The organism is Actinacidiphila polyblastidii, assembly GCF_036353415.1.
GTDB lineage: Bacteria > Actinomycetota > Actinomycetes > Streptomycetales > Streptomycetaceae > Actinacidiphila > Actinacidiphila polyblastidii.
Map to the genome: position 1 here is coordinate 57,672 of NZ_JAZEWV010000022.1, position 47,695 is coordinate 105,366.

At 74.2% G+C, this 47,695-nt stretch carries 38 protein-coding genes and 2 pseudogenes (1 of these 40 running past the window's edge); 17 read left to right on the forward strand and 23 right to left on the reverse strand.

The genetic code is table 11. The features are described from left to right. From V2S66_RS23280 to V2S66_RS23320, 9 genes are all read right to left on the reverse strand, one after another. A protein-coding gene (locus V2S66_RS23280; RefSeq protein ID WP_330798061.1) for a hypothetical protein crosses the window boundary here: on the reverse strand, position 1 shows a 1-nt sliver of it. 287 nt of this gene lie to the left of the window's left edge; a 1-nt sliver of its 288-nt coding sequence is all that appears in the window; the start codon is cut by the window's left edge — 1 of its three bases falls inside, at position 1; its stop codon lies off the left edge, out of view. A 54-nt stretch (positions 2-55) separates the two neighbouring features. Continuing rightward, positions 56-2,257, reverse strand: a complete 2,202-nt coding sequence (locus tag V2S66_RS23285; RefSeq protein ID WP_330798062.1) for a substrate-binding domain-containing protein — start codon at positions 2,255-2,257, stop codon at positions 56-58. 5 nt (positions 2,258-2,262) lie between these two features. Next, positions 2,263-2,703: a hypothetical protein gene (locus V2S66_RS23290; RefSeq protein ID WP_330798064.1), complete on the reverse strand. Its 441-nt coding sequence runs from the start codon at positions 2,701-2,703 to the stop codon at positions 2,263-2,265. A 73-nt stretch (positions 2,704-2,776) separates the two neighbouring features. Continuing rightward, positions 2,777-3,706: a YhjD/YihY/BrkB family envelope integrity protein gene (locus V2S66_RS23295; protein ID WP_330798066.1), complete on the reverse strand. Its 930-nt coding sequence runs from the start codon at positions 3,704-3,706 to the stop codon at positions 2,777-2,779. Between the two features lie 101 nt (positions 3,707-3,807). Next, complete coding sequence (locus tag V2S66_RS23300; protein WP_330798067.1) at positions 3,808-4,479, reverse strand: hypothetical protein; 672 nt, start codon at positions 4,477-4,479, stop codon at positions 3,808-3,810. Continuing rightward, positions 4,476-4,844, reverse strand: a complete 369-nt coding sequence (locus V2S66_RS23305; RefSeq protein WP_330798069.1) for a hypothetical protein — start codon at positions 4,842-4,844, stop codon at positions 4,476-4,478. The genes V2S66_RS23300 and V2S66_RS23305 overlap by 4 nt, the downstream gene beginning before the upstream one ends. A 5-nt stretch (positions 4,845-4,849) precedes the next feature. Next, complete coding sequence (locus V2S66_RS23310) at positions 4,850-6,682, reverse strand: WXG100 family type VII secretion target (RefSeq protein WP_330798071.1); 1,833 nt, start codon at positions 6,680-6,682, stop codon at positions 4,850-4,852. Position 6,683: 1 nt separating this feature from the next. After that, positions 6,684-7,373: a hypothetical protein gene (locus V2S66_RS23315; RefSeq protein ID WP_330798072.1), complete on the reverse strand. Its 690-nt coding sequence runs from the start codon at positions 7,371-7,373 to the stop codon at positions 6,684-6,686. Next, a complete protein-coding gene (locus tag V2S66_RS23320; protein ID WP_330798074.1) occupies positions 7,370-7,663 on the reverse strand; it encodes a DUF6507 family protein in 294 nt (97 codons plus the stop codon). The genes V2S66_RS23315 and V2S66_RS23320 overlap by 4 nt, the downstream gene beginning before the upstream one ends. 198 nt (positions 7,664-7,861) lie before the next feature. Between V2S66_RS23320 and V2S66_RS23325 the strand changes: the two genes are divergently transcribed. Further along, a complete protein-coding gene (locus V2S66_RS23325; RefSeq protein ID WP_330798076.1) occupies positions 7,862-8,455 on the forward strand; it encodes an NADPH-dependent FMN reductase in 594 nt (197 codons plus the stop codon). A 96-nt stretch (positions 8,456-8,551) separates the two neighbouring features. Further along, positions 8,552-8,914 (forward strand): winged helix-turn-helix transcriptional regulator, encoded by a 363-nt coding sequence (locus V2S66_RS23330; protein WP_330798078.1) that lies wholly within the window; start codon positions 8,552-8,554, stop codon positions 8,912-8,914. 56 nt (positions 8,915-8,970) lie between these two features. On the opposite strand, the gene V2S66_RS23335 is transcribed toward V2S66_RS23330, so the two are convergent. From V2S66_RS23335 to V2S66_RS23345, 3 genes are all read right to left on the reverse strand, one after another. Further along, complete coding sequence (locus V2S66_RS23335) at positions 8,971-9,294, reverse strand: L-rhamnose mutarotase (RefSeq protein ID WP_330798080.1); 324 nt, start codon at positions 9,292-9,294, stop codon at positions 8,971-8,973. A 97-nt stretch (positions 9,295-9,391) separates the two neighbouring features. After that, on the reverse strand, positions 9,392-11,770 hold the full coding sequence (locus tag V2S66_RS23340; protein WP_330798082.1) for a phosphoketolase family protein: 2,379 nt from the start codon (positions 11,768-11,770) through the stop codon (positions 9,392-9,394). Positions 11,771-11,893: 123 nt separating this feature from the next. Beyond that, positions 11,894-12,475: an Rv1733c family protein gene (locus V2S66_RS23345; protein ID WP_330798084.1), complete on the reverse strand. Its 582-nt coding sequence runs from the start codon at positions 12,473-12,475 to the stop codon at positions 11,894-11,896. Between the two features lie 305 nt (positions 12,476-12,780). Here V2S66_RS23345 and V2S66_RS23350 point away from each other — a divergent pair, with 305 nt between their 5' ends. The 3 genes from V2S66_RS23350 (at position 12,781) to V2S66_RS23360 (ending at position 15,494) form a co-directional block, all read left to right on the forward strand. After that, on the forward strand, positions 12,781-13,746 hold the full coding sequence (locus V2S66_RS23350; protein WP_330798085.1) for a hypothetical protein: 966 nt from the start codon (positions 12,781-12,783) through the stop codon (positions 13,744-13,746). Then, on the forward strand, positions 13,743-14,996 hold the full coding sequence (gene fahA / locus V2S66_RS23355; RefSeq protein ID WP_330798087.1) for a fumarylacetoacetase: 1,254 nt from the start codon (positions 13,743-13,745) through the stop codon (positions 14,994-14,996). The genes V2S66_RS23350 and fahA overlap by 4 nt, the downstream gene beginning before the upstream one ends. A gap of 81 nt (positions 14,997-15,077) precedes the next feature. Then, positions 15,078-15,494 (forward strand): cupin domain-containing protein, encoded by a 417-nt coding sequence (locus tag V2S66_RS23360; RefSeq protein ID WP_330798089.1) that lies wholly within the window; start codon positions 15,078-15,080, stop codon positions 15,492-15,494. A 25-nt stretch (positions 15,495-15,519) separates the two neighbouring features. On the opposite strand, the gene V2S66_RS23365 is transcribed toward V2S66_RS23360, so the two are convergent. The 4 genes from V2S66_RS23365 to V2S66_RS23380 form a co-directional block, all read right to left on the reverse strand. Then, the gene (locus tag V2S66_RS23365; RefSeq protein ID WP_330798126.1) at positions 15,520-17,802 is read right to left on the reverse strand and encodes a beta-xylosidase/alpha-l-arabinosidase; all 2,283 of its coding nucleotides are present in this window, start codon (positions 17,800-17,802) and stop codon (positions 15,520-15,522) included. 95 nt (positions 17,803-17,897) lie between these two features. Beyond that, positions 17,898-18,716, reverse strand: coding sequence for a carbohydrate ABC transporter permease (locus V2S66_RS23370; RefSeq protein WP_330798090.1), 819 nt, complete (start codon positions 18,714-18,716; stop codon positions 17,898-17,900). Further along, entirely contained in the window at positions 18,716-19,645 is a 930-nt protein-coding gene (locus tag V2S66_RS23375) for a carbohydrate ABC transporter permease (RefSeq protein WP_330798091.1), read from the reverse strand. The genes V2S66_RS23370 and V2S66_RS23375 overlap by 1 nt, the downstream gene beginning before the upstream one ends. A gap of 14 nt (positions 19,646-19,659) precedes the next feature. Then, a complete protein-coding gene (locus V2S66_RS23380; protein ID WP_330798093.1) occupies positions 19,660-20,958 on the reverse strand; it encodes an ABC transporter substrate-binding protein in 1,299 nt (432 codons plus the stop codon). Between the two features lie 151 nt (positions 20,959-21,109). Here V2S66_RS23380 and V2S66_RS23385 point away from each other — a divergent pair, with 151 nt between their 5' ends. Then, positions 21,110-22,150: a LacI family DNA-binding transcriptional regulator gene (locus V2S66_RS23385; protein WP_330798095.1), complete on the forward strand. Its 1,041-nt coding sequence runs from the start codon at positions 21,110-21,112 to the stop codon at positions 22,148-22,150. A 100-nt stretch (positions 22,151-22,250) separates the two neighbouring features. After that, positions 22,251-23,306 (forward strand): chitinase, encoded by a 1,056-nt coding sequence (locus V2S66_RS23390; RefSeq protein ID WP_330798097.1) that lies wholly within the window; start codon positions 22,251-22,253, stop codon positions 23,304-23,306. Here the strand turns inward: V2S66_RS23390 and V2S66_RS23395 are convergent. Then, positions 23,284-24,729, reverse strand: coding sequence for a benzoate/H(+) symporter BenE family transporter (locus V2S66_RS23395; protein ID WP_330798099.1), 1,446 nt, complete (start codon positions 24,727-24,729; stop codon positions 23,284-23,286). The two genes, V2S66_RS23390 and V2S66_RS23395, sit on opposite strands and share 23 nt — an antisense overlap. A 173-nt stretch (positions 24,730-24,902) precedes the next feature. On the opposite strand from V2S66_RS23395, the gene V2S66_RS23400 reads away from it, so the two are divergent. Further along, positions 24,903-25,577, forward strand: coding sequence for a helix-turn-helix domain-containing protein (locus tag V2S66_RS23400; protein ID WP_330798101.1), 675 nt, complete (start codon positions 24,903-24,905; stop codon positions 25,575-25,577). A 25-nt stretch (positions 25,578-25,602) separates the two neighbouring features. Here V2S66_RS23400 and V2S66_RS23405 read toward each other — a convergent pair whose 3' ends face one another. The 5 genes from V2S66_RS23405 to V2S66_RS23425 form a co-directional block, all read right to left on the reverse strand. Further along, a complete protein-coding gene (locus tag V2S66_RS23405; RefSeq protein ID WP_330798103.1) occupies positions 25,603-26,160 on the reverse strand; it encodes a Clp protease N-terminal domain-containing protein in 558 nt (185 codons plus the stop codon). After that, the gene (locus V2S66_RS23410; RefSeq protein ID WP_330798105.1) at positions 26,160-26,369 is read right to left on the reverse strand and encodes an HTH domain-containing protein; all 210 of its coding nucleotides are present in this window, start codon (positions 26,367-26,369) and stop codon (positions 26,160-26,162) included. Before V2S66_RS23410 ends, V2S66_RS23405 begins: the two co-directional genes overlap by 1 nt. A gap of 171 nt (positions 26,370-26,540) precedes the next feature. Next, a complete protein-coding gene (locus V2S66_RS23415; protein WP_330798106.1) occupies positions 26,541-27,335 on the reverse strand; it encodes a hypothetical protein in 795 nt (264 codons plus the stop codon). Further along, positions 27,332-28,831, reverse strand: a complete 1,500-nt coding sequence (locus V2S66_RS23420; RefSeq protein ID WP_330798108.1) for a DUF1349 domain-containing protein — start codon at positions 28,829-28,831, stop codon at positions 27,332-27,334. Before V2S66_RS23420 ends, V2S66_RS23415 begins: the two co-directional genes overlap by 4 nt. Continuing rightward, positions 28,828-29,820: an ABC transporter ATP-binding protein gene (locus V2S66_RS23425; RefSeq protein ID WP_413966465.1), complete on the reverse strand. Its 993-nt coding sequence runs from the start codon at positions 29,818-29,820 to the stop codon at positions 28,828-28,830. The genes V2S66_RS23420 and V2S66_RS23425 overlap by 4 nt, the downstream gene beginning before the upstream one ends. Before the next feature lie 129 nt (positions 29,821-29,949). On the opposite strand from V2S66_RS23425, the gene V2S66_RS23430 reads away from it, so the two are divergent. The 4 genes from V2S66_RS23430 (at position 29,950) to V2S66_RS23445 (ending at position 35,053) form a co-directional block, all read left to right on the forward strand. Further along, positions 29,950-31,287 carry a sensor histidine kinase gene (locus V2S66_RS23430; RefSeq protein ID WP_330798113.1) on the forward strand — a complete coding sequence of 446 codons (1,338 nt, stop codon included), beginning with the start codon at positions 29,950-29,952 and terminating at the stop codon, positions 31,285-31,287. Beyond that, positions 31,284-32,039 carry a response regulator transcription factor gene (locus V2S66_RS23435; protein WP_330798114.1) on the forward strand — a complete coding sequence of 252 codons (756 nt, stop codon included), beginning with the start codon at positions 31,284-31,286 and terminating at the stop codon, positions 32,037-32,039. The genes V2S66_RS23430 and V2S66_RS23435 overlap by 4 nt, the downstream gene beginning before the upstream one ends. 151 nt (positions 32,040-32,190) lie before the next feature. Beyond that, positions 32,191-33,084, forward strand: coding sequence for a slipin family protein (locus V2S66_RS23440; protein WP_330798116.1), 894 nt, complete (start codon positions 32,191-32,193; stop codon positions 33,082-33,084). A 208-nt stretch (positions 33,085-33,292) separates the two neighbouring features. Next, positions 33,293-35,053, forward strand: a complete 1,761-nt coding sequence (locus tag V2S66_RS23445) for a hypothetical protein (protein ID WP_330798117.1) — start codon at positions 33,293-33,295, stop codon at positions 35,051-35,053. 34 nt (positions 35,054-35,087) lie between these two features. Here V2S66_RS23445 and V2S66_RS23450 read toward each other — a convergent pair whose 3' ends face one another. Beyond that, the gene (locus tag V2S66_RS23450) at positions 35,088-37,133 is read right to left on the reverse strand and encodes a phosphocholine-specific phospholipase C (RefSeq protein WP_330798119.1); all 2,046 of its coding nucleotides are present in this window, start codon (positions 37,131-37,133) and stop codon (positions 35,088-35,090) included. 354 nt (positions 37,134-37,487) lie between these two features. Between V2S66_RS23450 and V2S66_RS23455 the strand changes: the two genes are divergently transcribed. The 5 genes and pseudogenes from V2S66_RS23455 to V2S66_RS23470 all read left to right on the forward strand — a co-directional run. Further along, positions 37,488-41,360 carry a S8 family serine peptidase gene (locus V2S66_RS23455; RefSeq protein WP_330798121.1) on the forward strand — a complete coding sequence of 1,291 codons (3,873 nt, stop codon included), beginning with the start codon at positions 37,488-37,490 and terminating at the stop codon, positions 41,358-41,360. A 244-nt stretch (positions 41,361-41,604) separates the two neighbouring features. Next, a complete protein-coding gene (locus V2S66_RS23460; RefSeq protein WP_330798123.1) occupies positions 41,605-43,935 on the forward strand; it encodes an FUSC family protein in 2,331 nt (776 codons plus the stop codon). A 266-nt stretch (positions 43,936-44,201) separates the two neighbouring features. Further along, positions 44,202-45,785, forward strand: a complete 1,584-nt coding sequence (locus V2S66_RS23465) for a hypothetical protein (protein WP_330798125.1) — start codon at positions 44,202-44,204, stop codon at positions 45,783-45,785. A 261-nt stretch (positions 45,786-46,046) separates the two neighbouring features. Further along, positions 46,047-46,427, forward strand: a pseudogene (locus V2S66_RS34620) (hypothetical protein); the annotation flags it as partial. Between the two features lie 108 nt (positions 46,428-46,535). Continuing rightward, a pseudogene (locus V2S66_RS23470) lies at positions 46,536-47,633 on the forward strand (glycoside hydrolase family 64 protein); the annotation flags it as partial. Positions 47,634-47,695: the final 62 nt, after the last annotated feature.

Here is a 47,695-nt window from a genome sequence, read left to right on the forward strand (position 1 = left end):
TGGGAGGGATTCTGGCACACATTCGAACGGCTGTGCGATAACCGGGCCGCGGCTGTCACCTGCCGCCGAGCGCGTCCCTCAGCTTCCGGTCCAGCGTGTCCGCGAAGGTGTCGATGGGGAGCGGCCCGGTCGCCGTGATCCACTGGTGGACCTGCGACTGCAGCGCCTCGGTGAAGGCGCCGTAGTACGGCGTGCGCGGCCGCTGCACCGCCGCGAGCAGGGCCGGATAGAGGACGCTCCTGGCGTGGACCTTCGCCACGGCGGCCGGCGCCACCCGGTAGCCGACGCTCCCCGGGCTCGTCGCGGCGCCGCCGGAGGCGACCAGCCAGGAGTCGCCGTCCGCCGGCTGCGCCTGGTCGTCGCCGGCGGAGGGGCCGCGGTATCCCGCGTCGGTGAAGACCGCCAGGCCCGCCGGGCCCGCCAGCCAGTGGTGGAGGTGCGCCACCGCGTCCCGCCTCGCCTGCGCGTCGGGGTCCGCGCCCCCGCTCCAGGTGACCTGGACGAACGGCAGGTCCAGGCTCCCCACGTCGTCGGGGTACAGCGGAACCCGCCGGCCGAGCTGATCGGCCTGGCCGCCGAGCCAGTCCGCGGACCTGGCGTTGAACTGCGCCATCACCTGCTCGGGCAGCAGCACCGCGGCGTCCTCCCTCAGCTCCCGCGCCCCGTTGAGCTCCCGCATCAGCTCGTAGGAGCTCCGCGGCGCCGGGCTGAGCCGTTGCGTCTGCTCCTCGACCGTCCGCACACCGGCGTCGCCGACCGGCTCGTCGATGGCGTTGGCGCCGTAGAGGGCGACCGTCGCCAGTTGCGCCGAGTCGGTGAACTCCGGGTCGTCGCGCAGCAGTACGGTCTTCGGGTCCGCGGTCCGCACGTCCGCCACGAGCTGGTTCAGATGCCGGTCGGCGCCGTTGTCCGGCGGCGCAGGGACGGACCGGGGCACCGCGAGCACGATCGGGGAGGACGCGATCGATCCGAGGTTCCGCAGCGTGACCGGGCCCTCCCCGTTGTCCGCGCGGGCGTGGCTGGTGCTGGAGCCGGGTATCCAGACGTCCGGCTGGGCGCCGATGTCGCGCTGCGGCTGGAAGTCGCCGTCGCCGGACGGGTTCTGCCAGCGCAGCGACTGCTGCAGCCCGGTCACGACGTCGGTCGCCTTGGGCGATTCCACGTCGATGTCGGAGCGCCGGCAGCCGCCGGCCCCGTGGTTCTCCGACGACGCGAGGTACCCGGACACCGCTTGGCGTACGGTCGGCGCGACGTCGGGGTCGGTGAGCACCCGCAGTTCGAGCGGCGGAGCGCACGGCGGGTGGCCGCTCGCCAGCCGGTAGGTGCCGTAGCCGCCGGCCGCGGCCAGCACCACCGCAGCGGCGGTCAGCGCCACCGGCAGGGCGCCGGAGCCGCCGCCGGCGCGCCGCAGCCGGCTCCGCGGCCAGGCCCGCAGCGACGTCGCCCAGGCCGCCAGCGTCTCGCCGGCGCGCTGCCACAGCGGGTCGTCGAGCCCGGCCCGCAGGCCGATCACCACCTCGTGGTCGGTCTCCGCGCGGTGGTAGCGCGGCACCCACGGGTCGCCCTCGACGGTCGTGCGGTCGCGCATCGCCTGCCGCAGCGCCTTGGCGAGGGGTACCACGCGGATGACGTTCGTGCCCTCCTCGACGCCGTTGTGCAGCAGCCGCACCAGCTGCTCGGTGTACGGGGTGGCGCGGCTGCCGTTGCCCGCCGGGATGCGCCGGTTGACCTGGACCGAGGTGAGGACGGATATCCGGTCGCTGCCGGCCTGCACGTCCCCGGCGCCGAAGGACCTGAGCGCGTTGCCCGCGAAGCAGCAGTCCAGGATCACCACGATCTGGCCGACGTGCTGCTGCCGGGCGGCGTTGCGCAGCCGGGGCAGCACGTCGGTGCGCCAGGAGACCGCCTCGCTGTACGTGGGGCCGTTGTCGTCGTCGAAGCGCTCCGAGGCGCCGCAGGCCAGCAGCAGGTCGCCGCCGTCCTGCGGGGCCCTGCCGTGCCCGGCGAAGTAGAGCAGGAAGAGCCCGCGGGCCTGCTTGAGGTCGCGCTCCAGGTACTGGAGGAACTGGGTGCCGGTCTGCGGGGACTCGACCTTGACCTCGTGGGCGCCGAAGACGCCGCCGCTCATCAGCGCGTCGAACAGGGCGCCCAGGTTGCGCTTGACGCCCGGGAGGTTCTCGTCATGGGTGTAGCGGTCCACCCCGACCAGCAGCGCGCGGCTGGCCCTGCCCCGGGGGTCGTAGTCGCGGGCCGGCACGTCGGCTAACCGATCCTTCCGGCCTCGCCGTCCCGCGGGCCGGACGCCCCCGCCGCGTCGTCGGTCGCCGCGCCGCCGGTGCGGTCGGTGGCGTCCGTGGCGTCCTCGGCGTCGTCCGCGCCCGCGGAGGAGTCCTCGACGGCGACCCGGCCCTCGATCCGGCGCTCCCCGCCGCTGAGGTTCGTCGTGAAGGCGTGCACGGAGGTCTTCACGTGCTCGTACAGGTCGTTGATGACCGGGTTCAGCGCCGCGCCGGCGAGCACCAGCACGATCTCGGTGACGACCCCGCCCATCGGCGGCCCGTCCGGCCCCGCCGCCTGCTCCCTGCCGTCGCGCCCGCGGTAGACCACTCTCAGTCCGTACTGCGCCTGCGCGTCGGTGAACCACTCCTCCAGGCTCAACCAGCTCCGCAGCGCCTTGAGGTGCTGCGCCTGGTCGCCGGTCAACCGGATGGAGATCCTGTGGCCCGCTTCCCCTCGCGTCATAACAGTCAACTCTGGCACGGTTGTTGACGTGCCGTCACGTGTCCGGCGCAAAACGCTCGCGGTCCAGCAGCGGCGCCAGCGGCGGCTCGGTGGCCAGCACCGCGCCGGCGGTGAGGGTGAAGGTGATCACCGCGCAGCAGGCGATCAGCCACGACAGCAGGGTGAACACCGAGCCCAGTGAGCCGTAGGTGGCGATGCTCCGGTTGAGGGCGAGCGGCATGTAGAACCGGGCGGTCACCGAGAGCGCCGTCATCGCGGCCGAGGTCAGCAGCGCCCCCGGCAGCAGGCGCAGCCAGGGCACCCGCGCGCTGAGCAGCAGCCGCTGGGTCCACCACCACACGGCGACGTCGGCCAGGAAGAGCAGCGGCACCCCGAGCAGCGGCCCGAGGCCGAAGCCCTTGCGCAGCGGGCCCTGCAGCACCAGCACCGCGCCCCAGGCCACCAGCCAGACGAACCAGCGCCACACCGCCACCCTGGCGCCCGCGCGGGGCAGCAGCCAGGCGCGTTCGCACACCCGGGCCATCGCCCGGCTGCTCGCGGTGGCCGACAGCAGCACGATCACCGCGCCGATCGCGCCGGTGGTCCCGCGCAGGCCCTCGTGCGAGCCGCCGGCCCCGGCCCCGTACACCTCGCGCAGCTGCTCCGCCGAGGCGCCGGTCAGCCCGAACAGGTCCCGGGTGGACGTCACCAGTTGGTCCCGCACGCTGCCCGGCATCAGCGCCGCGGCCACGAACACCAGCGGCACGGCGGTCAGGAAGAGCTGCGCCGCCAGGCGCGTCGCCGCGTCCAGCACGTTGACCGACAGCAGCCGGGCGGTCAGCTCGGTGATCACCGGGAACCGCCGCTGCGCCGCCGCCCAGGTGCGCTCCGCCCGGCGGTGCCACCGCGCCCACAGGCCCTGCCGGCGCGATCGCGCGCCCCGCCGGCGCGGCCCCCCGGCCGGTGGCGGGGCGGCTGCGGCCATGCGGGGGACCTCCACTGCGGGACGGAGAAAACGCGGGCAGTGAAGGCATTATGCGCGGAACGCGGTATTTCGCGGAGTGTTTCGGGGCGCGGCCCCGCCGCTCATTCCACCAGGTCGGGGCGTACGTAGGCGGGCGGCACGTCGGCGAGGAGGATGGCGCGGAAGGTCTCGGGGACGTCCGCCAGGGCGACCACCTGCATCGGGTCGGCCAGCCCCGTCTCGGCGGCGGCCGCCGCGAAACCGTCCGCGGCGAGCGAGTCGGCCCCCGGCGCCGGGTCGGTCTCGTAGACCACGAGCACCTTCTCCCGCGCGTCGGCCACCCGGTAGCGGGTGACGTAGACCCGGCGGACCGCGGTGAACTCGATCCGGGGGAGGGCGGCGGCCAGCAGCCGCGGCTGCTCGTCGCCGCCGGACTTGATCGCGATGAACGCCCCGGACGGGAACGGCACGCTCGCCGCGAGCACGATGTCGCGTTCCGCCGCGGCGACGAGCAGCGGCGAGGCGGCCCGCGGGTTGATCAGCAGCCCGCAGCCGGGCGGGAGTTGGGTCAGCAGCAGCGGCACCGGGATCTGGAACAGCCGGTATCCCTCTGGCAGGTCGCCGCTGATCTCCTCCGGGTCGGTGTACGCCACCGCGCAGGGCTCGCCCCCGACGTCGGTGAACAGCGGTTCCGGGCCGCGTTCCGTGGTGCGCACGCCGATCAGCACGGTGCTGTCGGCGATCCTGAAGACCAGCGGCGTGACCTCGACGGGCCCCTCGGCGGACTCGCTCATGACGCGTTCAGCCCGATGTCGGCGTCGGCGTCGGGCCACCCGGCCGGGAGCGGCGCGGTGATGCCGACGAGGTTGGCGCTGTCGCCCAGTGACATGGACGCGCGCTGGCCGCCGGGCCGGGAGGCGACCGCCGCCAGCCCGATCGTCGGCGGGAAGCGGAACTCCGCGCGCAGCCGCTCCAGGTGGAAGGGGCGGGCCAGGGTCAGGTCCCAGTAGCCGAAGTGCGGGTCGGTGATGTGCCAGTCCCGCTCGACCCGGTTGCCCCAACGGACCTCCGCGGCGACCACCGGGTCCAGGTGGGCGTGCGGGTTGTCGCCCGTCCCCGCCGGCTGGACCGGCACGGGCTGCTCGGATGGTGTGCTCATCTGCTTCACCTGCTCGGTGCGGTGACGTCGGCGCCCGCCTGGCCCACCCGGGTGACGCCGCTCACGATGGTGGCGCCGCCCTCCGCGGTGCGCTGGGTGGCGGCGTTGGTGAGGATGGGGGAGCCGGGGGCGAGGTCGAAGTTGTTCAGCGGGATGCGGCCGCCGCCGCTGAGGTCGACGAAGCCGTTGCTCACCGGCAGCCGGTGGCCCGCGGCGTCCACCACGGAGATCGCGCCGCTGTCGATGTGGGCGCCGATGTCCGGGACGAAGTACTGCGGCAGGCCGCCGCCGCCGAACTGGGAGTTGGCCACCGCCTTCGAGCCCGCCACCGGGAGGTCGCTGTTGACCTGGAGCTGCACGCCCTCGACACGGTAGTTGTGCTCGATGAACTTGTTCAGGTCGGACGGGCCGACCTGGACGCCGCGGCTGATCGCGTCGCTGTCGCCGCCCAGCGAGGCGATCGTGCCCTCCGGCATCACGAAGCCGGTCAGCTTGGGGTGCAGCGCCTCCAGCCGGGTGCCGGCCGGCAGCGTCGTGTCCTGCCACAGGTCGATGCCCGGATAGCCGCCGGAGCCCTGCCAGCCGCGGGCCGCCTGCGAGGGCAGCAGCCCCGCCGCGTCCCGGCCGCCGCGCCAGCCCGCGGACATCTCGGAGAAACCGTTCTTCATCGAGCCGAAGAAGCCCGCGCCGTCGCCGAATCCGGCGCCGAAGCCGGTGAACGCGCCGGCCGCCCCGTACCGCAGGTCGGTCGCCATCGAGGAGAGCTTGCCCCAGGCGGTGAACGGCAGCGCCCGCAGCAGGCCGGGCAGCGCGCTGCGGCCCTCCCACAGGGCCTTGGCCGCGGTGCCCATGCCCTTGACCGCGCCCCAGCCGGCGCCCAGGAGGTGCGTGCCCGCGCCCAGCAGGCCGCCGGCCTCGAAGGCGGTGCGCAGCTCGGCGAGCGTGGTCAGGCCCTTGGTCATCGGGATGCAGCTCAGCGCCGCGAGCCCCACGTCCCACAGTGACGCCTGGCCCTGGCTGTATTTGTAGAGCGTGTCGGCGAGCACCAGCAGCGCGGCCGCGAACACGATCCAGGCGATCGGGCCGCCGATGATCAGCGCGATGATGCCGCCGACGGCCACCACGATCTTCGCCACCACGATGAGCCCGTGCCACACCTTGGCCGCTATCTCGCCGAGCTTGTGCCAGAAGGAGTCCGGGGGGATGCCGGCGTCCGCCGCGTCGTGCAGCTTCCTGCCCGCGGTCTGCGCCGCCCCGTCGCGCAGCGAGGCGGCCTGCCCGGCCAGCTTCCTCGCCGCCTCCAACTGCGCCTGCGGACCGCTGAGCTGGGACGTCAGGGAGTCGACGTCGGCCTGCGCGGCGGTGTGCTTGCGGGCCTGCTCCTTGACCTGCGCCGGGTCGGGGGGCTGCGGCGAGGAACCGCCGGCCTTGTCCAGCCCGCTCAGCGTGCCGGCGGCCGTCGCCAGCCGGCTGTGCAGCGACTGCACGGTGTCGTAGACCTCGCGGGCCTGCGACAGCGCGCGGTCGGCCTGGCCCTGGGCGTGGTCCAGGTCGGTGGCGTAGCCGTCGAGCGCGTCTGCGGCCATGTGGTGGGAGTGCGCGACCTTGTCGAGCTGGCCGGGGAACTTCCCGATCGCGTCCTTGAAGACGTCGCCCGCGGCGCCGATCCACGACATCGTCGCCTGGTCGCCGGCCAGGCTGCGCACGTTGCGCGCCGCGCCGTCCGCGGTGTCCGCGATCGTCCGGGTCCTGCGGGACAGCTCACGAATCCGCTGCACGTCGCCCGGCGTCGGGTCCTCGTGCAGGTCCAGGACGTGCCAGTCGGTCGGACGAGCCATCTCAGACTTCCTCCACGAGTGCGGCGGCCGGACGGAGCCGGAAGGTCCCGGTGATCGCGTCGAAGACGTCGAGCAGCGCGGGGGCCACCTCGACCGCCGGGCTGCTGCAGGTGACGACCGCGATCCGGTTGACGTCCGGCACGGGTACGTAGGTCTGCATGATCACCACGCGCACCGAACGGGTCAGCCCGCCGCCGGACGCCGATCCGGCGTCGGGGTCCTCGACGTCCTCGACGCCGTAGGTGCGCGCGGCGGTTCCGGCCCGTGGCAGGTCCACCGTGGTGACCTCGGTCCACGGATCGCCCTCGCCGCGGGCGGACTTGGTGCGGAAGGTCGCGAGCAGCGGCGAGAGCCGGTCCGGCGCGCCGCTGTCGGCGTCGACCGGGCCCGGCAGGAAGGAGACGGTCACGCAGGCCGGCAGCAGCCCGTCGGCGACCGGCTCGGCCATCACCGCGCAGTAGACCGCGCCCGCGTCCCAGGCGGCGGCCGCCTGGTTGCGCACCAGCCGCACGATGTCCGCGCGGCGCTCGCGCAGTTCGGGCAGGTCGGTGATGCGCCGGTTGACCAGGTCGGCCGCGGAGGCCGCCCGGGTGGCGGGCCGCACGTCGACCTCGAACCAGCTGTCGGGGACGTCCAGCGCGTAGCCGTAGCCCGCGTCGAGCCGGGGGCCCTGACCGGTGGCCGGGCTCACTCGCCGGCTTTCCGGGTGAGCTGCTTCGCCAGGTCCTCGTCGACCTTGGTGTAGGCCTTGATCGCCTCGGTGACCATCGACGCCAGGCTGCCCGCGGTGTGCTCCACGTGGCCGCGGCCGTCGCGCCAGTGGCTCTCGAAGTGGTGCATGGCGTCGCGCACCGTGCCGTGACCGTAGTCCGAGTCGTAGGAGTCGATGGCCGAGTGGCTCTCCTCAAGCCCCTTCTTCACCGTGTTGAGCTGCCCGCTGAACGTCTCCAGCGCGGTCAGGTCGTACCCCAGATCGGGCATCCCCCGCTCCCGTCCCTCCGTGGTTGGGCTCTGCTCGGCCTCCGCCGGGGCCACAGCTTGCCACAGACGGTGACGCGGGCCGAGTGCCGGTGTCCGCGGTCCTCGATGGGCTGGGCACTAAGCTATTCTTAGTGCCAAGCCGGGCGTCTTCGCGTCCGGACGCACGGATGTGCCGACGATCTTGCGAGGAGCAACGCGATGGCGAAGCTGGGAATCATTGTGGCGAGCACCAGGCCCGGCCGGGTGGGACTGCCGGTGGCGCAGTGGTTCGAGGAGGAGGCGCGGGCGCACGGCGGCTTCGACGAGATCGACCTCATCGACCTCGCCGAGGTCGCGCTGCCGTTCATGAACGAGCCCAGCCACCCCCGCCTGCGCCAGTACAGCCACGACCACACCCGCGCCTGGAGCGCCCGGGTCGCCGCCGTGGACGCCTTCGTGTTCGTGATGCCCGAGTACAACTACGGGTTCAACGCCGAGCTGAAGAACGCGATCGACTACCTCCACCACGAGTGGCAGCACAAGGCCCTCGGGTTCGTCAGCTACGGGGGCGTGTCGGCCGGCACCCGCGCGGTGCAGATGCTCAAGCAGGTGGTCACCACGGTGAAGATGTCGCCGGTCGTCGAGGCGGTGTCCATCCCGTTCGTCCAGCAGTTCCTCGACGACGAGGGCAGGATCGTGCCGAACGACGTGATGACCGCCTCGGCCAAGACGATGCTGGACGAGCTGGTCCGGGTCGAGAAGTCGCTGCGCGCGCTGCGTCCGGTCCTCGCGGACGGGCCGCACGGCGCCTGAGCGGCGGCGGGCGGTACCCCGCGCCGTACGGTGGAGCACACCGTACGGCGCGGGGGCCGGGGCAGGTACGGCGGGTGGGTGAGGGGAGTTCCCAGCATGACCGAACAGGCGTCGACAGCCGAGGTGCACCGGGTGTGCCGGCGGTACCACTCCGCCATCGAACTGATCGGCGGCCGCTGGACCGGGGCGATCCTGAGGGCCGTCTTCACCGGCGGCCACCGGTTCGCGCACATCAGGGCGGCGGTGCCGGGGCTCAGCGACACGATGCTCGCCCAGCGGCTGCGCACCCTGGAGGAGAACGGTCTGCTGGAGCGCCGGGTGGGCCCGCCGCCCCAGGGCGGCGGCGCGCCCCCGCTGATCGAGTACCACCTCACCGACAAGGGGCGCGAGCTGGAGCCGGTGATCGAGGCGGTCATCGCCTGGTCGCACCGCTGGCTGCCGGAGCCGGAGGAGGTCTGAGCGCGGTCTGAGCGCGTGGGCTCCCGGTCCGCGGCTCCCGTGCGGGGCGCGGCGTCTCAGTCGAGGTGGAAGACCTCTTCCAGGGGCGCCCACCACTCGCCCTCGGCCGCGCCGTCGACCGGCTGCTGGCAGGGGTCGGTGAGCAGCCACCACGCGCGGGTGGCGGGGTCGGCGGCGATGGCCGCGGTGTCGGCGGCGTAGTCGTCGCCGGTGTACTCGAGGTAGCTGAAGAGCTGCCCGTCCCGCAGGAAGATCGAGTAGTTGCCGATGTGGGCGCGCCCGAGGGCGGCCAGCACGTCCGGCCAGACGGCCGCGTGCAGCTCCCGGTACTCGGCTTCCCTCTCCGGCCGGAGCCGGATGATCGCGGCGTGGCGCTGCACGTGAGGTCCCTCCCCGATGGCTGCTGAGGCGGGAGGAGCCTACCGGGGCCGCGGCCCGGCGAGGAGCGGTGCGCCGGTGCGGCCGCGATCGGGCCGCTCACTCCTCCCAGGCCCAGTCCGCGACTTCGGGCAGGTCGGTGCCGTGTTCGCGGATCCAGGCGTGGTGGCGCAGCCGGGTGTCCTCCATGACCTGGCGGACGGGGGCGGCGGGGACGGCGAGGCCGGGGACGCGGTCGATGACGTCCATGACGAGCCGGTAGCGGTCGAGGTCGTTGGCGACGACCATGTCGAACGGCGTGGTGGTGGTGCCGATCTCCTTGTAGCCGCGCACGTGCAGGTTGCGGTGCCCGGTGCGGCGGTAGGCGAGCCGGTGGATCAGCCACGGATAGCCGTGGTAGGCGAAGATCACCGGCTTGTCCGGGGTGAACAGCGCGTGGTACTGCGGCTCGGACATGCCGTGCGGATGCTCGTCGTTGGGAAGCAGCCGGGCCAGGTCGACGACGTTGACGACGCGCACGGCCAGCTGCGGCAGGTGGTGGCGGAGCAACTGGGCGGCGGCCACCACCTCCTGGGTGGGCACGTCGCCCGCGCACGCCAGCACGACGTCGGGCTCGCGCCGCCTGTCCTCGGTGCCGGCCCACTCCCAGATGCCCGCGCCGCGTGCGCAGTGCGCCTGGGCGGCGTCCATCGACAGCCAGTCGAAGGTCGGCTGCTTGCCGGCGACGACGACGTTCACGTAGTCCTTCGAGCGCAGCGCGTGGTCGGCGACCGAGAGCAGCGTGTTGGTGTCCGGCGGCAGGTAGACCCGGACGACCTCGGGCGCCTTGTTGAGGATGTGGTCGATGAAGCCGGGGTCCTGGTGGGAGAAGCCGTTGTGGTCCTGCCGCCAGACGTGCGAGGTGAGCAGGTAGTTGAGCGAGGCGATGGGACGGCGCCAGGGCAGCGCCCGGGTGGTGCGCAGCCACTTGACGTGCTGGTTGACCATGGAGTCGACGATGTGGACGAACGCCTCGTAGCAGGAGAACAGGCCGTGCCGGCCGGTCAGCAGGTAGCCCTCCAGCCAGCCCTGGCAGGTGTGTTCCGACAGGATCTCCATCACCCTGCCGTGCCGGTCCAGGTGTTCGTCGACGTCCAGCACCTCGGCCTGCCACGCCTTGCCGGTGGCGCCGTAGACGGCCTGCAGCCGGTTGGACGCGGTCTCGTCCGGGCCGACGAGGCGGAAGTCGCGGCGGTCCGCGGTGTCGGCCATCACCTGCTCCAGCAACGCGCCCAGCACGCGGGTGGGTTCGTGGAGCGTGTTGCCCGGCCGGTCCACCGCCACGGCGAAGGTCCGCAGGTCCGGGAGGGGCAGGTCGCGCAGCAGCAGGCCGCCGTTGGCGTGCGGATTCGCGCCGAGCCGCCGCGCGCCCGCCGGCACGCACGCCAGCACCTGCGGGCGGGGGCGCCCCTGGTCGTCGAAGAGCTCGGCGGGGCGGTAGGAGCGCAGCCACGCGTCGAGTTGCCGCAGGTGCTCGGGGTTGGTGCGGACTTCGGACAGCGGCACCTGGTGGGCGCGCCAGGTGCCCTCCACCGGCAGGCCGTCGACCTCGGCCGGTCCGGTCCAGCCCTTCGGGGTGCGCAGCACGATCACCGGCCAGGCCGGACGCGTGGTGGCGCCCCGCTCGCGGGCGGCCTCCTGGAAGGCGGCGATGCGGTCCAGCGCGGTGTCCATGGCCGCGGCCATCGCCCGGTGCACGGTGAGCGGGTCGTCACCGGTGACGTGGATCGGCTCGTGGCCGTAGCCGCGCAGCAGCGCGTCCAACTCCGCCCGGGGCAGCCGGGCCAGCACCGCGGGGTTGGCGATCTTGTAGCCGTTCAGGTGCAGGATCGGCAGCACCGCGCCGTCGTGCACCGGGTCGAGGAACTTGTTCGCGTGCCAGGAGGCGGCCAGCGGCCCGGTCTCCGCCTCCCCGTCGCCGATCACGCACGCCACCAGCAGGCCGGGGTTGTCCAGCGCGGCGCCGTAGGCGTGCGACAGCGAGTAGCCCAGCTCGCCGCCCTCGTGGATCGATCCGGGCGTCTCGGGAGCCACGTGGGAGGGGACCCCGCCGGGGAAGGAGAACTGCTGGAACAGCCTCCGCATCCCCGCCGCGTCCCTGGTGACGTTCGGGTACGTCTCGGTGTAGCTGCCTTCGAGCCAGGAGTTGGCAAGCACCGAAGGGCCGCCGTGGCCGGGCCCCCAGACGCAGATCGCGTCCAGGCCGCGGGCCCCGATCACCCGGTTGAGGTGGGTGTGCACGAGGTTCAGCCCGGGGGAGGTGCCCCAGTGCCCCAGCAGCCGCGGCTTGACGTGCTCCGGGCGCAGCGGTTCGTGCAGCAGCGGGTTCGCCATCAGGTAGATCTGGCCCACCGCGAGGTAGTTCGCCGCCCGCCAGTGCGCGTTCAGCGCCTCCAGTTCCTCGTCGGTGAGCGGTGCGGACGCGGGGGCGTCGGGCATGGGGTCCTCCACGCGGTCGGGTCGATGCCTTACCCGTTCCGGGGCAGAGGGGTTCCCTCACGGGGCCATCCGGGTGGACCCGGCGGCCCGGCGCGGGTCACCCCGGCGGCGCGCCCGGCGCGCTCAGGCGGGGTGCCGCCCCCAGATCGGCCCGACCTGCGCCCACTCCCGGCCCAGCGCCGCCACCCGCCGGCGGTTGAGCAGCGCGACGGCCGCACCCTGCGCGGCCAGCGCGGTCAGGCACACCGCGGTGGCCACCATCAGCCCGAAGACCACGGCGCGCGCCTGCGCCTGCGCCGGGTCCGCGGGGTCGCTGCGCAGCGTGCCGTGCCGGTCGAGCCAGATCCCGACGTGCTGGCCTGCCCTGCTGTTCGGCGCCACCATCGCGTCGCCGGTGCGCAGCGTGCCGTCGGCCGCGGTCCACTGGACCTCGGCCGCGACCCGCACGTTGCCGACGCCGACCGCGCTCCAGCCGGTGGCGGGCGCCGAGGACGCGTCGTCCACCAGCACGGCGGTGGCGCGGTGCCAGGCGGCGGTGGGTCCCGGGGAGTGCTTCACCATGCCGAGACCGGCGGCCGTCCCGGCGAGTGGAGCGCCGAGGCACAGCAGCAGACCCGCCACGAGCACCACCCACGCCTCGGTACGGTCGCTGCGCCGCCGCAGCGGATTGGGGCGCCAGCGCCAGAATCTCAGGGTGGTCCGCATCGCGCTCTCCCTTCCCCTCTTCTCCTCTTCCCGCTGCGGCGGTGGTCACACTGGTCGGGCCGCCCCGCGGGGGGCCGGATCGCACCGGGAGGCGAGGCGGAGGGCAGGGCGGCGGCTCAGGCGGGCATTCCGATGGCAAAAATCCGCTGAACCCGCTATCGGCTGGTCAGATTGTCCAGTGCCTCGCGATGATGTTGTCACGGGTGCCCTCCTGGGCCTGTACTGGCTTGTGTCCGTCCCCGCCCGAGCGCCGCCCGCGGCGCCCGTCCGAGTCCCGATCCACCGGCACCACCTGGGAGTACGCCGTGACCCCGTCCCGCGCCGCCGCGTCCGCGGCCCCCGCCGTGCCGCCGCTGTTCGCCGGACTGTGCGACGACGCCGCGCTCTTCCCGCCGGGGAACGCACCCGTCGCCGCCGCCGTCCCCGCCCACCGCGTGCACCGCTCGGCCTGGTACGCGGCGCTGGTCGGCCCCTTCCTGGTCGGCGCGGACCGCATCGCCGAGGTGGGCGGCACAGCCGCCGCGGACGGCCCGCTCGACGTGGTGCTGGTGGTACGGGCCGGCCCGGTCGCGCTGGCGCCCGCGCTGGACGCGCTCGCCGCGTGGCCGAGCCTGCGGCTGGCCGGCGTCGAACTGGGCCCCGACGCGGGCGGCACACCCGCGGAGGCCGCCGCCCGGGGGATCGCGGTGCTGGAGCGCACCCTGCCGTCCGGGACGGCCGGCGTGCTGGAGATCCGGCGGGGTCCCGGGCTCGCCGCCGCCCTGGACACGGTGGCCGCCTCGCCCTACCGGGCGAAGTACCGCACCGGCGGCCTGGAGTCCGCGGCCTTCCCGCCGGTGGCCGAGCTGGCCGCCTTCCTCACCGGGTGCGCCGAGCGCGGCCTGCCGTTCAAGTGCACCGCCGGCCTGCACCACGCGGTGCGGCACACCGACCCCGCGACCGGCTTCACCCACCACGGCTTCCTGAACATCCTGGCCGCCACGGTCGCGGCCACCCCCGCCGGCGACCCGACCGCCACCGCCGCGGCCGGACCGCAGGGTGATCCCGCGCAGGACCCGATCAGCCGCGCCGTCGCGCTGCTGGAGAGCACCTCGGGCCGCGAACTGGCCGCGGCCGTCGCCGGCGTGACCGACCGGGGACTGTTCACCGCCTACGGCACGTGCGGCATCGACGAACCCCTCGACGACCTGGCCGCGCTCGGGCTGCTCGCCCGGCCGGCCGGCGCACCGCCCCTGCCCTCCCTTCCGTCCCCGATCCTGGATGGCTCATGACCGCCTGCTGGCTGGAACTGCCCGACGACGCGCTCTTCGGCGTGCACAACCTGCCCTACGGGGTGTTCACCACGCCCGACGAGCCCTCACGCCGCCGGATCGGCGTGGCGATCGGCGACTACGTCCTGGACGCCGGCGCCGCCGCCCACGCCACGCAGGCGCTGCGCGAGGTGGCGGCGCCGCTCTCCGCGCCGGCGCTCAACCCGCTGCTGGCCGCGGGGCGTCCGGTGTGGACCCAGGTGCGGGCAGCGCTGATCGCCTGGCTGACCGACGCCGACCACCGGCCGGCCGTCGAGCCGTGCCTGCTGCCCCGCCAGGACGTCGCCCTGCACCTGCCGTTCGAGGTGGGCGACTACGTCGACTTCTACTCCTCCGAGCACCACGCGACCAACCTGGGGCGGCTGTTCCGGCCGGGCAGCGAGCCGCTGACGCCCAACTGGAAGCACCTGCCGATCGGTTACCACGGCCGCTCGGGCACCGTCGTGGTCTCCGGCACCCCGGTGATCCGCCCGCGGGGCCAGCGCAAGGCCCCCGACCAGGACGCCCCCGGCTTCGGGCCGAGCCGCCGGCTGGACATCGAGGCGGAGGTCGGCTTCGTCGTCGGCGCCGCCTCACCGCTCGGCGTCCCCGTGCCGCTGGACGCCTTCGCCGACCACGTCTTCGGGGTGTGCCTGGTCAACGACTGGTCCGCGCGGGACCTCCAGGCGTGGGAGTACGTGCCGCTCGGCCCGTTCCTCGGCAAGTCGTTCGCGACCTCACTGGCGCCGTGGGTGGTGCCGCTGGACGCGCTGGACCACGCGCGCACGGCGCCGCCCGCTCGCGACGTCGCGCCGCTGCCGTACCTCGACGACCGCGAGGACGCCGAGCCGTGGGGCCTGGACCTCGACCTGGAGGTGCGGCTGAACGGCACGGTCGTCTCCCGGCCGCCGTTCGCCGGCATGTACTGGACCCCGGCCCAGCAGCTCGCGCACATGACGGTCAACGGCGCCGGCCTGCGCCCCGGTGACCTCTACGCCTCGGGCACCGTCAGCGGCCCCGAGCACGGCACCGAGGGCTCGCTGATCGAGCTGGCCTGGAACGGCGAGCGCCCGCTGAACCTGCCCGACGGCTCCACCCGCACCTTCCTGGAGGACGGCGACGAGGTCACCGTCAGCGCGACCGCGCCCGGCCCGCACGGCACCCGCATCGGCCTGGGCGAGGTCACCGGCCGGGTCCGCCCTGCCGGGTCCGCCCCGCTCGCACCGCACTGACGCCGGACCGGCGGCGCGCCCCGGCCGTTCGTGCGAGGAACGTACAAGACGGGCGCCGGGCCGCCGCCGGAAGCTGGCGCCATGACCGACACCGCCCCGCCGCATGCCGCCGCCGCACCGCGGACCGCCGCCCCCGCTCCTGAAGCCGTCGACCTCGCCGCCAAGCTCGCCCTCTTCGACGAGCTGTGGGCCCAGCGCACGCTCGCATCCGTCAACGACTACGAGGTCAAGATCGCCAAACTCCGCGGGGAGTTCGTCTGGCACCGGCACGACGACACCGACGAGCTCTTCCTGGTGATCAGCGGCCGGCTGACCCTCCAGCTCGGCGGCGCCCCCGACGTGGTGCTCGGCCCCGGGCAGCTCTACGTGGTGCCCCGGGGCGTCGAGCACTGCCCGCGCGCCGAGGAGGAGACCGCCGTACTGCTGCTGGAGCCGGCCGGCACCCCCAACACCGGCTCCGCGGGAGGGGCGCGTACGAAGGCGCCGGTGGCCCTGTAGCGCGACCGCGCGCGGCCGCCGCCCGTCAGCGGGCGGCCGCCGCGGCGGTGGTCCAGGAGGCGTGCAGCCGCCTGGTGTGGTCGAGCGTGCGCACCGCACCGGTCAGCGTGCCGATCACGGTCAGCCGCAGGTCCGTCGAGGAGGCGCCTAGCCGCAGCTCGATCTCGCCGGGCTCGACGATCCGCCGCCCGTCCAGGCCGGTGAAGGACACCAGGTCGGCCGGCACGCTCAGGCGCACCCGGGCCGCCTCGCCCGCCGCCAGGTGCAGGCGGCGGTAGCCGATCAGCCGCTGCACCGGCTGCACCACGGACGCGACCGGGTCGTGCACGTACAGCTGGACGACCTCCGTGCCCTCGCGCTTCCCGGTGTTGCGGACCGTGAACGCCAGCCGTATCCCGTCCGCGGTGTCGGCCGTCAGGTTCTCCACGTCCAGCTCGGTCCAGTGGAAGGTGGTGTACGTCAGCCCGTGGCCGAAGCCGAAGGCCGGCGTCGGGTCGATGCTGGAGACCTCGCTGACCTGGCCGAGACGCGCCGCCAGATACGTCGAGGGCTGCACCCCCGGCCGCCGCGGCACGCTGACCGGAAGCCGCCCGGAGGGGTTGACCCGGCCGCTGAGCACGCCGGCCACCGCCGAGGCGCCCTCCTCGCCGGGGAAGAACGCCTGCACCACGGCGGCCGACTCGGCCACCCCCCGGCCGAGCACGTAGGGCCGCCCGGCGAGCAGGGTGACGATCACCGGCGTGCCGGTGTCGAGCAGGGTGTCCAGGAGTTGCTGCTGCACGCCGGGCAGCGCCAGCGACTCGGCGTCGCAGCCCTCCCCGCTGGTGCCGCGGCCGAAGAGCCCGGCGCGGTCGCCGAGCGCCAGCACCACCACGTCCGCGTCCGCGGCCAGCCGTACGGCCTCGGCGAAGCCGCCGGTGTCCTGGCCGTCGACGCTCGCCCCCGCCGCGGTGTCGATCGTGCAGCCGGGGAACTCCGCCGCCAGCGCCTCGCGCAGGGTGGGCAGTGCGATGCCGACCGGCGACTCGGGGTGCCGGGAGCCCACGTGCACGGGGAAGGCGTAGCAGCCGAGGACGGCCGTCGGGGTGTCGGCGGTGGGGCCGATCAGCGCGATCCTGGCCGGCCGGGCGAGCGGCAGGATGCCGTCGTTGCGCAGCAGGACGATGCTCTCCTCGGCGACCCGCCGGGCCATCGCCCGGTTGCCCGCCGGGTCCAGGTCGACGGTGCCCCGCAGCTCCTGCGGGTCTGTCAGGTCGGCGCCGGCCAGCGCGGCGGGCACCGGGTCCCAGTCCGGGTCGAGGAGCCCGAGCTGCGCCTTCTGCGTGAGCACCCGGTGCAGCGCGCGGTCGACGACCGCCTCCGGGACGACCCCGTCGGCGATGGCCTTGAGCAGCGGCTCGCCGAAGGTCTTCACGGTGGGCAGTTCGACGTCGACGCCGGCGGCCAGCGCCAGCCCGGCGGCCTCGCCGAGACTGCCCGCCAGGCCGTGCAGGGTCTTCAGGAACGCGATGCCGAAGTAGTCGGCGACGACGGTCCCCTCGAACCCCCAGGTGTCCCGGAGCAGCCCGGTCAGCAGCCGCTCGTCGGCCGCCGAGGGCACCCCGTCGGTGTCGGTGTAGGCGTGCATCACCGAGCGCGCCCCGCTCTCGCGGACCGCCATCTCGAAGGGCGCCAGGATCACGTCGGCGCGCTCGCGTGCGCCCATGCCGACCGGCGCGAGGTTGCGGCCGGCGCGGGAGGCGGAGTAGCCGGCGAAGTGCTTGAGGGTGGCGACGATCCCGGCGGACTCCAGGCCCTGGATGTAGCCGGTGGCGACGGTGCCCACCAGGTACGGGTCCTCGCCGATGGTCTCCTCGACCCGTCCCCAGCGTGCGTCGCGCACCACGTCGAGCACCGGGGCGAGGCCCTGGTGCACGCCGACCGCGCGCATGTCGCGGCCGATGCCCGCGGCCATCTCGCGGATCAGCGCCGGGTCGAAGGTGGCGCCCCAGGACAGCGGCACCGGATAGGCGGTGGCGCCCCAGGCCGCGAACCCGGCCAGGCACTCCTCGTGCGCGAGGGCGGGGATGCCGAAACGGTTCGCCTCGATGATCCTGCGCTGGCTGCGCAGCAGGGACAGGGCGCCGAGCGCCGGGTCGACCGGGTCGGTGCCGAAGGGGCGGGTCAGCTGCCCGAGCCCCTGCGGCAGCAGCGACTCCAAGGCCGGCGGTTCCTCCATCTCGTGCTGATAGGGGGCGACCTCGCCGCCCTCGTCGGAAGCGCCCACCCACACGCCGAACAGCTGCGCGACCTTCTCCCGCAGGGTCATCGCGGCGATCAGCGCCCGCGCCCGGGTCGCGGGCGCCAGGGAGGGGTCCCGCCAGGCGGGAACAGCGGAATCTGTCTCTTCGACCACGGTGCCGGTCACTTTCCTCCGACGCCCATCAGCCCCTGGACCAGGGCACGGCGGGCGAACAGGTAGACGATGAAGATGGGCAGCATCGACAGCACCACCGCGGCCAGCAGACCGGGGATGTCGATGCCGTGCTCGGTCTGGAAGTTGAAGAGGCCGAGGGTGATGACCTTCGAGGAGTCGGACTGGGTCAGCACCAGGGGGAACAGGAAGCCGTTCCACGCCTGGAGGGCGGAGAAGACCACGATGGTGGAGAGGCCGCCCCTGGACAGCGGCAGGACCAGCTGGAAGAAGACCCGCCACGGCGCCGCGCCGTCCATCGCCATGGCCTCGTAGAGGTCCGCGGTGATGTCGCGCATCACGCCGGTGAGGATCAGCGCGCAGACCGGCAGCGAGAACGCCGCGGTCGGCAGGATGACGCCGATCAGGTTGTCGTACAGACCCGCTTTGCTGATGACGTAGAACATCGGCACGACCACCGCCTGCGCGGGGATCGCCAGACCGAGCAGGAAGAGCCGGAAGACGCCGGTGGTGATGCGGCCCCGGCCGCGCACGATCGCGTACGACAGCGGCGGCACCACCAGCAGCACGATGGCGACCACCGCCAGTGTGACCAGGACGGTGTTGAGGAAGAACCGGCCGAACCCGTTGGAGAAGTCCTCGGTGTAGTTGTGCAGGGTGAGGTGCTCGGGGAGGGCCAGCGGGCCGTTCGCGGAGTAGTCGGAGCGGGACTGCAAGGTGGCGGCCAGCATCACGTAGAGCGGCAGGCCGATCAGGAACAGCCAGACGAGGGAGCCCAGTCCCGCCAGGTAGTTGGGGCGGCGCTTCATCACAGGCCCTCCGAGGAGCTGCGCATCGTGTCGTAGCCGGAGACCTTCACGACGACGAGCGAGATGACCGTGGCGATGAGCACCAGGACCAGGGCGATGGCCGAGCCGCCGCCGAAGTCGAAGCTCTTGAAGGCCCGTTGGTACATGTAGTAGGCGCTGATGGTGGTGTCGGTGCCGGGGCCGCCCTGGGTGAGGATCAGCACCGTGTCGAAGGTGGTGAGGCCGCCGACCACCATGAGGATCATCGAGGTGATCATCGTGTTGCGCAGCTGCGGCAGCGTGATGTGGAAGAACTGCCGTACGGTGCCCGCCCCGTCGATCGCCGCGGCCTGGTAGAGCACCTGCGGGACGGCGCGGGCCGCGCCCTGGTAGATCAGGGTGTGGAAGGGCGTGTACTGCCAGGCGCCCACGAAGACCAGCACGCCGATGGCGCTGGTCTGCCTGCCGAACAGGTTGCCGTCCCCGAACAGCCAGGTGGCCTGGGCCGGCACGCCGAAGTTCGGGTCGAGCAGCGCCCGCCACAGGATGGACACCGCCGTCGCCGACAGCAGCAGCGGCACGAAGTAGATCGCGGACAGCACCGCCCGGTTGCGCTGGCGGCCGGCCGCCCACACCCCGAGCAGGATGCTCAGCGGGGTCTGGACGGCGACGCCGAGCACCGTGATCAGCACGCTGAGCCACAGGCTCTGGATCATGGTGTGGTCGTGGACCAGCGTCTTCCAGTTGTCCAGCCCGGTGAACTCGGGCGAGCCCAGACCGTCCCAACTGGTGAAGGAGAGCACGGCGACCAGGACCAGCGGGACGACGGCGAAGAGGAGGAAGAACAAGGTGGCGGGCACCGCCCAGGCGAAGCCTGGGCGGGCCACGGCGGCGCCTGTCCGGCGTGCGGGCCGGCGCCTTGCCACCCTCGGTGCGGCAGAGGTGGTCATGTCGGAATCCCGGTTCAGGACGTGGGCAGGGCCTGCATGGCCTTGATGAAGCCGTCGGCGTCGAGCTTGCCGTCGAAGAACTGCTGCACGGCGGTGTGCATGCCCTCGCTGGCCGTCTGCGGGTACGCCTGGTCCCACGAGAGCTGGAACGAGGGCGCCGCCTTGACCAGGTCGTACTGGAACTTCGCGTACTCCGGTATCGCCGCGGTGCTCAGGAAGTCGACGGTGCTGGTGGTGGTCGGCAGGTTGCCGATCGCCATCTGCGCCTTCACGAACTCGTCGGAGGACTGCAGCTTCAGGAACCGGGCGACGGCGTCCGGGTACTTGGTCTTCTTCAGCACCGAGTAGAAGTTGTTGGTGTTGCCGACCACGTCGGCGGGGTCGCCCTTGCCGCCGCCGACCGTCGGGAAGGAGGTGAAGCCGAGGCCGGACGTGGCGAAGTCGGGGTTGTCCTGCTGCTGCTGGGAGTAGTACCAGGAGCCCATCAGCTCGAAGCCGGCCTTGCCCTGCGCCACGAGCGCGACCGAGCCGCCGTCGGTGTACTTCACCGAGTCGTAGTTGGTGCCGAAGGCGCCGGCGTCGACCAGCTCCCTGAGCTTCGCCAGCGCGGCGCGGCTGTCGGCGCTGTCCCAGGCGGACTTGTCGCCGCCCATCGCCTTCTCGAACAGGCCGGGGCCCGCGATGCGGTCGTACATGTACTCGTACCACATCAGGGTCGGCCACTGGTCGCCGCCGCCCAGCGCGATCGGGGTGACGTGCCTCGCCTTCAGGACCCTGACCGCGTTGAGCAGGTCGTCCCAGGTCCTGGGCTCGGTGAGGCCCGCGTCCGACAGCACCTTCTTGTTGTCGAACAGCAGCACCGGCTGGGTGCCGCGCATCGGGATGCCGTACGACCTGCCGTCCAGCACCGCGCTGTTGAACACCGACGGCAGGAAGTCGGACTTCAGGGCGGGGTCCTTGGCGATGAAGCCGTCCAGCGGGAGCAGGAGTCCGGCCTTGACGAAGGGCGCGATGCTGCCGCCGCCCCAGTTGAAGAAGACGTCCGGGGCCTGCTTGGTGTTGATGATCGTCTGCAGCTTCTGCTGGTAGTCCGCGCCGGGGATGGTCTGGAGGACCGCCTTGACCTTCGACGTCCTGTTGAAGGTGTCGACGATCTGCTTCTCGACCTTGTTGCTCGCGTCGCCGTACACCAGAACCTTGAAGCTGCCGGAGCCGCTGCCGCCGGAGCTGCCGCCGCCGCACGCGGCCAGGGTCAGACCGAGGGCGAGCACCACGCTGCCGGCCACGGCACGCGGAAGCCATCTCTTCTTCATCGTCCAGCCTTTCGAAAAGTTTCGGCCCCTTCGCCGAAAATTGCTGCGCGCTGCGACGCTAGGGTGCGTCCCGGAAGGGGTCAACCCTCGGGATATGGGTTATCAAAGCGTTACCGTGGGGTGGCAACGAACGTGCCGTACGCTGCGGTGCATGGATGTTGCAGGGGAATCGAGCCGGGTGACCCTGGCTCAAGTGGCCGAAACTGCGGGGGTCTCGATCTCGACAGTTTCGAAGGTCCTCAATGGCCGGCAGGACGTCTCCGCCCCCACGCGGCTCAAAATCGAGCGTCTGCTGGAGGTGCACGGCTACCGCAGGACCACCCGCGCCGCGCCCGAGGCGCCGCTCATCGAGATCGTCTTCCACGAGCTGGACGCGATCTGGGCGATGGAGCTGATCCTCGGTGTCGAGGCGGTGGCCAAGGACCACGGCGCCAGCGTGGTGCTGACCGAGAGCGGCACCCGGCACTCACCCGGCGCGGAGTGGATCGACGGCGTGCTGCGGCGCCGCCCGGTCGGCGTCATCCTGGTCTTCTCCTCGCTGCCGCAGGTCTTCAAGCAGCAGCTCAGATCGCGCTCGATCCCCTTCGTGATCATCGACCCGGCCGGTGATCCGGAGCCCGACGTGCCCTCCGTCGGCTCGGCCAACTGGTCCGGCGGGCTGGCCGCCACCCGCCACCTGATCGAGTACGGGCACCGGCGGATCGGCATCATCACCGGGCCCGAGGACATGATGTGCTCGCTGGCCCGCCTCGACGGCTACCGCTCCGCGATGACCACCGCCGGCCTGGAGATCGACCCCTCGCTGATCGCCTTCGGCGACTTCCACGTCGAGGGCGGCTGCGCCCACGCCAAGCACATGCTCGACCGCTCCGACCGGCCCACCGCCATCTTCGCCGGCAGCGACCTGCAGGCCATCGGCGTCATGGAGGCGGCGGCCGCCCGCGGGCTGCGCACCCCCGAGGACCTGTCGGTGGTCGGCTACGACGACGTCGCGGTGGCCCGGTGGTCGCGTCCCGCGCTGACCACCGTGCGCCAGCCGCTGCGCAAGATGGCCGAGGCGGGGGCGCGGATGCTGCTGCGACCCGGCGGCCCCGAGGGTGCGGCGACCCGGATGGAACTGGCCACCAGCCTGGTGGTCAGGAAGAGCACCGCGCCCCCGGCCGGGACCGGCCCTTTGGTCCAGACCTATTGACGAGTGGTCGAGACCGCCTCTACAACTCATTCCAGGGCCGAGTTGTCATGAGCATCCCCCAATGACCCGGCGACCGGCCCGGACGGGAAGGGAGCACAGCATGTTCGGTCGGAGGTTACGAGCGGCCGCGGCCGCCGTGGCGTTGGCCTTCCTCGCACAGATCCCGGTCGCGGCCGCCGCCCACACCGCGGCTGCCGCCGACACCTGCGCCACCAAGCCCAGACCGTCCGGCAAGGTCCTCCAGGGCTACTGGGAGAACTGGGACGGCGCCGCCAACGGCGTGCACCCCGGCCTCGGCTGGATCCCGATCACCGACAGCCGCATCGCCCAGCACGGCTACAACGTGATCAACGCCGCCTTCCCCGTCATCCTCTCCGACGGCACCGTCGAGTGGCAGGACGGCATGGACAGCGGCGTCAAGGTCGCCACCCCGGCCGAGATGTGCCAGGCCAAGGCGGCCGGGGCGACCATCCTGATGTCCATCGGCGGCGCCGCGGCCGGGATCGACCTCAGCTCCAGCGCCGTCGCCGACCGCTTCGTGGCCACCGTCGTGCCGATCCTCAAGAAGTACGACTTCGACGGCATCGACATCGACATCGAGACCGGCCTCGTCGGCAGCGGCAGCATCACCACCCTGTCCGCCTCCCAGGCCAACCTGGAACGCATCATCGACGGCGTGCTCGCGCAGATGCCCGCCGGCTTCGGTCTGACCATGGCCCCCGAGACCGCCTACGTCACCGGCGGCAGCGTCGCCTACGGCTCCATCTGGGGCGCCTACCTGCCGATCGTGAAGAAGTACGCCGACAACGGCCGCCTGTGGTGGCTGAACATGCAGTACTACAACGGCAGCATGTACGGCTGCTCCGGCGACTCCTACCAGGCCGGCACGGTCGCCGGCTTCACCGCGCAGACCGACTGCCTCAACAGGGGACTGGTCGTGCAGGGCACCACGATCAGGGTCCCGTACGACAAGCAGGTCCCCGGACTGCCCGCGCAGTCCGGCGCGGGCGGCGGCTACATGGCGCCCAGCCTTGTCGCGCAGGCGTGGAACCACTACGGCACCGCGCTGAAGGGGCTGATGACCTGGTCGGTCAACTGGGACGGCTCGAAGGGCTGGACCTTCGGCAACAACGTCAAGGCCCTGCAGGGGCGTTGACGGCCGGGGCCGCCGCCGTGGGCGCGGCGGCACCGGTGGTCGCGGCGGCCGGCGCGGTCGCAGTGGTCGCGGTGGTCACGGCGGCCGCCTCGGAGGCGGCCGCCGCGGGCCGGGGACTCGTGCGGCGGGTGACCAGCAGGGTCAGCACACCCGCGAGCAGGCCCCAGAAAGCCGAGTTGACGCCCAGCAGGGTGACACCGGACGCGGTGGCGGTGAAGGTCACCACGGCCGCCTCCCGCATCCGGTCGTCGGCCAGCGCGCTGTGCAGCGAGCCGCCGATCGTCCCCAGCAGGCCGATCCCCGCCACGCCCAGCACCAGCGCCTGGGGCATCGCGGTGAGCAGCGCGCCGATCGCGCCGGCGAACAGCGCGACGCACAGGTAGAACACGCCCGCCCAGACCGCGGCCAGGTAACGCCGTTCGCGGTCCGGGTGGGCCTGCTCGCCGGTGCAGATGGCGGCGGTGATCGCGGCCAGGTTCAGGCCGAACGCGCCGAAGGGCGCGAGCACCGCGTTGACCGCGCCGGTCCAGCCCAGCAGCGGCGAGACCGGCACCCGGTAGCCCGCGCCGCGCAGCACCGCCACGCCCGGCAGGTTCTGGCCCGCCATCGTGACCACGTACAGCGGCAGGCCCACGCCGAGCAGGGTGTGCCAGTCGAAGTGCGGGGCGACGAAGACCGGGGCCGCCGGGGCGAGCCTGATGCCGCCGCCGTGCCAGCCGCCGGTGGCGGTGGTCGCGACGACGCCCGCCGCCAGCCCCAGCAGGACCGCGTAGCGCGGCAGGAACCGGCGGGCGAGCAGGTAGCAGGCGAAGATCGGGAAGGCCACCGCGAACCCGCCGTGCAGGGCGGTGAACAGGCCCATGCCGAACTGCAGCAGCACGCCGGCGAGCAGCGCGGCGGTCAGCGGCACCGGCACCGCGTCCATCACCCGGGCGAACCAGCCGGTCACCCCGCTCAGCAGGATCAGCGCCGCGGAGAGCAGGAAGGCGCCGACCGCGTCCGCCATCGGCACGCCGGCCAGCCCGGTCGCGAGCAGCGCCGCGCCCGGAGTCGACCAGGCCGTCACCACCGGCGCCCGGTAGCGCAGCGACAGGCCGATGCAGGTGACGCCCAGGCCCACGCCGAGCGCGAGCATCCAGGAGGCGATCTCCGCGGAGTCCGCGCCCGCCGCCCTCGCCGCGGTGAAGACCACGGCGGCCGAACTGGTCACCCCCACCAGGACGGTGACCAGGCCGGCGGTGACCGCGGAGGGCGGTGCGGCGGCGCGCAGCGCGGCCAGCCGGCCGGGCGCGGCGCGGCGGCCGGCGTCCTCGGCGGCGGGGTCCGGCACGGGGTCGGGCGCGGGGTTCGCGAGGGGGTCCGGCGCGGACTCCGGTGCGTGTTCCGGTGCGGGGGAGGGGTGGCGAGCGGTGCGGCGACTCATGGCTCTTCCCGGGACGGCGGCGACGGCGGCACGGACGTACCGCCGGGCGTACGCGGACGGCGCGGCCGTGTTCCGTATATGGAACGTTCCGTATGTGGAACACTAGGGTCAGGACCGTCGGCGCGTCAACGGACGGCAGGAACGGCCGGAAACCGGGAGGGCCGCGGCGGGCCATGGAGCTGAACGAGCAGGTCGGGCGGCGGCTGCGGCAACTGCGCGAGGAGCGCGGGCTGTCGCTCTCCGAGCTGGCCCGCAGGTCCGGCACCGGCAAGGCCACCCTCTCCGAGCTGGAGGCCGGCCGCCGCAACCCCACCCTGGAGACGCTGTACGCGCTGACCACCGCACTCGGCGTGCCGCTCAGCGCGGCGCTCACCGAACCCCGGAGCGCCGTCGCCGCCCCGGCCGACCCGCACGCCGCCGCGGGTCCGGACGGCGCGGCGCACGCCCCCGGGGCCGAGCGGGAGGGCATCTCCGGCGCGGCGGTCACCGCGGTGCTCGCCGAGCGCTTCGAGGACGCCGACTCGGTCACCGACGTCTTCCGGATTCGGATCAGGTCCGGCGCCCGCCAGCAGTCCGCGGCCCATATCCCGGGTACCGAGGAGCAGTTGACGGTGCTCGGCGGGACGGCCGTGGTCGGCGACCCCGACCGCCCGCAGACCGCCGGCCCCGGAGCGTCCGCGCACTGGCGCGCCGACGTCCCGCACCTCTACAGCGCGCCGCACGGCGATGTGGAGGCCGTGCTCTTCGTGCGCTATCCGCTGCCGCTCCCGCCCGCCCCTGTCCCCGTGGCCGCCCCCACGCCTTCGCCTGCCCCGCCGCCCGACGCGGGCGACGGCGCCCGCGGCTGACGCCCGCGGCGGGCGGCGACCGGCCTCAGGCGGCGGGGCGCCGGGCGAGCGCCCGGCGGATCTCGGTGGAGGTGGCGCCGTGCTCGGCGAGCACGTCGGCCACCACGCCGGGCGGCGTGGCGAGCGCCAGCAGCAGGTGCTGGTCGCCGATCTGCTTGCCGCCGTTCTCCACGGCCTCCCGCAGCGCCCGCTCCAGCACCTTCTTCGCGCCCTCGGAGAACGCCCGGTACTCCGGCCGCCACCGGTCCCTGGTGGCGTCGCCGACCGCCAACGCGCCTTCGCCGTGCGCCCGTTCCGCCTGGCCGAGCACCTCCGCCAGGTCGATCCCGATGCCCGCGAGCGCCTCCGCGTCGGTCTGCGAGAGGCCGCCGCGGCGTGCGGCGTCGGCCAGCGCCTGCTCCACCGACGCGCGGCGCTCGGCCAGTCCCAGCGTCGCCAGCGCCGCGCCGGCCGCGATGTCGGGACGGTCGAAGAGCGGCAGCAGCAGGTCCTCGGTCCTGATGCCCGGGGCGCCGGCCTGCTCGGAGCGCTCCATCGCGGCCCGCAGCACGGACCGGGCGCTCCCTGTCAGCTTCTGGAACATCAATGCCTCCCGTGCTTCTTGTGCACTGCCTGCCTGCTGACTCCGAGGTCGTCGGCGATTTCCTGCCACGACCAGTTCTGATTGCGCGCGTTGCGCACCTGTACGGACTCCAACTGGTCCAGGAGCCGCCGCAGAGCGGCCACGGCCCGCAGGCCCACCCGGGGGTCGTTGTCGCCCGCCCGTGCGGCGAGGGCGGTCGCTTCAGTCACATCTGTCAACTTACATTGACAGTCGGAGTCTGTCAACCGAGGTTTACACGCGCGGCTCGCCCGCGTCCGCGCGGGCGCGGGCGCCCCGTGGACGACCGGCGGCCGGCGTGCTGCCGGCGCGCTGCCGGCGTCGGACCGCCGGCGCCCCGAACCGGCCGCGCGGCGTACTCCTCAGCAGTCGCGGTACTCCAGCAGTACGCGACCCAGCGCGAGCGAGGCACCCGTGTAGAGGGCGAGGACACCGAGCCCCGCCCACGGTCCGAGCGGCGCCGTCCCCGCGCCGGACGCCGCCGACTGCACCGCGAGCCCCGCCGTCATGGGGGAGAGGTCCTGCACCGCGTGCAGCGTGTGCGGGGGCATCGGGACGATCCTGGAGATCAGATACGGCCCGTACAGCAGCGCCGCCGTGGACCCCGCGGCGGCTGCCTGATGGCGCAGCGCCCAGGCCAGCCCGGCGGCCAGCAGGCCCACCAGCAGCAGGTACAACAGGGTTCCGGCGGCCGCCCGTTGGAGCGCCGGGTCACCGAACGACGCCGTGTCCAGGCCCCGGACTCCGAGCAGCGCGCCACCCGCCGCCAGCGCCCCGGCCACTCCGGCCGCCCCCGCGGCGCACACCGTGGCGGTGCCCACCGCCGACTTCGCGGCGAAGACGGCGCCGCGCCGGGGACACGCCGCCAGCGTCAGCAGGATCACCCGCGGCTGGTACTCCGACGCCACCAGTGCCACCCCCATCATGATCGCGGCGAGTTGGGCGACGTACACCCCCGACAGGGCGAGCGCGGTGGTGTCCGGCGCCGGACACGCCGCCGCGACCGGGCAGTTCGGAGCGCGCTGCACCGCGCCGACCAGGACGCCCACCCCGGTCATCAGCCCGGCGACCGCCACCGCCAGCCACAACTGCCCCGGCACGGTGACCAGTTTCGTCCACTCCGCGTGCAGCGCCCGCCGGGCGTGGCGCGTCCTCACGCGTCCCGCCGCCGCTGCACCCAGAAGGCCGCGCCGAGCGTCGCCGCCGTGTACCCGGCCAGCACCGCCAGCCCGGACCACGGGCCGGTCGCGTCCTGGAACATCGGCCGGGTCTGGCGGATCGCGGCCCCCGCGACGGGCGTCAGCCGGCCCACCCACAGGCCGGCGCCCACCGAGGTGATCGAGGCGACCAGCGGGATCACGACCAGCAGCGTGAACAGCAGGATCACCGCGCCCGCGGTGCGCCGCACCAGCACCCCCACGCCCAGACTGAGCAGCGCGACCAGCGCGAGGAACCCGGCGGTGCCCACCACCGCGCGCAGCACCAGCGGATCGGCCAGCGACCGTTCGGGGAACAGCGGCGGTCCGTACCCGTTGCGGCGCTGCACCGGGCTCGCCACCACGAAGGACACCGCACAGGCGACCAGCCCGGCCGCGAAGACCCCGGCCGCCAGCACCACGGCCTTCGCGGCCAGCACCCGGCCGCGCCGCGGGCATACGGTGAAGGTGGTGCGGATCGTCCGCGTCCGGTACTCCGAGGTCACCGCCAGCACGCCGAGCGCGATCACCGCGAACAGCGCGATCTCGACACCGCTCAGCGCCGAGGCGATCGTGTCGTCCAGAGCCTCCGTGCCGATGCCGCCGACGCCGAGACTGCCGAGGTCGCCGCTGCCGGTGACCGTCAGCGCGCCGCCCCCCGCGTGCACGGTGCCGGGCGTCTGCGGCCGGTTCGAGAGCGGGCCCGCGGGGAGGTCGGGCTGCGCGACGTCCGTCAACTGCCAGCCCCCGTCTGCCGCTTGCGCCCCGGAGGACGTCCCCGTCGCCGCACCGCCCGCACCGGCATCGGCGGCATCGACGCCCGCGGCGGCACCGGCGGTGAGGTGCTCGAAGACGGCCCGCCCCGTCGTCCGCCGGGCAGCGCCCACCACCTTGCCGGGCCCCGCCCAGTGCGAGGTCGCCACGTCGGGCGACGCCACGAAGACGCCCGCCTCGCAGGTCGCGGGCAGCCCGCCGTCGGTGACCGTCCCCACCGTCCGCCAGGCGCGCCCGTCCGCCGAGACCGCCCCCGTCACCCGGTGCGCGCTCCTGGTCAGCCGCAGCCAGTACGGCGCCGCGCCGCCGTCGGGCCAGGTCAGCTCCCGCTTGCCGTCCACCTGCATCCGTATGCCGTGACCTGGCGTCACCATCAGCGCGACCTCGGGGGACACACCGCCGGTCCCCGACTTCAGCATCACGCCCGCCTTGGCCCACGGCCCGGAATCGGACTGCGCGGCCACCTTCGTGGTCACCGTGCCGTCCCCGGCCAGCGGCCGGTGCACGAAGGCGAAGGAGTCGACGACCGGCGGACCGCCGTAACTGGTGTGGCCGCCCTCCGCGGTGAGCAGCCCGATCAGCACGGTCAGCGCGATCGTCGCGAGCAGCGCCACCCCGGTGCTGCGCACCGACCGCAGCTTGGTCCACTCGGCGCGCACCGCGCGCAGCAGGGAAGTGCTCATCGCCCCTTCTCCTCTGCGGAGTCGGAGCCCGAGCCCGAGCCCGAGCCCGAGCCGGAGGCCGCTGCCGCTGGTGCCGCCGCCGGATCGTGCGCCCGGTAGTCCGCCGCCTCGCGCGTCAGATCCAGGTAGGCCTCCTCCAGCGAGGCGCGGTGCGGCGCCAGATGGGCGAACGGCACCGCGTGCGAGGCGAGTTCCGCGGCGATCCGCTCCGCGCCGAGTCCGGTCACGGTCAGCGCGTCGGGACCGAGCACCGACACCGTCCCGCCCTCCGCCGCCAGCACCGCCATGGCCTCCGCGCGGTGCGCGGTGCGCAGTTCGACACGGTCGTCCGAGGCCGCGGCGAGCAGTTCGTCCACCTCGGTGTCGGCGAGCAGCCGGCCGCGACCGATCACGATCAAGTGGTCCGCGGTGTCCTGGAGTTCGCCCATGAGATGACTGGAGACCAGCACCGTGCGGCCCTCGGCGGCGAGCGAGCGCAGCAGCCCGCGGATCCACCGGATGCCCTCCGGATCGAGGCCGTTCACCGGCTCGTCCAGGATCAGCACCTGCGGATCGCCCAGCAGCGCGCCCGCGATCCCCAGGCGCTGCCGCATGCCGAGCGAGAAACCGCCCGCGCGGCGGCGGGCCGCGGGGTCCAGCCCGACCTGTTCGAGCACCTCGTCGACCCGCCGCACCGGCAGACCGTTGTACCGCGCCTGCCAGAGCAGATGGGCCCGAGCGCGGCGGCCCGGGTGCACCGCCTCCGCGTCCAGCAGCGCCCCCACCACCCTGAGCGGATCGGGCAGTTCGCGGTACGGCAGCCCGCCGATGAGCGCGGTGCCCGCATCGGGCGCGTCCAGACCCATCATCATCCGCATCGTCGTCGACTTGCCCGCGCCGTTCGGTCCGACGAAGCCCGTCACCCGGCCGGGCCGCACGGTGAACGACAGTGCGTCCACCGCCGGCGTCCGCCCGTACCGCTTGCTCAGACCGCTGACCGCGATCGTCATTTCCGTCATGCCCCGGACGCTAGTGAACGCCGCACCGGCTGCCGTCCCGCGCACGGGGAGTCTTCCGGCCCGGCCCGGTCCCCCGCGCGGGGGATGCGGCGGCGGCCGCGGCCACCGGATACTGGCGCGATGACGTGGTCGAATCCACCGGGCGGGCCGTGGGCGAGCAGAGTGCGCCGGTGCGCCGCCGCACCGGACCTGCCGCTGGTCGCGGCGGCCACCCTGGCCACCGCGGGGCTGTTGCAGAGCGCGGTGTCGGTGGGCCGGCACTCCTTCGCCGACGGCTCCACGCCGACGGCGACCGCGCTGCTGCTCAGCCTCGGCGCGACCGTGCCGGTGGCCTTCGCGCGGACCCAGCTGACCGCTGTCGCTGCCGCCGTCACCGCCGCCGTACTGCTCGGCCCGCTCAGCGGCGTGCTGCCCACGGCCGCCGGGCTGGTCGCGCTCGCCGTGCTGATCCACCTGGTGGGGCTGCGGTCCCGGCCCTGGGTGGCGGTGCTGTTCGCGGCGCCGTTCGTGGTCGACGCGGTCGGCGCGACCGCGGGCCTTCCCGGCGGCAAGCCGCTCGGGGTGGCGCTCCTCGCGCTCGCCGCCGCGGCGCTGTCGCTGGGCGTCGCACGCCGGGCCCACGCGGAGGCGGCCGCCCGCACCGAGGCCGGCTGGGCCTACGCCGACACCTTGCTCCAGCACGCGGTCCGCGGCGAACGAGCCCGTATCGCACGTGAGTTGCACGATATCGTCGCCCACCACATCAGCTCGCTCTCGGTCCAGGCCGAAACCGCCCGGCTGACCACTCCCGGGCTGCCGCCCGAAGGCGCCGACCGCCTGCTGGCCATCGGCGCGACCGCCCGGCAGGCGCTCACCGAGATGCGCAGGCTGCTCGGCGTGCTGCGGGAGGACGCGGCGCCCGCGGCGGCGCCCGGTCCTGCCGCCGCCGGAACCGCGCCGCCGGCGGCGGACCGCAGCCCGCAGCCCGGCCTCGACCAGCTGCTCGCCCTGGTCGACCAGGCGCGCGAGGCCTCCGGCGCGGTCGTCCGGCTCACCGTCAGCGGCCGGGTCAGGCCGCTCGGCCCCGGCGTCGAGCTGGCCGCCTACCGCATCGTCCAGGAAGCCCTCACCAACGCCCGCCGCCACGCACCGGGCGCGCCGGTCGACGTCGAGCTGGGATACGGCGAGGAGGCCCTGCGGGTCGCGGTCCGCGACAGCAGCGGCGGCGCGGCCGCCGGCACGTACGCCGGAGGTGCTCGTACCGCCGGCGTACGTGCGGCCGATGTGCGTACGGCCGGTGCGCGTACGGGCGTCGCGGCAGCTCGCGGCGGGATGGGCGATGGCCACGGCCACGGCCACGGGCTGCTCGGCATGCGGGAGCGCGCCGCCATGGCGGGCGGCACGTTGCGCGCGGGGCCCGGCCCGGCGACCGGGTTCCTGGTCGAGGCGCGGCTGCCGGCGTCGGCGGGAGTGGTGTGAACGGCGGCAGCGGCGGCGAGGACGCGTGTGGCGACCGCGCGCCGCGGCCGGTGCGGATCGTCGTGGTCGACGACCAGGACGCCGTACGAGCGGGGTTCGCGGCGCTGCTCGCCACCCAGACCGACTTCGACGTGGTCGGCAGCGCGTCCGACGGCTCGGCCGCGGTGCGGCTGTGCGAGGCGCTGCGCCCCGACCTCGTCCTGATGGACGTGCGGATGCCGGTGCTCGACGGAATCGAGGCGACCCGGCGCATCACGGCCGCCGCCGGGCGCCTGGCGCCGCGTCCGGCGGGTTCTGAGCGTCCGGCCGGTCCGCGGATCGTCATGCTCACCACCTTCGACCTCGACGAGCACGTGTACGACGCGCTGGCCGCCGGAGCCAGCGGATTCCTGCTCAAGGACATGGCCGCCGAGCGCCTCTTCGACGCGGTACGGGTGGTGGCCGCGGGCGAGGCGCTGCTCGCGCCGACCGTCACCCGGCGGCTGATCGGCCAGTTCGTCAGGGTGAGACCGCCGGTGCCGGGCCTGCCGACGCCGCTCGGCGCGCTGACCCCCCGCGAGACCGAGACGCTGCGGCTCGTGGCCGAGGGCCTGTCCAACGCCGAGATCGCCGAGCGCCTCGTCGTCAGCGCCGAGACGGTGAAGACGCACGTCAGCCGGGTGCTGACGAAGCTCGGCGCCCGCGACCGGGCGCAGGCCATCGTCCTCGCCTACGAGTACGGGCTCGTCGTCCCCGGCCGCCGGCCCGGCTGACCGCCGCCGTAGGAACCGGGGCGCGGGATCGTCGCCGACCGTGTCCGGTCGGTGACCCTGGGGTCGCGGGTGTCCGCCGTCGCGCGCGGCGAGCGATGCTGGAGGGGCGGGGGCCGTGCGGGAGGCCGCAGCAGCAGGAGGAGGCCGTGCCATGGCAAGCCTGGGAGTCGCCGTCGTCCGTCAGTACGAGCGCGGGGTGGTGTTCCGCCTGGGCCGGCTGCGCGCCGTCCGCAAACCGGGCTTCCGCTTCATGATCCCGCTGGCCGACCGGATGTCGAAGGTCAGCCTGCGCACGGTCACCATGCCGGTGCCCGGCCAGCAGGTGATCACGCAGGACAACGTCTCCATCGGCGTCGCCGCCGTCGCCTACTTCCGGCGGGTGGACGCGGTGAAGTCGATCGTGGAGATCGAGAACGTCTCCGACGCGGTGCGGCAGATCGCCCAGACCACGGTCCGCAACATCGTCGGGCGCTCGCTGCTCGACCAGGTGCTCACCGACACCCAGACGCTCAACCTGGCGATCCGCGAGATCCTCGACGGGATCACCCAGCAGTGGGGCGTCCAGGTGTTCCTGGTGGAGCTCAAGGACATCGAACTGCCGCCCAGCATGCAGCGGGCGATGGCCCGGCAGGCGGAGGCGGAACGGGAGAAGCGCGCGAAGATCATCGCCGCCGAGGGCGAGGCGCTCAGCGTGGGCCGCCTGGCCGACGCGGCCGACGTCATCAGCGACCACCCCATCGCCCTCCAACTGCGGAACCTGCAGATCCTCTCCGAGATCGCCGCGGAGAAGAACAGCACGATCGTCTTCCCGGCCCAGTTCCTCGACAGCGCCCGCGCCATCACCGACTTCGTCGCCGACGAGTCCCGGTCCGCCGACGAGTCCCGGTCCGCCGGCGAGCACGGCGCCGCCGACGGCGCCCGCATCGAGATCGAGGGGCGCGAGCGCCCCGACGAGATCGCGCGCCCCGACGACGCCGAGCGCGAGATCGAAGCCGCGGACGCCCCGCGGGGCGACGAGCCGGGGCCCGACCCGTCGGCCGGGTAGCGGCCGTCCCTTCCGCGGGCCCGCGGACACCCCGCCCGCCCAGGCGGCCGGTTGCGTCGACGGGTTGACCCGCGCCGCTGCGCGGGCGGTCGGGGGCGTCGGACCGGGGAGGGGCGGGGACGTGGCGGGGAAGGCGGCGGAGGGGGGCATCCGGCCCGGAGGGCGGTAGGGCTCGCCGCGGTGGGTCCGGTCACCGCATAATGCGCGGGTGACGACGAGTTCGACACCGTACTCGCAAGTGCGCGCGCGTCCCTGGCTGTCCGCGGACGCCGCGCGGTGGGCCGGGGTGCGTCCGGCGTGGTGGGCGCGGCCGGTGGGGCCCGCGGTCGCGCTGGTCGTGGCGCTGGCGGTGGTCACGTCCTCCGCGCCGGACCCGGTGTGCACGGCGTCCGCGCCCTGCGGGGCGCGCTGGCTGGACACCGCCGGCACGATGCTCTTCCTGCCGCACCTGCTGTGGGTGTTCCTGCTGCCCGAACTCACCGTCGTGTCCGCGCCGGTGCTGCTGCTGTGGATGGCGCAGCCGAGCGGCTGGGAGGGCGGCGCGGGGGAGAAGGCCGCAGACGCCGTCCTCGTCGCGGGCGTCGTGTGGAGCGGGGCGGCGGCCGTCGCGCGGTTGTGGGTGCGGCGGCGCCAGCGGCTGCTCGCCCTCGACGCCGCGGGCGGCATGACCGCGGTCGCGCCGCGCCCGGCGCACTTCCACCCGTGGCGCCGGGGGTTCGTGCGGTACGCCGGCGGCGTGCTGGTCTGCTGCGGCGGCGCCGCGCTCCTGATCGGCGTGGTCCGCGCCGATCGCGCCGACGACCGTACCGCGGCGAGGGCCGCCCACCGCACCGGAGTCGTCGACGCGTACGACCCGGACGCGTACGTGGCGACCGTACGGCTGCCGGACGGGTCGCAGCGTCCCGTCGACACCGTCGCCAAGCTCCGCGTGGGCGCCCGCGTGCCGCTGCTGGTCGACGGCGACTGGGTGCGGCTGGCCGCGGAGCCCCACGGGAACCGCACCGGGGCGCAGTTGCTCGGACTCGCGGTCGCCGGGCTCGGCGTGACCCTCGTCGCCTCGGGGGTGCTGACCCGCCGCAGGACGTACGCGCTGCGCCGCGGCCCGGTGCCGGTGCTGCGGGTGCAGGCCCAACGCGTGCACGCCCGCACCGAGATATTCGCCGCCGACGACCCGCAGGGCCGGCTGCCCACCCTCCACTATCTGCCACGCGGCTCCTCCGAAAGCTTCATGACGCTGCGTCAGGCATACCTGTACGGAGCGCCGCGCGAGGGCGGGGAGGCGGTGCTGGCGACCGTCTCCGGCGCGGGGGAGTCCGGGGCGTGGACCGCGGAGGCGAGCATCTCGGTGGTGCGCGGGGGCGCCTCCTGGGCGATGCCCCGCACCCCCTTCGGCGCGCGTACCGTCCCGGCCCAGCCGTCCGACGGCGACGCCGCGCCGCACCCGCGGATGCTCGCGCACCTCGCGGCGGCCGAAGCCCGGGTGCGGGCGGAGTCGGCCGCCGAGCCCGTCACCGCGGGGCCGGTGCACTGGCGTGCCGGCCCGCTCGCGCGTCTCATGGCCGCGCTGCTCGCGATCGGTGGACTGGCCCTGTTCCTCGTGCTGTTCGGCGGCACCGAGCGGTGGTTCTACCGCGGCGCCCTCTGTCTGGCCTGCTGGTATCTGCTGGAGGCATGCCGCAGGCTCGGGATCTGGCGGCTCACCGCCGACGCCGAGGGGCTGCGGCTGACGTCCCTGTGGTGGACCCGTGAGGCCCGCTGGGCGGACGTGGACGGCGTCGACTACACCCTCGCCGGTGAACTCGTCATCGCCTGCCGCCACGGAGCGCCCGAGATCCGCCTCGCCGGCCTCGGCGTCCCGCGCCTGGAACGCCATCTGCGCCGCCCCAGCCGCCCCGCCACGGCCGCCGCCCAGGCCACCGTCATGCTCCGCACCCCGGCCCGCCGCCCCCGCCCGACGATCGGCGCGTGACGACCGTCCGGCCGGTACCGCACCGGTGCGGTGGTCAGCCGCTGACGCTCGCCCGGCCGGTCTCCAGATGGCCGGTGAACCGCTGCGACCAGGTGCCGTCGCTGCTCGCGGTGACGGTGAAGTCGTACCAGCCGCCGCTGTACGCCACCGCGTTGAAGTAGTCCGAGGTGCTCGACCCCGGCTTCACGGTGTACACCCAGGGGCCGTCGGTCCGGTAGTCGGCGGCGGCGATGGTGAACGTCACCGGGGACGCCCCGGCGTTGGCGAGCTTGAACCACACGGCGAGCTGCCCGGTGTCGGGTGCGTTCGCGTACGAGGCGGTCACCGTGAGGTCCTTGCCGGCCTTGGTGGCGTCGCCGGTGAAACGCCGCAGGAAGCGGTTGGGACCGACCACCGACAGGTCGTAGAGGCCGGCCCCGTAGCCGGTACCGCAGTTGAAGGTGTCGCCCGCCGCGCCGCCCGCGCCCAGCGTGTACTGCCACGGGCCGCCGGTGCGGTGCGCGTTGGCGTAGACGGCCAGATGGCAGGCCGAGGTGGCGGGCGCGCCCTGGTTGGCCATCGCGATCCCGGCGAGGATCTGCCCGCCGGAACCGAACGTGAACGGGCCGAGGCCGGCGTTCGGCTGGTACGGCAGCGCGCGCGCCGGGCGGGTGCCGGGCTCCTGCTGCGGGAGCCGGTTGTCGACCGGCGCGGGGTTCGGCAGCAGGGTGCAGCTCGACTCGCCGATGACGGCGCCGGTGTCGGGCAGCGACGGAAGCCCGTACACCGGGTGGGCGAAGTCGAACATGCCGGTCAGGTCGCCACACACGCCGCGCCGCCACGCCGAGATGTTCGGGCAGCCGGCAGGCTTGCCGATGGCGGTGGTCCAGCGTTCGAGGAAGCGCAGCACCGACGTGTGGTCGGAGACCTCGGAGTGCACCCAGCCGCCGCGCGTCCAGGGCGAGACGGCGATCAGCGGGACCCGCACGCCCAGCCCGATGTTGACGCCGCCGTAGAACTCGCCCGCGGTGCCGGCCGGGGCGGCCGGCGGCGGCACGTGGTCGAAGAAGCCGTCGTTCTCGTCGTAGTTGAGGAACAGCACGGTGGAGTCGCGCACGGCGGGGTCGGCCGCGAGGGCGTCGATGACCATGTGCACGAAGTGCGCGCCGTCCCGGGGCGTGGCGTACGGGTGTTCCGAGGAGCCCTCGTCGGAGACGACCCACGACACCTGCGGCAGCGTGCCGGCCAGGGCGTCGGCGCGGATCGCCGCGGCGATGTCGTCCGGGGTGCGGCCGGTGACCTTCGGCACCGACCCCATGCCCTTGACGGCGAGCGCGCTGCCCGCGGGCGCGGAGCTGAACTGCCGGAAGTACGCGAGGCCGTTGTCGCCGAAGTTGTCCGCCGCGTTCTGGTAGACCTTCCAGCTGACGCCGGCCGCCTCCAGCGACTCGGCGTAGGTCTGCCAGCGCAGCCCCGACTCGTCGCCGCCGTTGTACGCCGGGCCGCCCGCGGTGCCCGCCGGGTCGATCATCCCGCTCCACAGATAGGTGCGGTTGGGGCCGGTGGCGCTGAGGATCGAGCAGAAGTAGGCGTCGCAGATCGTCCAGTTGTCGGCGAGCGCGTAGTGGAACGGGATGTCGTCGCGGGTGAGGTGGCCGAGGGTGCGCACGTTCCCCTTGGCGGCCACCCAGGAGTCCATCCTTCCGCCGTTCCAGGCCGCGTGCTGGTCGCTCCAGGAGTGCGCCAGGTCTCCGTTGCACTGCGCGAGCCGCTCCGGGTCGGCGCCGCCGGCCGGCTTCGTCGCGCTGAACTGCCAGGGGTACTGCCGGCCGGCGCCGTTCGGCTGGTTGAACACGCTGTAGCCGCCGGGCAGTTGGATGCCGCTGCGGTCGGCGAAGCCGCGTACGCCCTTCAGCGTTCCGAAGTAGTGGTCGAAGCTGCGGTTCTCCTGCATCAGCACCACCACGTGGCGGACGTCCGCGATCGTCCCGGTGGTCGCGGCCTGCGCGGCGCCGGTGGAGCCCGGCAGCGCCTCCAGGCCGAGGGCGGCGCCTGCCGCGACGGCGGAGCCGAGGAAGGTACGGCGGGTGACAGGTGACATGAGCGTGGTCTCCCGGGGGCGACGGGTGAGTGGGGGGCACGGTCGTGCGACATCCTCGCCTGCTTGCGTGTCCCGCCGGCGAACGGCGGATGCACCCGCGGAAAGCGGTGCGCCCGGCGCGGTCCCGCGGGCGCGCTCCGGTACCGCGGGGCGGGCCGCCGTCGCACGCTATCGGCCGCCCCACCGGCGCGGACGCGCGGCGCGCGGCAGATCTCCGCCATGGCGGGGAACCGTCACGGCAAAGGGTTCAGTCGCCGCCCCCGGGCCCAAAGAATGTGCAGCACCCACTGTCCCGTACGCACCCCGTACCGACCCGGAGGGCACAACTTGCCATCTCCCACGCGGCGCAGACACATGCTCACCGCCATCGGCGCCGTCCTCGCGGCGATCGCGGCCACCCCGGCGACCGCCCACGCCGACCAGGCGGCCGCCGCCGGCGCCCCCGCCACCGTCCCGGCCGCGGCCGGCGCCGCCCGCACCGCCACCGGCGCGGCGCCGGCCGCCCGCACCGTCACCCTCGTCACCGGCGACCGGGTGACCGTCACCCCGCTCGCGGACGGCAGGTCGGCCGCCACCGTCACCCGGCCGGGGAACCTCACCGGCGGCGTGCGGACCGAGACTGTCGGCAAGGACCTCTACGTCTACCCCTCCGAGGCGCTGCCGTACGTGGCGGCGGGCGTCCTCGACCCGCGGCTGTTCGACGTCACGCGGCTGATAGCCGACGGCTACGACGACGCGCACACCACCGCCCTGCCGCTGATCGTGCAGTACGGAGACGCCCGTGCGCGCGGCGCCGCGCCGGCCCTCCGGGGGCTGACCGCACGGCGCGACCTGCCGGCCGTGCACGGCGCGGCCGTGAACGCCGCCCGCACCCGGACCGCGCAGCTCTGGCAGGACCTGACACCGGCCGGATCGCTCGGCCGGGCGCAGTCCGCCTCCGCGGCCCGCGACGCCGCCTCCGGTGTCACTTCGGGCGCCGCCTCCGGCGCCACCCGCACCGCGCGGACCGGCGCCGGGACACCGGACGCCGCACCGGTCTTCGGCGGCGGCGTCAGCCACGTCTGGCTGGACGGCAAGGTCAAGGCGACCCTGGCCGACAGCACCGCGCAGATCGGCGCCCCCGACGTGTGGAAGGCCGGCGCCGACGGCACGGGCGTCGACGTCGCGGTGCTGGACACCGGCGTCGACGCCGAGCACCCCGACTTCGGCGGCCGGATCGCCGCCTCGCAGAGCTTCGTGCCGGGCCAGGACACCACCGACCGCAACGGCCACGGCACCCACACCGCCTCCACCGTCGCGGGCACCGGCGCCGCCTCCGGCGGCAAGGAGAAGGGCGTCGCGCCCGGCGCGCACCTGCTCATCGGCAAGGTCCTCGACGACAGCGGCTACGGCGACGAGTCGTGGATCATCGCCGGCATGCAGTGGGCCGCGCAGACCGAGCACGCCAAGGTCGTCAGCATGAGCCTGGGCACCGCCGAGACCAGCGACGGCACCGACCCGATGAGCCAGGCGGTCGACGACCTGAGCGCCGCCACCGGCGCGCTGTTCGTCATCGCCGCGGGCAACTCGGGTTCCGGCGGCATCGGCGCGCCCGGCGCGGCCGACGCGGCGCTCACCGTCGGCGCGGTCGACTCCGCGGACCAGCTCGCGTACTTCTCCAGCTGGGGCCCGCGCTACCCCGACGGCGCGCTCAAGCCCGAACTCACCGCGCCGGGCGTGGACATCCTCGCCGCGCGCTCGCAGTTCTCACCCGAGGGCACCGGCTCCTACCTGACCATGAGCGGCACCTCCATGGCGACCCCGCACGTGGCGGGCGCCGCCGCCCTGGTCGCGCAGCGCCACCCCGACTGGACCGGGCAGCAGATCAAGGACGCGCTCGTCAGCACCGCCCGCGCGACCCCTGACATCCCGGTCACGCAGGGCGGCAGCGGCCGGCTGGACGCGCCGGCCGCCGCCCTCGGCGCGGTGCACGCCACCGCGACGGCCTGGTCGGGCTACTACGCCTGGCCGCACACCGGCGACACCCCGGCGGTCAGGACCGTCACCTACACCAACACCGGCGACTCCGCGGTCACCCTCGCCCTGAAGGCCACCGCGGCCGGCCCCGACGGGACCGACGCCTCCGGCGCCTTCACCCTGTCCGCGCCGAGCGTGACCGTGCCCGCCCGCGGGGCCGCCTCGGTCACCGTCACCGGCGACCCCGGCGCGGCTCCCTACGGCGCCACCGCGGGACAGGTCGAGGCGACAGGACCCGGCGGCGCGGTGCTCGCGCACACGCTGATCGGCCTGGATCGCGAGGACGAGCGGTACAACCTCACCGTCAGGACCGCCGACCGGGCGGGCGCGCCCATCGGCGGCGTCGCGGTGATCGAGCGCACCGGCGACGACGTGCCCCTCCAGGTCCAGGTCCCGGACAGCGGCGAGCTGACCCTGCGGCTGCCCAAGGGCGAGTACTCGGTGCTGATGTACGCCGACCTGCCCGGCGCGGCGGGCCCCGACGACCTCGGCCTCGGCGTGCTGTCCGTCCCGCAGATCACCCTGGACCGCGACCGCGACGCCGACCTCGACGCCCGCCGCGCCCACCGGGTCGCGTCGGTGGCCCCGCAGCCCGCCCAGGACCAGCTGACCCGGGTGGAGTGGAACCGCGTCGCCGGCGGCGCCTCCTTCAACGAGAACTTCCTGCTGCCCGCCGCCTACACCAGCGTGTGGGCGCAGAGCACCGCACGGGTGACCAGCGGCGCCTTCCAGTTCGACACCCGGTGGCGGAAGACCGCCCCGGTGCTGACCGCGACCGCGAAGCCGACCGGCCCGCACCGCAAGGACGTCGGGCTGCCGGGGCTGCTCGTCCAGCCGGGCGCCACGCCGCTGCCCGCCGGCCGCGGCCGCCTCGCCGTCGTCTCCGCCGGACGGGGAACACCCGCCGACTACAAGGGACATGACGTCCGCGGCAAGGCGGTCGTCGTCCGCTACGACCGGCAGGCCGACCCGGCCGACCAGTCCGCGACCGACAGCGCGCAGGCGGCGGCCGCCGTCGCGGCGGGCGCGAAACTCCTGCTGGTCGTCGGCGACGGCCCCGGCCGCCTCAACACCTGGTACGGACAGGCCGACTTCGAGACGGCCACCCCGATCGAGGTGGCCACCCTCCAGCCGGCCGAGGGCGCCGCACTGATCGCCGCGGCCGCCCGGCCGGGCACCACCCTCGACCTGACGTCGACGCCGGTCTCGCCGTACGTCTACGACCTGGTCGAGCGGCACGACGGCGCCGTCCCGGCCACCGACCTCACCTACCGGCCGCGGAGCGGCGAACTGGCCCGGGTCGACGCACGGTTCGCCGGCGCCAAGGGCCAGAGCGGCGACAACGGCCGTTACGACATGCAGGACTTCGACCGCTACGGCGTCGGCTACCAGACCTCCCAGGGGCTGGGCGCGACCCGCACCGACTGGCTCACCCCGGGCGGCGGCACCTTCGGCTGGTACGAGGAGTCCGACAACCCGGTGGTCCAGGAGCGCTCGCTGATCACCCACCCCGCGGCGGGCTCGCGCGCTGCGGGAGACTGGTTCCTGCCGGTCTTCCACCCGCGGCTCAACGAGAGCCAGTCGCTGCCCAACCGGCAGGGCGACTACTTCGTCCTCAACGTCCCCGGCTGGGGTGACTCGGGCTCCGGCCACGACGGCTTCGACCAGAACCTGTGGGGCGACACCGACGACCTGCACGAGACGGTGACCCTGCGCCAGGCGGACACCGACCTCGGATCGACCGTCTACCAGCAGTTGGGGGCGACCGCGCCGAGCGGCGACCCGCTGCCGTACCGCCTCATCGCCGAGACCAGCCAGAGCGGCGTGCTCGCGACGTCGCCTGCCACCCGCACGGAATGGGACTTCACCTCCGGCGACGGCTATGCGACCCTCCCGCTGATCCAGCTCGACTACGGCGTGGCCACCGACATGGCCGGCGCCGCGGCCAGGACGAGCGCGTTCACCCTGACCGCGTCCCACCTGGCCGGGGTCACCGGCGCCGGCCGGATCGACGGCGCCGGGCTGCAACTGTCGTACGACGACGGGGCCCACTGGACGCCCGCGGCCCTGCACCGCGACCGCGGCGGCGTCTGGACGACCACGGTGAAGGCGCCGCACTCGGCGTCCTTCGTGTCGCTGCGCGCCACCGCACACGACGACGCGGGCAACGCGGTCAGCCAGACCGTGATCCGCGCGTACGCGCTGCGGTAACCGGAGGGCACTCCTGCCCGGGGCCGCGAACCACGGGTTCGCGGCCCCGGGACTTTTTCGGCCCGCTGCCGAGCGCGCTGTCAGCGCCCCGGCGCAGAATGGGAAGCCAGGACCGCGAAGATCCCCAGGGGCGATACTGCGACCGGTGCCCTGCCCGGGGGACCGCCGTCCAGTCGCGCCCACCCGACCCGCCCACCCGAACCGCCTTGCGGAGCAACCCGCCGCGTCCACCCGAGGAGCACCCATGCAGACCCCGACGGGCACCCGCAACCCGGTCGTGCGCGGCGGCCGCGCCGTCCTGGCGTGGCTGCGCGCCCGGGATCCCGGGCTGGCCGCGACCCGCAGGGCAGGACGCGGCGCGATCGTGATGCCCGCGCTCTTCGCCCTGTGCAGCAAGGTGATCGGCTCGCCCGCGATGGCGACCTTCGCCGCCTTCGGCGCGTTCGCCATGCTGCTGCTCGTCGACTTCACCGGACCGAGGTCGCAGAAGCTGCGCGCCCACGTGGCGCTCGCGGTGGCCTGGGCGGTGCTCATCTGCCTGGGCACCGCAGTGTCGTCCGTGACCTGGCTCGGCGTCGCCACCATGGTCGTCGTCGGCTTCGCGGTGCTCTTCGCCGGGATCGTCAGCTCGGTGCTGGCCGGGGCGACCACCGCACTGCTGCTCGCGTTCATCCTGCCGGTGACGCTCTCCGCGCCGATGTCCGCGGTGTCCGACCGGCTCGCGGGAGCCGGCCTGGCGGCCGGCGCCTCCACCCTCGCCGTGCTCTTCCTGTGGCCGCGCCCGTCGCGCGACCCGCTGGCCGCGCCCGCCGCCGCGGTGTGCCGCGCGGTCGCCGACCGGCTGCGCACCGACGCCGCCCGCCTGCTCGGCCCCGACGGACCCAGCGCGACCGCCTGCGCGGCCGCCGCCGACCGCGCGGCCGATGCTGCCGCGCAACTGTGCCGCGCCTTCGACCGGACGCCCTACCGCCCGACCGGGCTGTCCACCGGCGCCCGCGCGATGGTCCGGCTCGTCGACGAACTCACCTGGCTGAGCGCCATCGTGGCGCAGAGCGGCCCACCGGCCGAGGCGGCCCCCGACCACGCCGGCGCCTCCTGCGCCGTGCGGCGCGCCGCGGCCGCCGCCCTCGACCGCGCCGCGGAGCTGCTCGAGGGCGAGCGCGCCGACCTGGACCTGATCGCCGCCGCCATGGACGACCTGGGCAAGTCCCTGGAGGCCATGGAGGAGGACGCCACCACCCGGCTGGCGGTCGCCCGCCCGGCGGCCGCCGAGGACGCCCGGGGCGCCGGCGCGGACGAGGACGCGCGGGTCGGCGAGTTCCTCAGCTCCCTGGACAACTCCTTCCGCGCCCAGGAGTTGGGGTTCGCGGTCCTCCAGATAACCGCCAACGTCAGGCTCGCCGCGGCCGCCGAACGGCGCGGCTGGGTGGACCGGCTGCTCGGCCGCGAGCCCGGCGGGCTGGCCACGCCGCTCGCCGCCGCGCGCGAGCGGGCCGCCGCCCACGTCGACGGGCACTCGGTGTGGCTGCACAACAGCGTCCGCGGCGCCGCAGGACTCGGCCTCGCGGTCGCCGCCGCCGACGTCACGAGCGTGCAGCACTCGTTCTGGGTGGTGCTCGGCGCGCTGTCGGTCCTGCGCTCCAACGCCCTCAACACCGGGCAGAACGCGGTCCGCGGACTCGCCGGCACCGTCGTCGGCTCCGTCGTCGGCGCGGCGCTGCTGCAGCTGATCGGCCAGGACGAGACCCTGCTGTGGTTCCTGCTGCCGATCGCCGTCCTGGTCGCGGGCATCGCACCCGCGGCGGTGTCGTTCGCGGCAGGGCAAGCCGCGTTCACCGTCACCCTGGTGATCCTGTTCAACATCGGGCAGGCAGGCGGCTGGAAGGTCGGGCTGCTCAGGGTCGAGGACATCGCTCTGGGCTGCGCGGTCAGCGCGGTGGTCGGCCTGTTCTTCTGGCCGCGCGGCGCCGGCGCCGCGGTGGGCAAGGCGATGGCCGAGGCGTACGCGGACAGCGCGGACTACCTCGCCGGCGCGGTCGAGTACGCCGTGGGCTGCTGCACCGCGGGCCCCGACCCGGCCGCCGTGCCCATCGAGGAGGGCCGCCAGGCGGCGGCCGCCGCCCGACGACTCGACGACGCCTTCCGCAGCTACCTGTCGGAGCGCGGCCCCAAGCCGGTGCCGCTGGCCGAGATGACCACCCTGGTCACCGGCGTCGTCGGGCTGCGGCTGGCCGCCGACGCGATCCTCGGCATGTGGCGCCGCGCCGGCGACGACCACACGGAGCGCGAACGCGCCGCCGCCCGCGCGGAACTGCTCATGTCCGCCGGGCGGGTGGCCCGCTGGTACCACGACCTCGCAGCCGGCCTGGACGGCGTGCGCCCGGTCCCCGAGCCGCTGCCGCACGACGTCGAGGCGGACAGCCGCCTCGCCGCGGCGGTCCGCCGCGACCTCCACGACGAGCACGGCCAGGCCACCGCGACCGCCGTCCGCATCGTCTGGACCGGCGACCACCTCGAAGTGGCCCGCCGCCTCGAGTCCAGCCTCGTCACAGCGGCCCACCACCGCGCCCCATGACCCCGCCGCGCCCGCCGGGGGCGCGGGCCCGGCGGAGGGAGACGGCCCGGGAACGCGCACCCGGTCGCGGTCGCGGTAGCAGTCGGGGGCGGGACGGGGTCGAGTCCGGTCCGGTCGGGCTCGGCCGCTCCTACGCCGAGGAGCGCATTTCCTCAGGTTTCACCGCGAGAGGCCTCCGCACTGCCTAAAGTACGTGCGGCGCCGCAGTTCTGGCATTCCCCCTTCCCGGCCGGGCGCCCGGTCACCTGCGTGCGCGCGGAGAGACGATGGCCCAGGAAGACACCGAGTCAGCCGCCCCGACGCCCTTCACGGCGAAGGACCACAAGCAGTCGTCCGACGAGGACTCCCGGTGGCAGCTCAACGATGCCGACGCGGGAGTTCAGGCCAGAGAGCCGGCACGGTGGCTCTGGCAGTCGTACGGTTCCGCCCTCTCCGGCGGCGGCCCGGGCGACGGGGCCGGGGCCGGGACGCGGGGCCCGGCCGCCGGGAGCACCTCGGCACTGGGCGACGGGATCAAGCGGGCGGCGAGCAACCTCCTCAGCGAGGTCCTGGGGCTCCCCGAGCGCCGCACGACGCTCCTCGCCACCAGGTCCGAGGGCCACGCCGAGGGCGTGGAGTCCCTGACCGACCTGCCGAGCACGCGTACGGCCCTGGTCAGGAACCGGGTCCGCGCGTCCTACTGGTCCGTCAACTCCCAGTCCAGCTGGTTCGAGGCGCTCACCGACTTCCTGGAGAACAACCAGGTACTGGTGCCGCTCACGTTCCTGCCCGCGGCCTTCGCCGTGCTGCTGCCGGTGCTGATATTCCGGACGTCCGTCGAGCATCTCTTCGGCAGGGAGCGGTTCGACCTCCTGCTGGCGTGCACGGCGATCGCGGCCTTCGGGGCACCGGAGGTGCTCGCTCAGGCGGTGTCCGACACGGTTCTCAAAAAGGCCGTGCTCTGGATGCGCGTCACCCATGTCGCCGCTCTGGCGGGCCTGCTGGTCTGGCGCGACTGGGCGCCTCCGACGGAGAGACTCGCCAGGACCTCCTTCGCCCGCGACCAGGCCGGCAGAGGCAAGAGGTTCGACCCGTCGCAGCTGCACGCCGGCGCCGCTCTGACCGTCGCGCTGATCGTCGTCATATCGGTGGTGATCCTCCTGGCGCTCGCCCCGCTCATGCTCTCCGCGGCGCGGCGCATCGGCCCCGCCGAGCCGGCGGCAGCCGTTGCCAGCGGAAGGATGATCCTGGAGCTCTACCAGCTCGCGCTCACGGCGCAGGAGGCGAGGAAGACCTGGGGCGCCGGCCACGACGATCCGGTCGGCCCGGCGGGGCTCGAGCTGTACATCGCGAGCAGGGAGAGGCGGCGGCTGCTCACCCATCTCGACCGTCTCTCCCGGCTGGCCAGGGGCCGGTGGAAACGCTCCCTGCGGGCCGGCGACGCCGCCGCGGACTACGCCCTGGCCGGCCTGGCCGAGGGCATCAGCGTTGCCGCCACCCGTTGGAAGGCCAAGGTCTCCACCGCGAACCAGGACGATCTGGCCGCGGTCTCGCGGCACTTCACCGCCGCGCTCGTCGACGCCTGCGAGGGCAACTGGGGCGCCCTCGCCGCCGAGGCGACAGCGAAGGAGCTCATCGGACGGCGCCTCCTGTCCTGGGCGCGGCGCCTGGTGGCCACGGTGCTGATGTTCCTGGCCGTCGTCGTCATCGCGGTGCAGCCGGCCGGCTGGCCGAGCCTGACGGACAACCCGGTCGTCGGCTCCCTCGTCCTCGCCACGGCCGGAGCCCTGTGCCTGTACATCGACCCCCACCTGGGCGAGCGCATCGGCAAGGCCACGTCGCTGATGAACCCCTTCTCCGAGAAGAAGTGAGCCGGCGCCGGATCGGTACGGCCGGGGCGACGCCGCACCGGACACGGGCGACACCCCACCGGACACGGGCGACGCCGCACCGGGTACGGGCGAGGCGCGCGGGGCCCGCGTGACAGCGGATCCGGTCCATCGTCTTGACGTGAACGCGTCGCGCGCGGACACTCCATCTGCCGGTGAGAGCGCTCTCACCCCGACGAGAGGCCCACCGCCCGGACCGGCACCTCCCTTTGGCCCCACGGAAAGAGAAGGGACCCGCCACCGATGCGCAGAACCCCACTTCCGCGCCGCAGGCATGCCCCGGACCGGGCACGCACCCGCCTCAGTCGCGGCGTCACCGCCGCCCTGTGCGCCGCCGCGCTGGTGCTCGCCGGGCTGCTCGGCCTCGCCACCCTCCCCGGCAGCGCGGCCGCGGACTCCGCCGACTACACCCAGAGCGTCACCGCGACCAGCGCCAGCCAGGCGAAGATCTCCTTCACGCCCACGACGCCCGCCGCCTACGTCGACATCCACTACCTGGTCAACGGCGCCGGCCAGCAGAACCTCCGGATGACGAACGGCGGCGGCACCTGGACGCAGACCGTCGGCTCGCTGTCCACCGGCACCGTCCTCACGTACTGGTTCACGTACGAGAAGAACGGACCGCAGTACGACACCCCGCAGTTCACCTACACGCAGGGCAGCGGCGGCACGACCGCCGGCGGCACCACCGGCAGCACGACGGGCGGCACCACGGGCGGCGGCGGGCAGCCGGTCCCCGGCACGATCCCGCTGACCGTCACCAACAACTCCGGCCGCGGCGGCAGCGTCTACGTCTACGACATCGGCACGCTGCTCTCCACCGGCCAGCAGGGCTGGGCGGACGCGGCGGGCGGCTTCCACGCCTGGCCGGCCGGCGGCAACCCGCCGACTCCCGCGCCCGACGCCTCGATCGCCGGCCCGGCCAACGGCCAGTCCACCACCATCCGGATCCCGAAGTTCTCCGGCCGGGTGTACTTCTCCTACGGCCAGAAGCTCGTCTTCAAGCTGACCACCGGCGGCCTGGTGCAGCCGGCGGTGCAGAACCCGTCCGACCCGAACCGCGCCATCCTCTTCAACTGGTCGGAGTACACGCTCAACGACAGCGGCCTGTGGATCAACAGCACGCAGGTGGACATGTTCTCGGCGCCCTACGCGGTCGGCGTGCAGTCCACCACCGGCGCGTCGCAGACCACCGGGCACCTCAAGTCCGGCGGCTACACCGCGGTGCTGAACGCGCTGCGCGCCCAGCCCGGCGGCTGGGGCGGGCTGATCCAGACCGCCTCGGACGGCTCGGTGCTGCGTGCGCTGGCGCCCGGGCACGGCCTGGAGTCCGGCGCGCTTCCGGCCGGCGTGCTCGACGACTACATCAACCGGGTCTGGCAGAAGTACACGACGTCGACGCTGACCGTCACGCCGTTCGGCGACCAGCCGAACACCCGGTACTTCGGGCGCGTCTCGGGCAACGTCATGAACTTCACCAACAGTTCGGGCGCGGTCGTGACCTCCTTCCAGAAGCCCGACGCGGACAGCGTGTTCGGCTGCTACAAGCTGCTGGACGCCCCCAACGACCTGGTGCGCGGCCCCATCTCGCGCACGCTGTGCGCCGGCTACAACCGCTCGACGCTGCTGGTGAACCCCAACCAGCCCGACCCGAGCGCGGCGAACTTCTACCAGGACGCGGTGACCAACCAGTACGCGAAGGCGATCCACGCGCAGATGGCGAACGGCAACGCCTACGCCTTCGCCTTCGACGACGTCGGCAACCACGAGTCCCTCGTGCACGACGGCAGTCCGCAGCAGGCGTCCCTCATCCTCGACCCCTTCAGCTGACCCGGCCGCAGGGCGTGGCGGCCCCCCCCCCCCCCGGGGCCGGCCCGCCCGCCGCCCGCCCA

Excerpts from the sequence above, each read along its gene's own strand:
- V2S66_RS23295 (WP_330798066.1), bottom strand. The coding sequence starts at position 3,706 with ATGGCCGCAGCCGCCCCGCCACCGGCCGGGGGGCCGCGCCGGCGGGGC.
- V2S66_RS23300 (WP_330798067.1), bottom strand. The coding sequence starts at position 4,479 with ATGAGCGAGTCCGCCGAGGGGCCCGTCGAGGTCACGCCGCTGGTCTTC.
- V2S66_RS23305 (WP_330798069.1), bottom strand. The coding sequence starts at position 4,844 with ATGAGCACACCATCCGAGCAGCCCGTGCCGGTCCAGCCGGCGGGGACG.
- V2S66_RS23310 (WP_330798071.1), bottom strand. The coding sequence starts at position 6,682 with ATGGCTCGTCCGACCGACTGGCACGTCCTGGACCTGCACGAGGACCCG.
- V2S66_RS23320 (WP_330798074.1), bottom strand. The coding sequence starts at position 7,663 with ATGCCCGATCTGGGGTACGACCTGACCGCGCTGGAGACGTTCAGCGGG.
- V2S66_RS23325 (WP_330798076.1), top strand. The coding sequence starts at position 7,862 with ATGGCGAAGCTGGGAATCATTGTGGCGAGCACCAGGCCCGGCCGGGTG.
- V2S66_RS23330 (WP_330798078.1), top strand. The coding sequence starts at position 8,552 with ATGACCGAACAGGCGTCGACAGCCGAGGTGCACCGGGTGTGCCGGCGG.
- V2S66_RS23340 (WP_330798082.1), bottom strand. The coding sequence starts at position 11,770 with ATGCCCGACGCCCCCGCGTCCGCACCGCTCACCGACGAGGAACTGGAG.
- V2S66_RS23345 (WP_330798084.1), bottom strand. The coding sequence starts at position 12,475 with ATGCGGACCACCCTGAGATTCTGGCGCTGGCGCCCCAATCCGCTGCGG.
- fahA (WP_330798087.1), top strand. The coding sequence starts at position 13,743 with ATGACCGCCTGCTGGCTGGAACTGCCCGACGACGCGCTCTTCGGCGTG.
- V2S66_RS23360 (WP_330798089.1), top strand. The coding sequence starts at position 15,078 with ATGACCGACACCGCCCCGCCGCATGCCGCCGCCGCACCGCGGACCGCC.
- V2S66_RS23365 (WP_330798126.1), bottom strand. The coding sequence starts at position 17,802 with ATGACCCTGCGGGAGAAGGTCGCGCAGCTGTTCGGCGTGTGGGTGGGC.
- V2S66_RS23370 (WP_330798090.1), bottom strand. The coding sequence starts at position 18,716 with ATGAAGCGCCGCCCCAACTACCTGGCGGGACTGGGCTCCCTCGTCTGG.
- V2S66_RS23375 (WP_330798091.1), bottom strand. The coding sequence starts at position 19,645 with ATGACCACCTCTGCCGCACCGAGGGTGGCAAGGCGCCGGCCCGCACGC.
- V2S66_RS23380 (WP_330798093.1), bottom strand. The coding sequence starts at position 20,958 with ATGAAGAAGAGATGGCTTCCGCGTGCCGTGGCCGGCAGCGTGGTGCTC.
- V2S66_RS23385 (WP_330798095.1), top strand. The coding sequence starts at position 21,110 with ATGGATGTTGCAGGGGAATCGAGCCGGGTGACCCTGGCTCAAGTGGCC.
- V2S66_RS23390 (WP_330798097.1), top strand. The coding sequence starts at position 22,251 with ATGTTCGGTCGGAGGTTACGAGCGGCCGCGGCCGCCGTGGCGTTGGCC.
- V2S66_RS23395 (WP_330798099.1), bottom strand. The coding sequence starts at position 24,729 with ATGAGTCGCCGCACCGCTCGCCACCCCTCCCCCGCACCGGAACACGCA.
- V2S66_RS23400 (WP_330798101.1), top strand. The coding sequence starts at position 24,903 with ATGGAGCTGAACGAGCAGGTCGGGCGGCGGCTGCGGCAACTGCGCGAG.
- V2S66_RS23405 (WP_330798103.1), bottom strand. The coding sequence starts at position 26,160 with ATGTTCCAGAAGCTGACAGGGAGCGCCCGGTCCGTGCTGCGGGCCGCG.
- V2S66_RS23420 (WP_330798108.1), bottom strand. The coding sequence starts at position 28,831 with ATGAGCACTTCCCTGCTGCGCGCGGTGCGCGCCGAGTGGACCAAGCTG.
- V2S66_RS23425 (WP_413966465.1), bottom strand. The coding sequence starts at position 29,820 with ATGACGATCGCGGTCAGCGGTCTGAGCAAGCGGTACGGGCGGACGCCG.
- V2S66_RS23430 (WP_330798113.1), top strand. The coding sequence starts at position 29,950 with ATGACGTGGTCGAATCCACCGGGCGGGCCGTGGGCGAGCAGAGTGCGC.
- V2S66_RS23440 (WP_330798116.1), top strand. The coding sequence starts at position 32,191 with ATGGCAAGCCTGGGAGTCGCCGTCGTCCGTCAGTACGAGCGCGGGGTG.
- V2S66_RS23450 (WP_330798119.1), bottom strand. The coding sequence starts at position 37,133 with ATGTCACCTGTCACCCGCCGTACCTTCCTCGGCTCCGCCGTCGCGGCA.
- V2S66_RS23455 (WP_330798121.1), top strand. The coding sequence starts at position 37,488 with ATGCTCACCGCCATCGGCGCCGTCCTCGCGGCGATCGCGGCCACCCCG.
- V2S66_RS23460 (WP_330798123.1), top strand. The coding sequence starts at position 41,605 with ATGCAGACCCCGACGGGCACCCGCAACCCGGTCGTGCGCGGCGGCCGC.
- V2S66_RS23465 (WP_330798125.1), top strand. The coding sequence starts at position 44,202 with ATGGCCCAGGAAGACACCGAGTCAGCCGCCCCGACGCCCTTCACGGCG.